Source organism: Streptomyces sp. NRRL S-1813 (assembly GCF_000719605.1).
Taxonomy (GTDB): Bacteria; Actinomycetota; Actinomycetes; order Streptomycetales; family Streptomycetaceae; genus Streptomyces; species Streptomyces decoyicus.
Map to the genome: position 1 here is coordinate 170,098 of NZ_JOHB01000010.1, position 55,844 is coordinate 225,941.

The window sequence follows — 55,844 nt, forward strand, 5'->3', positions numbered from 1 at the left end:
CGCTCTGGAGTCCATGGGCTTCGAGACCTTCGGTTTCGCCGGCGGCCGCGAGGACGTCTGGGAGCCGGAGGAGGACGTCTACTGGGGCCCCGAGACCACCTGGCTCGACGACCGGCGCTACACCGGCGACCGCGAGCTGGAGAACCCCCTCGGCGCGGTCCAGATGGGCCTGATCTACGTCAATCCGGAGGGCCCGAACGGCACCCCGGACCCCATCGCCGCGGCCCGCGACATCCGTGAGACGTTCCGCCGCATGGCGATGAACGACGAGGAGACCGTCGCCCTGATCGCCGGCGGCCACACCTTCGGCAAGACCCACGGCGCGGGCCCCGCCGACCACGTCGGCCCCGACCCCGAGGCCGCCACGTTCGAGGAGCAGGGCCTCGGCTGGAAGAGCACCTACGGAACCGGCAAGGGCGCCGACGCCATCACCTCCGGTCTGGAGGTGACCTGGACCACCACACCCACCCAGTGGAGCAACGGCTTCTTCGACAACCTCTTCGGCTACGAGTGGGAACTCACCGAGAGCCCGGCCGGCGCCCACCAGTGGAAGCCGAAGGACGGCGCGGGCGAGGGCACGGTGCCGCACGCCCACGATTCCTCGAAGAAGATCGCCCCGTCGATGCTCACCACCGACCTGGCGCTGCGCTTCGACCCGGTCTACGAGCCGATCTCCCGCCGCTTCCACGAGAACCCGCAGGAGTTCGCGGACGCCTTCGCCCGCGCCTGGTACAAGCTGACCCACCGCGACATGGGTCCGAAGTCGCTGTACCTGGGCGCGGAGGTCCCGGAGGAGACCCTGCTGTGGCAGGACCCGCTGCCCGAGGCCGAGGGCGAGACCATCGACGCCTCCGACATCGCGGCGCTGAAGGCCGAGCTGCTCGACTCCGGCCTGACCGTGTCCCAGCTCGTCAGCACCGCATGGGCGTCGGCCTCGACCTTCCGTGGCAGCGACAAGCGCGGCGGTGCCAACGGTGCCCGCATCCGCCTCGAGCCGCAGCGCGGCTGGGAGGCCAACGACCCCGACCAGCTGGCCCTCGTGCTGCGCTCGCTGGAGGGTGTGCGGCAGGAGTTCCACGCCGCCTCCGGTGCCAAGAAGGTCTCCCTGGCCGATCTCATCGTCCTCGGCGGCGTGGCGGCCGTGGAGAAGGCCGCGAAGGACGCGGGCGTCGAGGTCCAGGTGCCCTTCACCCCGGGCCGGGTCGACGCGACCGAGGAGCACACCGAGGCCGAGTCCTTCGAGGCGCTGGAGCCGGCCGCGGACGGGTTCCGTAACTACCTCGGCAAGGGCAACCGCCTGCCGGCCGAGTACCTGCTCCTCGACCGGGCGAACCTGCTCACCCTGAGCGCCCCCGAGATGACGGCCCTGGTCGGCGGCCTGCGTGTGCTGGGCGCCAACCACCAGCAGTCGTCGCTCGGCGTCTTCACCACCACCCCCGGAACTCTGACCAACGACTTCTTCGTCAACCTGCTCGACCTGGGCACGACGTGGAAGGCGACCTCCGAGGACGCCCACACCTTCGAGGGGCAGGACGCCGCCACGGGCGAGGTCAAGTGGACCGGCACCCGTGCCGACCTCGTCTTCGGCTCGAACTCCGAGCTGCGCGCGGTCGCGGAGGTCTACGCGAGCGACGACGCGAAGGAGAAGTTCGTGAACGACTTCGTCGCGGCGTGGCACAAGGTGATGAACCTGGACCGGTTCGACCTCGTCTGATCATGACGTCCGGGCCGGCCCGTACCGGCCGGCCTGGACGTTCTCCGTCCGAAGGGCCGGTGGCGCGGTAGCGCGGCACCGGTCCTTCGGACTGCCGGGCTCGCCTTCCGCCCTACCGGGCTCGGAGGAACTCCCGGGCTCCACGCAGCCGGGTGCGGACGCGCCCCTGTGTGACGCTGCTGTCGAGGCGGACGTCGAGGGCCCCGGGGATGAGGGTGTCGGCCCGGCGCCCGGCCGGCAGCCGGGTGCCGTCGATCCCGTCGCGCCGGGCGATGAGAACGCCGAGTTCGTGACGGCTGAGGGCGTCCGCTCCGGCGACGTGGAACATCCCGGCACGGTCGGACACCGCGAGCTCCCGCAGCGCGGAGGCCAGATCTTCGACATGCACCGGGCAGCGGATGTCGTCGGTGAACAGGACGCCGTCGTGTGGGTCGGCAGCCAGGGCGTGGACCATGCGCTCGTGCCCGGATCCGCCGTGCCCGATGATCAACGAGGTGCGGGCGACCGCAGCGGTCGGCGCAAGCAGCCGCACAGCGGTCTCGGCGGTGGCCTTTGCCGCGCCATACGGGGTGACCGGGTCGGGCAGGCACATCTCGTCGTAGTGCACCCGGGAGCCGGAGAACACCGCGTCGCTGGAGACGTGGACCAGGCGGCAACCGCGTTGCGCCGCGGCCATCGCCACGCGGATCGAGCCGTCGGCGGTGACCGCCCAGTCGCTCCCTCCGCTCGTGGCGTTGATGACGGCAGCGGGGGCGACCGCGGCCAGTACCTCGTCGACCTGCCCGGGGGCGCGAAGGTCGAGCCGGTGCCACGCGGCTCCGGGAAGGCTGCCGGGCCGGGAACAGTAGGTCGCGGCCGTCTCCCAGCCCGCGGCCTTCGCCTGGCGCACGAGTTCCGTCCCCAGGAACCCGCTGCCGCCGATGATCAGCACCTTCATGGCGCCCCACGGTAGGACACCCGCTCCCCCGGTCACCGGTTGTCCCGGCTTCCGCACGGCAAGGCCGGCGTACCGGCTCGCCGACCGGGCTCATGGCAGGAGGAAGTCCCGTACGAGGCGGCCGACTTCTTCCGGTGCCTGGAGGTGCAGCATGTGCCCGGCCTCCCGCACCCGGGCGATGCGCAGACCCGGCGGACCGTCTTCCCGTAGCGCTTCGAGCCCGTTCCGCACTCCGGCCACCAGTGCCTCGTTCAGCTCCCGGAAGGGCGCGGGCAGCCGGTCCAGCAGCGGTGTCCGCCCACCCAGCACGAGGAGCGTGGGACAGGCCGCCTCGCGCACGGCGGGTGAAGGTGTCCCAGCCCTCCAGCGGCTCCATCAGCGCCGCTTGTGCCGATGCGGCGGGCTTGCGCCGGTAGCGGCCGTCCTCCAGTGGCTGGAGGGAACAGGTCATAGGAGACCAGCCGCATACCGGTCAGATGCGGCCGCAGGCGCTCCCAGTCGAGCAGGGTGCGGTTCGCACCGTGACAGAGCACGACGTCCGGGCCGTCACCACCGTGGTCCGCCACGGCGAGGTCCCCGGCCGGCCCGGAAACGCGGAGGTGCGGTGCGTGGAGGTGCGGTGCGTGAAACACAGGATCTCCTCTTCTCGGCAGGTGCCGGCCACGCCGCGACCGGCGATTTCCCCGTAGCCCTGCGCGCCTCAAGCCGGGCCGGGAAACTTCCTGACTCAACTTCCTAACTATGCTAGTTTAATGCCTAGAGGTTCTAGGTTATAGATCGTAAGCCTGGGCTGACGTGTACGGAGGTGCCAGATGGTGCGCGCGGGCCTTACTGCGGCCAAAGTGACGGAGGCGGCCGCGGAGTTGGCGGACGAGGCCGGGCCCGACGGGCTCACGGTGTCCGCTCTGGCGAGGCGCTTGGGCGTCAGGGACGCGAGCCTCTACTCACATGTGAAGAACCTGCGGGACCTGCGCGTACGCATCGCCCTGCTGGCTTCCGTCGAGATGACCGACCGCATCGGCTCCGCCGTGGCGGGGCGGGCGGGCAAGGACGCGCTCATCGCCTTCGCCGACACCTACCGGCGGTACGCGCTGGACCACCCCGGCCGCTACGCGGTGAGCCAGATGGGGTTCTCCCCCGAGGAGGTCGCCGACTCCGCGGGACTCCGCCGCAGCGTCGAGCTGACCTACGGCATGCTGCGCGCCTACGGCCTCACCGAGCCGGACCTCACCGACGCGGCACGGATGCTGCGCAGCACCTTTCACGGCTACATCCACCTGGAACTCAGCGGCGGCTTCGGACACCCCCGAGACGTGCAGGAGTCCTGGACGCGCTCGCTCGAGGCGCTCCATGTGCTCCTGGAGAACTGGCCCGCCCGACCCGATCGGAGCAAGTGATGCCCCCACCCACGACCGGCACCCTCACGGTTCCCGGAGCCACCCTGCGCTACGAGAAGCGCGGCAGCGGCCCCGTACTGCTGCTGATACCGGGCGGCGCCGCCGACGCCGGTGTGTACGAGGGCATGGCGCCGGACCTGGCCTCCCGGTACACCGTGGTCTCCTACGATCCACGCGGACTCTCCCGCAGCTCCCTCGAAGAACCACTGGCCGACCAGCGGGTGGAGGTGTGGAGCAACGACGCCCACCGGCTGCTCTCCGCGCTGGCACCGGACGGGGATGCCTGCGTCCTGGGCAGCAGCTCGGGCGCCGTCGTCGCCCTCGACCTGCTGGCCCGGCATCCCGGGCAACTGCGCCGGGTGGTCGCGCACGAGCCGCCGCTGGTGGAGCTCCTGGACGATCCCGCCCCGCACCGTGCTCTCTTCGCCGAGGTGCGCGAGACGTTCCGTATGCACGGCGCGGGTCCCGCAATGGCCCGGTTCAGCGAGGGTCTCGGCGGCCGGCCCGCGGAGCCGGCGACGGAACTGCCGCCCGAAATCCAGGAGATGGCGGCCCGCATGCACGCCAACCTCCCGGTCTTCCTGGAGCACATACTGTGCCCGTTCACCGCGACCACCCCGGACCTCCCGGCGCTGCGCGCCGCCGCCCACCAACTGGTCCTCGCGGTGGGGCGCGATTCCCGTACCCAGGAGCCGCTGTACGGACCGGCCACCCGGCTGGCAGCACTACTGGGCCGTCCGGCCGTCGAATTCCCCGGTGGCCACGTCGGATGCACCGAATATCCCCGGGAGTTCGCCGAACAGCTGCTCAGGGTGCTCGACCGGGACCGGGAACTTTCGTCCGGGTCGTCGAGTGAACCGGAGGACGATGGCCGCGCGGTGTAACCCGGCCAGGCAGAGGGGGTGGCCGCCCTCGGCCCCACTCACTCTCCGTACGCAGCCCGCGCCCGAGCGTGGCTTCCTGGTGCGAACGTCCTCCCTCACCGAGTGCGACCATGGGAGGAAAGGCCTCTACTCACGGGCTCTGCGGGGCGTTCCGAGTCGTCACGGGCGTTCCGGGTCGTCACGGACGGTCACGGATGGTCCGGTCGACGCCCCGGGCCGGTTGACCCGTGGCTTGGCATGCGTGCCGGTGGAGGCTGACGCACGGGCGACCGACGGAGGTGGCCATGGCAGACGAGGCATTGGCCCGAAAGCTCATCGGTCGCTATCTGGAGGAGCGCCGGGACGAGGCCGTGTCGCGGCTCGGCGCCCCCGAGGCGAAGGGTTCGGCTGAGCGGGCATGGGAGAAGTGGTGGTCGACCGGGGAGCTCGACCACGAAACCGCCGCACGGGTACTGATGTGGGCGACCGATCGTGCCCGGCAGGCCTCCAGGGCCCGCCGCGACGTCACCTACCGGCTCATCCGGGCTCAGTTCGAGCGTCATGCACTGGTTCAGTGGCTGGCCGAGCACGGCGACGACCCCGCGCCGCCGGCTCCACGGCCGGGACATGCGGCCGGACCCTCACCGGCGCCCCATCCGCTTGGTGCACAGAGGAACCCGCTCCGGCTCTCGATGTGTTCATCCCCGCCCCCTACCGTCCGCTAGCACGGCGGGCACATCGCCACACGGCAGGTCAGGACCAGGTCCGGCGCCTCTGCCGCAGGGCTGGTCGCCGGGCAACTACGAACCGGAGACCGCCCGTTCGGCGGTGCCGCCGGGATGCTGACCGCGCATCCCCTCTTCGCCGCGGACAGCCACCACACCCGAACCACGCCGACGTTCCGCTCCGCCGCCGCGAACTGTCCGTCATCCGCGACCGTCCGCGCGCCCAAGTCGTCAGCGGGCCGGAGAGACTCACGGTGGCAGGAGACCAGAAGTGAGCATCGCCGCCTGAATCCTCAAACACCGGGGCGACCGGGTACATCATTGGCCTGGACGCCCGAGGGGACCTGACAGAAGAGCGGAGTGGCATGTGACACGGATACTGGTCATCGGCGGCGGGATCGCCGGTGCGGCGACCGCGCTGGCCCTGCACAAGGCAGGATTCGACGTCGCCGTGCACGAGGCGCATCCCGACACGGCCGGGGACATCGGGGCGTTCCTGACCTTGGCGAGCAACGGAATGCGCGCGCTGGCGCAGCTCGACGCCTCGGATGCGGTCACCGCGCTCGGTTTTCCGCTGCGCTCGATGCGTGTTCTCGACGACCAGGGTGGTGAGGTGGCCCATGTCCCCTTGGGGGAGGCCGATGACGCGCTCCTGCGGTACCGGTGCCTGCGCCGTGGCGAGTTGAGCGCTGCCTTGCAGGCCGAGGTCATCCGCCGGGGAATCGGGCTGTCGCACGGGGCGCGACTGGTGTCCGTGGAGAACGGCCCGGACGAGGTGACCGCGCGCTTTGCCGACGGCAGCGTCGCAACCGGTGATCTGCTCGTCGGCGCAGACGGCCTGAACTCGATCATCCGGCGGTCGATCGCCCCCGGCGCAGAGCCCGTCTACGCAGGGCAGAGCGTCTTCTACGGCTACACGCGCAGCGCCCCGGTGGCGGAGGAGATGGGGCACATCACCATGGTGCGGGGCAGCACCGCTGCCTTCGGCTGTGCGGTCTCGCCGGACGGGGAGGCGTACTGGTTCGCCCGCGTCGCCGGTCAAGCCATCCCCGCCGATGAACTCGCACACCCCGCGCCCTCCCGTTGGCGGGAGCAGCTCGTCGAGTTGCTGCGCCACGACGCCACCCCCGCTGCGGGCATCGTCGCGGCCTCCACCGACGGCATCATGGCCACCAACGCCACCGAGATCCCGCTCGGAACCCCCTGGCGCTCCGGGCGCACGCTGATCGTCGGTGACGCAGCGCACGCGGCTTCACCGGCGACGGGGCAAGGGGCCTCGATGGCCTTGGAGGACGCCGTCATCCTCGCCAAGTCCCTGCGGGACACGCCCGATGTGGACAGCGCCCTCTCACTCTACGAGGCATGCCGTCGCCCACGCGTGGAGCACAACATCACCGCCAGCGGAGAGATCTCCCGCGGCACCCGCACCCCTCCGCGCACCGGCCGGGCACCGTCGCCTCAGCGTCCCGGCGACGACACCCTGGCCCTCCAACTGGACTGGGGCCTCGATATGAACGCCGTCTCCGGCAACGCGGACTGAGCTGGACAGCCAGGTCACGTTGCCATGCCCCCGGCCCGGCTGTGTTCCCCCTCGCGCGGTGGTCTGCACTGAGCTGGTGTGTGTTGCGGTCGGGTTGTGGGGTTCCCAGGCCATCTTGGGGGCAAGGCGAGCAACCCTCTTGTCGCGCCTGGTCCGGACACTTCACCGGGCAGCGGAAGGTTTCCAGGTCAGTCACACCACCGCCGCGCGGAGGGTCAACCACGGGATGAGGAACCCTTGACGAAGGGCGACCGGCGCTCCGAAGTTCTGGGCCGAACGCCCCGCGGGCGGCGGTACCTTCCACCACAACTGCGTCCAGGTCGTCGGCGAGGGCGAGTGTGAGCCCCGCCCGCACACCGATTCCCGGAACCTCTGCCGGTACGCGGCTGTGCTCTACCCCAACCCCTGGTTCCCAAGGATTGCGGAACCAGCTTCTGCCGGCAGAGCCTGCCGGGCGGCACCCTCGGCGGCAACCAGGTGGCTCCTCCGCACAACAACCTGGTCGACGCCCTCGGCACCCGCTTCGTCACGCCGGACTCCTTCATCGAGGACGTCCGCATCCCGCACCGCGCCAACCGCCTGCTGCTCCACTCCGCCAACCTGATCCACACGGCGACCCGTTACTGGGGCACCACCCTGCTGGAGAAGCGGATGACGGCGGTCTTCTTCTGGATGGCCTGACGCCCGCCCCGACGCTCCATGCGTCTTTGCCGCGTGCACAGCCGACCCGGGGCCGGCGCATACCCGTGGCCGGATCACCGGAGGTACCGCCGCCGCGGACGCCCATGCCACCGCCGACGAGTGGTCAGCCACCATCAAATCCCCGGCCCGCTACGGGCCTTGGCGTGTTCGCCTCGTCGGCACGGCAGTAGAGTGAGAAGGTGACCGCTCTGCCGGAAGACCAGCCGCCAGTGATCAGCGAAGACGACCGCGACACGGCCGTGCAGCGCCTACAGCAGGCGTACACCGAAGGGCACATCTCGCACGAGGACTTGGACGAACGCCTCCATCAAGTGCTCACCGCCGAGACGCACAGCGAGCTCGTGTCGGCTCTGGCCTCGCTCCCGGAGGAGAAAGCGGGCACCACGTCCACGATCGCCGCCGCGGGCGGACGGATCAAGCGGCGCGGCGCATGGCGGGTGCCTCGGACCCTCAAGGTTGCGTCCGCATTCGGAAGGGTGCACCTGGACCTGTCCCGGGCGGTCATCGAGCATCCGGTTGTCGACATCGAGTTGCAACTCGGCAGCGGCAGGGCAAAGATCACGGTTCCTCGCGACGCGATCGTCGACCTCGACGCTCTGCGCACCGGGTGGAAGGACACGCTCTACAAGCCCCGGCGGCGCTCCAGCCCCGGAGGGCCGAGGATCCTGATCTCTGGATCCATGGGGTTCGGACGGTTGAAGATCCGCCACGCGCGGCGTTGAGGTTCCCTCCGGCAGCAGGACCACCTGTCCGGCATTTCTTCCTGCCCGCTCGACTGTTGGTGCTGTGACCGCACGGGTCCGTGGGACTGATTTCAGGCCGCGGCTCGGTGACGCCAGATCCATCCCCTGCGATGGTGCCACCATGGCGTCATCGCGGCACCATCACCGGCCGCCCGGTCGCCAGCACGGTGCCACGACACGCCATTGCGAGAAGAAATCCCAGATCAGAGCCCTGTGCGCCAAAAAGGAGCCATTCTGGCTCGCCATGGCACCACTCATGTGCCATGATGGCGTCATGGACCTCACGCCCTACGTCGACAACCTCCGGCAAGAACTCGCCGTCGCCGCGGACGCCGGCGGCGACGACGCCCGCGCCCTCGCGGAGCGGCTCACCGCCCCCCTGGAATCCGCCACCCGCCTCACCCTCCTCAACGCACTGTCCGCCGCCATGGGCGAGGTCACCCGGGAGCTGGCGCCCGGCTCGGTCGACGTGCGACTGCGCGGACTCGACCCCGAGTTCGTGGTGACGCCGCCGCCCGCATCCGAGCCGTTCCAGGACACGCAGGAGCCGGTCGCGGCCCCTGCCGCGCCCGCGCCGCCACCGCCGCCCGCGGACGCCGACGACGGCACCATGGCGCGGATCAACTTCCGCCTCCCCGCCCACCTCAAGGCCCGCGCCGAGAGCGCCGCGGCAGCGGAGGGCCTGTCGGTCAACGCCTGGCTGGTGCGGGCCGTGTCCACGGCCCTCGACGGCGGGCGGCACGCAAGCCCGCCGGGCCGCGGCAAGGACTCGGGCGGCCGGGGCTTCACCGGCTGGGTCCGCTAGGCCCTAGGGCCTGTCTTCAAAGTCCCGTCTGCCTCGCGGCGTCCGGCACGCCCGCTCGCGGCGTTGTCGGGATCATCCCGGTACACCCGGTACCGGGACGACCCTCCGCCTTGCGATCGCACGCACCAGACGCCGCGAGGCCCGCCCTACGGGCGAACGACGGGACTTTGAAGACAGGCCCTGGGCCCAACCCCACTTTCACCGGCGGATCGCCGATCCCGCCGACGTCCCGCATCACCCGCCTCACCCGCGGGATCAACCACCCAAGCCAAGAGGACGGAACAACCATGCCTACTTTCGAGACCCCGGAACCGATCGTCGCCACCCTTGAGTTGGAAGCCGGCACCGCCCGCATCTCCGCCGGCAAGCGCACCGACACGGTCGTCGAGGTGCTGCCGCGCAACGGTTCCGACGACAACGACGTACGCGCCGTACAGCAGACCCAGGTCAGCTGCTCGGGCGGCCGCCTCACGGTCAAGACACCCAAGAAGCGGTCCCTGTGGGGCAAGCCGGGCGCCATCGAGGTGAGCATCGAACTGCCCGCCGGATCCGAGGTCCAGGGCACCACGGGCATGGGCAGCTTCCACTGCGAAGGCCGCCTCGGGAAAGTCACGCTCAAGACCGGGCTCGGCGACCTCCAGGTCGACGAGGTCGCGGGCGCCCACCTCAAGACCGGCACCGGCGACATCCGCCTGGCCCGCTCGACCGGTGACACCGAAGTCATCGGCTCGGGCCGGGTCGAGGTCGGCACGGTCGACGGCACGGCGACCGTCAAGAACAGCAACGGCGCGACCGAGATCGGCGAGGTCACCGGCGGTCTGAAGACCAACGCGGCCAACGGCGACATCTCCATCGGCATCGCGCACAGCAGCGTCGACGCCAAGTCCGCCAACGGCCGGATCGAGATCGGCGTCGCCCACGCCGGGGTCGATGCCGCCTCCTCCGCAAGCGGCATCCGCGTCGGCGACGTCAGCCGCGGCCGTATCGACCTGCGCACCTCCCTCGGCGACCTCGAAGTGGGCATCCACGAGGGCACCGCCGCCTGGCTCGACCTGAACCCCAAGTTCGGCACGGTACGCAACTCGCTCGGCTCCGCCACCGGGCCCCAGGAATCCGACGAGACCGTCGAGGTGCACGCGCGGACCGCGGTCGGCGACATCATCATCCGCCGCGCCTGACCCGGCCTGCCACCAACTCTCCACCCGCGAAAGGAAAGCGGCATGACTGTCACCCGGACATCCGCGCCGACCGCCGCGAACACCTCGGCATCGGCGATCACCGCCACCGGACTGCGCAAGTCCTACGGCGACAAGCTCGTGCTCGACGGCATCGACCTGAGCATCGCCGAAGGCACCGTCTTCGCCCTGCTCGGGCCGAACGGCGCCGGCAAGACCACCACGGTGGAGATCCTTTCCACGCTCATCGGCGCCGACGCGGGCGAGGCCTGGGTCGCGGGCCGCCATCTGACCCGGGACGCCGACGCGGTGCGCTCCGCGATCGGCGTCACCGGCCAGTTCTCGGCCGTCGACAATCTGCTGACCGCCGAGGAGAACCTGCTCCTCATGGCGGATCTGCACCACCTCGACCGCCGCGAGGGCAAGCGGCGGGCCAAGGAGCTGCTGCGCCGCTTCGACCTGTCCGAGGTGGCGGGCAAGACCGCCGTCACCTTCTCCGGCGGTATGCGGCGCAAGCTGGACCTGGCGATGACCCTGGTCGGCGATCCGCGGATCATCTTCCTCGACGAGCCCACCACGGGACTCGACCCGCGCAGCCGGCGGACCATGTGGGAGATCATCCGGGACCTCGTCGCCGACGACGGTGTGACCATCTTCCTGACCACCCAGTACCTCGACGAGGCCGACAAACTCGCCGACCGCATCGCCGTGTTGGACCACGGCAGGCTGATCGCCGAGGGCACCGCCGACGAGCTGAAGCAGCGCATCCCCGGCGGCCACATCCGGGTGCGGTTCGCCGACGCCCAGGGTCTGGACACCGCCGCGGGCATCTTCCCGAGCGCCACGCGCGACGAGGACGCCCTCACCTTGCAGATCCCCGGCGACGGCTCCCTCCCCAGCCTGCGGGCCGTCCTCGACACCCTGGAGTCCACCGGCGTCCGGGCCGAGTCGCTCACCGTGCACACCCCCGACCTCGACGACGTCTTCCTGACCCTCACCGGCCGGCCCCGCCCCGCCGACACCGTCGCACCGACCGAGGAGAACGCCTGATGGCCACCATGTCCTACGCCGCCAAAGACTCCAGGACGATGCTGCGGCGCAACCTCAAGAAGGCGCTGCGCTACCCGTCCCTGACGGTCACCGTCGTCGCGATGCCCGTGGTGATGCTGCTGCTGTTCAACTACGTGTTCGGCAGCGCCCTGGGCAGCGGCATCAGCGGCCTGCCCACCGGCAGCGGCGAGTACATCGACTACCTGGCGCCCGGCATCATCCTGATGGCCGCCACCTCCGGCGCCCTGACCACCGCCATCAGCGTGTGCGTCGACAAGACCGAGGGCATCGTCAACCGCTTCCGTACGATGCCGATCTCCCGGGCCTCGTTCCTGACCGGCCATGTCGTCGGCAGCGTGATCCAGACGATGACCAGCATCACGCTCGTCATCGGCATCGCCCTCCTGATGGGCTTCCGCCCCAGCGCAACGCCCTTGGAGTGGGTCGCCGCCATCGGCCTGCTCACCCTGCTCACGCTCGCGCTCACCTGGCTCTCCGCGGGCATCGGCCTGGTCGCCAAGAACGTGGAGACCGCCAGCAACATCCCGATGCCGCTGACGTTCCTGCCGTTCGTCGGCAGCGCCATCGTGCCGACCGAGTCCATGCCCACCGGCCTGCGCTGGTTCGCCGAGTACCAGCCCTTCACCCCGATCATCGAGACCCTGCGCGGTCTGTGGCTCGGCACCGAGATCGGATCCAGCGCGGCCATCGGCCTCGCCTGGTGCGTGGCACTCGCCCTGGCCGGCTATGTGTGGGCGCGCCGCACCTTCAAGGCCGGCGCCAAGCGGTAACCGCCGCTCTTCTCACACCACTTCACCGATGTGCACCAGCTACACCTCACCCCACGACCGCAGGAGGACTCCATGTCGTACGACCCGACGGCCGCCGGCACCACCACTGCCGATGAGCCGGCCACTCTGCCCACCGACCGGCGCACCGGCTGCCCCTTCGACCCGCCCGCCGAACTCACCGCCCTGAGCGACAAGCCGCTGCGCCGCATGCGCTACGCCGACGGACACCTGGGCCGGCTGGTCACCGGACACGCCGCCGCCCGCGCGATCCTGGCCGACCCGCGCTTCAGCTCACGCTACGAACTCCTGCATCTGCCGGAGCCGATAGCGGGCGTGCCGGGGGAGATCCCGCCGGCGCCGGTCGGCGACATCATCGGCCTCGACGCCCCCGAGCACACCCGCTACCGGCGCCTGCTCACCGGTAAGTTCACCGTCCGCCGCATGCGCCAACTCACCGAGCGCGTCGAGCACTTCACCACCGAGTGCCTGGACGCCATGGAGCAGGCCGGGCCCAAGGTCGACTTAGTGACGGCTTTTGCGCAGCCCGTGCCCGCGCTCATGATATGTGAGCTGCTCGGCGTGCCCTACGCCGACCGGGAGCGCTTCCAGAGTCAGGTGGCGACCCTCTTCGACCAGACGGCGGATGCGGAGAGTAAGGGCGAGGCCTATACGGCACTGTTCCAGTTCCTGGGCGAACTCGTCCTCGCCAAGCGCGCCGAGCCCACCGACGACCTGCTCAGCGATCTGACCACCTCCGACCTCACCGACGAGGAGCTGGCCGGAATCGGCGGGATGCTGCTCGCCGCCGGACTCGACACCACCGCGAACATGATCGGCCTCGGCACCTTCGCCCTGCTCAGCAATCCCGACCAGCTGGACGCCCTGCGCGCCGACCCGGGCCTCGCCGGACAGACCGTGGAGGAGCTGCTGCGCTACCTCAGCGTGGCCGACCCGCTGCTGCGCTCGGCGCTCGAGGACGTCGAGGTGGAGGGCCGGCTCATCAGGGCGGGCGAGACGGTGACCGTTTCCGTGCAGGCCACCAACCGCGACCCGCACAAGTTCCCCGGCCCCGACCGGCTCGACATCCACCGCAAGGCCACCGGACACCTGGCCTTCGGCCACGGCGCCCACCAGTGCCTGGGCCAGCAGCTCGCCCGCGTCGAGATGACCGTCGCGTTCCCGGCGCTCTTCGCCCGCTTCCCCACCCTGCGCCTCGCGGTGCCGCCACAGGAGGTGCCGCTCCGCGACCGTTCCAACATCTACGGCGTGGTCAGCCTGCCCGTCACCTGGGACAAGGAGTAGCCCCCATGAACGGCCCCATGGACAGCCCCGAGGAACCGCTGCGTCTCAGCGTCGACCGTGACCGCTGCGCCGGCGCCGGAATGTGCGCCCTGACGGCCCCCGAGGTCTTCGACCAGGACGACGAAGAAGGCCTGGTGGTGCTCCGCCACCCCGCACCGGCCCCCGAGCACCGGGCCGCCGCCCGGATGGCCGTCGGCCTCTGCCCCGCCGGAGCCCTCGCCCTCAACTCCCCGGATTCCACGGACGCGTAGCGACCGTGGCACTCCCGGACCGAGAACCCCGCACCGCGCACCGGTGGGGGGCTCTCGCGTGTGCGGACTCATCTCTACGGCCCTCGTGTTGATCCTCCCGGGTATGGACGAACTCCAGCTCGCGGATGCCGCCCGGTTCTCCTCCCTCACCACGAGCCCCCCGAAGGCCGCTCCGTCGTCGTCCTCGCCAAGGCTCGCCCTGCGCGGCTCCGCCACACCCCCGCCTCCGCCCACGACCTGCTTCGCCGCAACATCACCCGCTACAGCCTCGGCGGCTCGCACCCACCGACGACGGCGCAGCGCGATATCGGCGCGGGCAGGACGATGATCCACCGAGGGGTTTTACCCGACACCGGATGTGGGAAGCAGCGAAGGCACGTCAGGGTGGTCCGCGAGCAGCCGAGCCGGTGGACCTTGCGCTACGGAGCGGAGCGGCCGGAGAGCAGCAGGTGCACATCCAGGGGGCATGGCCGTCGGCACGGTCCACCCGTCGCGACTCCAAGGAGAACACCACACGGAGCAGGGCAACAACAGTGCGTAACGATGCCGCCGGTGCACTCACGGTCCGATACTGGAACCACCGGGTCCAGGCACGTCCGAGGCGCCGTCGAACGTACCTGACAACCCATCAGCAAAGTCGGTATGAGGTCAGCATCAGCCCCGCCGGCCCCCGACCGCCAGAGACCGCCAAGATCAAAAAAGGGCCACACCCACTCCGGCCTGGGAATACACAGGTCGGAGGCCCGACTGCCGAGCTCCCCAGGAGGTACCCATGAAGATGCTGATCAACGTCGCCGAGAGTGTGGTCACCGACGCGCTGCGCGGGATGGCCGCGGCGCACCCCGAATTGGTGGTGGATGCCGAGAACCGGGTGATCGTGCGACGGGATGCGCCGGTGGAGGGGAAGGTGGCGCTGTTGTCCGGGGGCGGCAGCGGGCACGAGCCGCTGCACGGGGGGTTCGTCGGGCCCGGGATGCTGGATGCCGCATGTCCGGGCGAGGTCTTCACCTCGCCGGTGCCCGATCAGATGGTGCGTGCCGCCGCGGCCGTCGACAGTGGCCACGGCGTGTTGTTCATCGTGAAGAACTACACGGGGGACGTGCTCAACTTCCAGATGGCGGCGGAGCTGGCGGAGGACGAAGGCGTGCAGGTGGCCAGCGTGCTCGTCAATGACGATGTCGCGGTGACCGACTCGACGTTCACGGCGGGGCGGCGCGGCACCGGGGCGACGCTCTTCGTGGAGAAGATCGCCGGTGCCGCGGCCGAGGAGGGCATGCCGCTGGAGCGGGTGGAGGCGCTGGCCCGGCAGGTCGTGGAGTCGTCGCGCAGCTTCGGTGTGGCGCTGAGTGCCTGCACGACCCCGGCGAAGGGCAGCCCGACATTCGATCTCCCGGCCGGGGAGCTGGAGTTGGGGGTCGGGATTCACGGCGAGCCGGGGCGGGAGCGTCGCGCGATGATGACCTCGCGCGAGATCGCGGACTTCACGGTGAACGCGATTCTGGAGGACCTGGATCCGAGGCTGCCGGTACTGGTACTGGTCAACGGCATGGGGGCGACCCCGCTGCTGGAGCTGTACGGATTCAATGCGGAGGTCCGCCGGGTGCTCGACGAGCGGGGCGTGGCGGTGGCCCGCACGCTCGTCGGGAACTATGTGACGTCGCTGGACATGGCGGGCTGCTCGGTGACGCTGTGCCAGGTCGACGGGGAACTGCTGCGACTGTGGGACGCGCCGGTGCAGACAGCCGGGCTCCGCTGGGGGCGGTGACAACAGCTTCCGTCTCCCTGGCCGGACCCGTAGCGGCTCCCCGTAGCCGCCCCCGTCCCGCTTTCCTGCTCAGTGCCCGAACAACCAAGGAGAGTATTCCGTGTCCGAAACGGTGCTGGATGCCGCGTTCTTCGTACGCTGGATGACGGCGGCCGCCGCCGTCATCGACCGGGAGGCCGACCGGCTCACCGAGCTGGACTCGCCCATCGGTGACGCCGACCACGGAAGGAACATGCAGCGCGGCTTCACGGCCGTGGTCAAGATGGTGGAGGCGGAACCGCCGGCCACGCCCGGTGCGGTGCTGACCGCCGCCGGACGGCAGTTGATCTCCACTGTGGGCGGGGCGTCCGGACCGCTGTACGGGACGATGCTGCGGCGCGCCGGCAAGGCGCTGGGCGAGGCGCCGCAGGTGTCGGCGCAGGAGCTGCGGTCGGGGCTGGCTGCCGGGGTGGAGGCGGTGGGACAGCTCGGCGGCTCGGCGCCGGGTGACAAGACGATGCTCGATGCGCTGGTGCCGGGGGTCGAGGCGCTGGCGACCTCCTTCGACGCGGCGGCCGAGGCGGCCGAGCAGGGCGCGGTGGCGACCGTACCGATGCAGGCCAGGAAGGGCCGGGCGAGTTATCTCGGGGAGCGCAGCATCGGGCATCAGGACCCGGGGGCGACATCGTCGGCGCTGCTGTTCGCGGCGCTCGCGGAGGTGGCGAAGTGAGCGCGCGGACGACGGACGGCGCGGCCGACGGCGAGGGTTCGCCGGTCGGAGTGGTCCTGGTGTCGCACAGCGGGCCGGTCGCGGAATCCGTGGCGGCGCTGGCGATCGGGCTGGCCGGAAGCGGCGACACGGTGCCGGTGGCCGCCGCGGGCGGTACGCCGGACGGCGGGCTGGGGACGAGTGCGGAGCTGATCACCAAGGCGGCACGGACGGTGGACCGTGGGGCGGGCGTGGCGGTCCTGGTCGACCTGGGCAGCGCCGTACTGACCGTCAAGGCCCTGATCGCCGAGGGCGATGAACTCCCCGAGGGCGCACGGCTGGTGGACGCCCCCTTGGTGGAGGGCGCGGTGGCCGCCGTGCTCACCGCGGCGACCGGGGCGGATCTGGACGCGGTCGCGGCCGCGGCCGGGGAGGCGCACGGCTACCGCAAGGAGTGAGGACGGCGTGCGAGAGGCCGCCGGCTTCCCGCCCCGCTCAGGGCTTGCGGGCGACGCCCGCGTAGCAGGCGGCCTCCGCGTCGGTGACATGGGTGGCGTCCTCGGGACGGTCGGGACGCCACTGGTGGGAGAGGGTGACGCCCGGTTCCAGCAGCTCCCAGCCGTCGAAGAAGCGCAGGAATTCGGGGTGGGAGCGGAACTGGAGCCGGGTGCCCGCGTCGCCGTAGATCTTGATGATCTTGTTCATCGCCTCGGGGCTGAAATCCGGTGTCGCATGGCTCATCGCGAGGGTGCTGCCACTGGGGAGCGCGGCCTTGAGGGTCTCGACGATGGTGTGGGCGCGGTCCTCGCCGTCGTCGGGGACGAAGTGCATCAGGGCGTTCAGGCTGAGCGCGACCGGGCGGTTCAGGTCGAGGGTGTCGAGGAGCTGGGGGGCCTTGAGGATGCCGGCCGGGTCGGTGACATCGGCCTGGACGTAGGCGGTGCGCCCCTCGGGGGTGCTGAGCAGGAGGGCCGCGGCGTGCGCGAGGACGATCGGGTCGTTGTCGGTGTAGACGACCCGGGCGTCGCCGGCGATGCCCTGGGCGATGTCGTGGAGGTTGGGCGGGGTGGGGATGCCCGTGCCGATGTCGAGGAACTGCCGGATGCCGGATGCGGCGAGGACGCGGGTGGCGCGGTGCATGAACTCGCGGTTGATGCGGGCGGCGACCAGGGCGGCGGGGAAGGCGCCCAGCACGGCTCCGGCGGCCATCCGGTCGGCCAGGAAGTTGGTCTTGCCGCCCAGGAAGTAGTCATAGATACGGGACGAGTGGGCCCGGTCCAGCTGGAGGTCCACCACGGACTCGTGCTCGCTCATCGTCTGCTGCCTCCCCAGTACGGCGCTCCGCCCCGGCGTGCGGTGCCGGCCCCTCACAAGCCGCGCACTCCAGGAGGCGCGTCAACCGCCGCCGTGCGCCCGGCTGTTGGAGCCCTGCCCCGTTCACCCCGGATCATGCCGGAGCACGCCCCGCGGGGTTTCTGACGGTCGGCCCTGCCGCGGCCAGGGGCGGTCACATGCCACAGTCACGCGTAGTCATATGAATACGCAGCGGCAGATTTTGCCCTCCCGATGCCACAAACGGGCTCACTTTCCGGTTCATTGGAGGGTGAGGGCAAAGCGCCCTCCCGCTGCCATCGGCGCTTCGGCGCCCGGCTCGGTGCACGGAAAACGGAACGAGGGCGGCTCGTGAGCGCAGACCGGGACCGATTGCTACCGGCGTGCGCCCCCGCGCATGTCCGTACCACGGAGTTAGCGCCACTCCCCCGCAGTTCGCTCCCGGCCGTCGCGCCGGACCCGCTCGACCGCCAGCTGTCGATCACCTTCGAGGCGTTCCTGGCGACGCATGCACGGAAGTGGCTGACGTACGCCTATCTGCATACCGGCAGCGAGAGCGCGGCCCGTGAGGTGACCCGGGCGGCATACGAACAGCTCGGCCGGCTGTGGCCGCATGCGCTGCGGCAGGCGTCGGTGGAGGCGTACGCCTGGTCGGTCCTCAAGGAACGCGTGGTGGAGTGGCTGTACGACCACCAGCAGCCCACCGCGCTCACCGAGACCGCCGCCTTCGCCGTGGTCACCCATGCTCTGCTGCGCGAGTGCCAGCAGCAGTTCGCCATGCTGGAGAGCCAGCTGGGGCTGTATGCGGCGATCGCCCGGCTGCCCGAGCGGCAGTGCGACGTGATCGTGCTGCGCCATGTCATCGGGTACAGCGACGCGCAGATCGGCTCGTTGCTCGGCGTCGACGAAGTCACCGTCCGCTCCTATGCGAGCCGCGGCAAGCGCAAGCTCGCCGCGGCGCTCGGTATCGATCAGGGTAATCACAGGGGGAACTGACCATGTCGCACATCTGTCCCGCGGGCCGCCGGGAGACCGTCGAGACACTGCTCAGCGCCGCCGCGGCGGTGTCCGGTATCGACGATCTGGCCGGCTTCCGTGACCTCGACGACGCGGGGGTGCTCGGCAGTCTCGGCGCCGCCGTCCGGGCCGGGGCAGCGGCGGCGGACGGTCCGCCGACGGCGCTGCGGGCGGACCGCCCCGGCCATGGCGCGCCCACCACCTACCCCAGCGCCCGGGACGAGGCCACCCACGAGCTCCAGCTGGCCTGTGCGCTGGTCGTCAACGCGGCGGCGGCCGCGGCGAGCCTGGAGCGGCTGGTCGACGACCATCACATCGACCCCGAGGGCGCGCTGGTCTTCGCCTGTCTGCTGCACATCACCGGACGCGACGACGCGGCGCACTTCTGGTGGCACTTCGGGGCCGGCGCCGGCAGCCGGACCGCTGCTTATTGCCTGTACCTCTCCCACCGCCGCAACGGCGAGTACCGTGACGCCGCCTACTGGCGCGAGCAGGCCGCGCATGCGCCCGACGAGGAGCGCCGGTCCACGGCCGCGTTCGACGAGAAGCAGCTGCTGCCGGACGCCGCCCGCCACAACCTTCTCGTCCAGTGGCACAGCGGGCTCGCCCCGACCCTGCCGAGCACTCTGGAGAACGTGATCAACCGGCTCGCCGTGGACAGCGACGACGAGGATTTCGGCGAGATCCCGCGTCCCTCGCCCACGCTCGTACGGGACCTCGGCAGGGCGGAGTGACGACGGGAGCCGATACCTCGCACGGTCGCCCGTCCGCCGGCCTCAGGAGTCGTCCGTTCCCATGGACGGGTCCTCTGCCACCGGCGGCCACTCCGGGCGGGTGGCGTCGGGAACCGTGGCCAGCGCATGGCCGACGGTGGGGTAGCACGAGAAGACGCTGAGGGACTGCGTGCCGACCAGCAGCCGCAGCATCCGTACGCCGAGCGAGGCCAGCATCAGCCTGCCCTCCAGGCGCCGGCACAGCCATTCCAGGGCGAGCAGGCAGCTCAGCCCCCGCGAGTCGCAGAAGCGCAGCGCGGTCAGATCGAGCACCAGGAAGCGGTGGCCGGCCGACACCACCGACCGTGCCTCGGCGAGAAATGCCTGCTCCGTACGGAGGTCCAGGTCTCCGCTGACGCGCAGCACCGCGCACTCCTCCGCCTCCACGATCGCAGTGACCGCCAACGACCGCATCTCCGAGCTCATGCCGTCCAGACTAAGCGCCGCCGTTCGCCGCACCACCGCTGCGGCCCGCCGGCGCACAACGGGCCGCCCCGGAAGCCCCGCCCCGTTACCCCGTACGGGCCCGCCGCCAGGGCGTTACGGGCACCCGTTCGTGCATCCGGCCAAGGTGACAGGGCTCCGGCGCGGGCAGAAACGGTCAGGTTTTCCTCCGTCGCGGGCAGCCTTCCGCGCCGCCACGCTTGCTATAAACCTGATGCGGGCGGAAACGGGCAGTCCCGTGACCGAACGGAAACCGGAATCAGCCAGAATTCGAGCAGGAGTGATCCCATGAGGGCCGAGGAACGCCAGCACCGCATCCTCGCGCTCGCCCGGCAGTCCGGCCGGGTCGAGGTCGCCGATGCCGCGGCGGAGTTCGGGGTCGCCCGCGAGACCGTACGGCGCGATCTGAGCGAGCTGGAGCGCCGGGGGCTGATCCGGCGTACCCACGGCGCGGCGTATCCGGTCGAGAGCGCCGGGTTCGAGACCACGCTGGCCCGGCGGGAGACCCAGCAGGTGGACGAGAAGCGCCGGATCGCGGCGGCCGCCGCGGCGCTGGTCGGCGAGGCCGAGACGGTGTTCGTCGACGAGGGCTACACCCCTGAGCTGGTCGCCACGCTGCTGCCGGCCGACCGCCCGCTGACCGTGATCACCGCATCGCTGCGGACCGCCTCGCTGGTCGCGGCCTGCGAGTCGACCACGGTGCTGCTGGCCGGCGGGCGGGTCCGCTCCGGGACCCAGGCGACGGTGGGGTCCTGGGCCCGGGACATGCTCGCCCGGTTCGTGATCGACCTGGCGTTCCTGGGGGCGAACGGCATCTCCCGGGAGCACGGTCTGACCACCCCGGACCCGGCGGTCGCCGAGGTGAAGGAGCAGGCCGTGCGCTCCTCCCGGCGGCGGGTGCTGGTCGGGGTGCACAGCAAGTTCGGCGCCAGCAGCTTCTGCCGGTTCGCCGAGGTGGGTGACTTCGACACGATCGTCACCGATGCGGGGCTGTCCGCGCCGGAGGCACATCGCTATTCGCTCCTGGGGCCGCAGGTGCTCAGGGTCTGACCGGGACGGGGCCGCCCGGACGACCGGCCCGCACCGTGGCGCCACATCCCCCACAGCACACCGCCGAAGGCCGCACCGCCGACCGTCGGACGGCTCCCCGGCGTACCCGCAGGACGGCGTCGTACACCCCGGAACCACCCCTTGCGCGGCATTTGCCCGACATCCTCCATCCTCCATCTCCCATCCCCCGTCCCCCCGAAAGGTACGAGCCGTGAGAGCACGATCCCCCGGACCAGGCCGCGGCGGCCGCCCCATAGGGCTGACCGCCCTCGCCGTGGCCCTGGCACTGTCCACCGCAGGCTGCTACCGCGGGGCCGGCGACGCGGGCAATGACAGCAGTCACACCATCAATGTGCTGATGGTCAACAATCCGCAGATGGTGGATCTGCAAAGGCTCACCGCCGAGCACTTCACCAAGGAGACCGGCATCAAGGTCAACTTCACCGTGCTGCCGGAGGACGATCTGCGCGACAAGATGAGCCAGGACTTCTCCAGCCAGGCCGGGCAGTACGACGTGGCCAGCGTCAGCAACTACGAGACGCCCATCTACGCCCGCAACGGCTGGCTCTCCCCGCTCGGTGAACGGGCCGCCAAGGACCCCGCGTTCGACCAGGACGACATCCTGCGGCCGGTCCGCTCCTCCCTCACCGCCGCCGACGGCAAGATCTACGCGGAGCCCTTCTACGGCGAATCGTCCTTCCTGATGTACCGCAAGGACCTCCTCAAGGCCGCCGGGCTGACCATGCCCGCACGGCCCACCTGGCACCAGGTCGCCGCCCTCGCCGCCAAGCTGGACGGCTCCCGCAAGGGCCTGAAGGGCATCTGTCTGCGCGGCCAGCCCGGCTGGGGTCAGCTGGCGGCCCCGCTGACCACCGTCGTCAACACCTTCGGCGGCACCTGGTTCGCCAAGGACTGGCAGCAGAAGGTCGACAGCCCCGAGTTCACCAAGGCAACCCGGTTCTATGTCGATCTGGTGCGGGCGCACGGCCAGGCGGGCGCCCCGCAGGCCGGCTACACCGAGTGCCTCAACGACATGCAGCAGGGCAAGGTCGCCATGTGGTACGACGCGACGGCCGGCGCCGGTTCGCTGGAGAGCGGCGAATCCAAGGTCGCGGGCAAGGTCGGCTACGCGCCGGCGCCGGTGGAGCGGACCCGTGACGCGGGCTGGCTGTTCACCTGGGCCTGGGGCGTGCAGAAGGCCAGTACGCACCAGGACGCGGCCTGGCGGTTCATCCGCTGGGCCTCGGGCAAGGGCTACGAGCGGCTGGTGGGCCGTGAACTGGGCTGGTCGAGGGTGCCCGGCGGCAAGCGGGCCTCCCTCTACCGCGACCCGGACTACATCAAGGAGGCCGGGGCGTTCGCCGGCCCGACCGAGCGGGCGATCCGCTCCGCCCGGCCCGGCAGCCCCGGAGTACAGCAACGACCGGCCCCCGGCATCCAGTTCGTCGGCATCCCGGAGTTCGCCGACCTGGGCACCAAGGTCTCGAACGAGATCAGCGCGGCCATCGCCGGAAAGCAGAGCGTGCCCGAGGCCCTGAAGAAGAGCCGGCGACTGGCGCAGGAGGTGTCCGATGCCTACACGGACCACTGAACCGGCCCCCGGCGCCGCCACGGCCGCCGTGCACCGCACCGGCAGCCCGGCCGCCCGCGCCCGCCGCACCGGGCGGGCCAAGGACTGGGCCCGCCGCGCGCCGCTGCTCCCCGCGCTGGTCTTCCTCGTCGTCGTCACCCAACTCCCGTTCCTGGCCACGGTGGTGATCTCCTTCACCCGCTGGAACGCGCTGGCCCCCGACAACCGCGGCTTCGCCGCCCTCGACAACTACCGCGCCGTGTTCACCGACCCGGCGATGCGTGCCTCGGTGGGCACGACGGTGCTGCTGACCGTGACCGTGGTGCTGGTCAGCCTGCTGCTCGGGCTCGGTCTGGCGCTGCTGCTCGACCGCGGCTTCCGCGGGCGCGGCATCGTCCGCACTCTGCTCATCACGCCGTTCCTGATCGTGCCGGTCGCCTCCGCGCTGCTGTGGAAGCATGCGCTGTACAACGCCTCGTACGGGCTGATCAACGGCTCGCTGACCTGGATATGGCGGCTGTTCGGCAGCGACAGCCCGCCGCAGCCGGACTGGATGACCGACTCGCCGCTGGCCGCGGTGGAGATGTCGCTGATCTGGCAGTGGACGCCGTTCATGATGCTGATCCTGCTGGCCGGGCTCCAGAGCCGGGCCTCGGACGCCGTCGAGGCGGCCCGGATGGACGGCGCCTCCGCCTTCGACATCTTCCGCTATCTCACCCTGCCGCATCTGCGCCGCTACCTCGAACTGGCCGCACTGCTGGGCACGGTGTACGTCGTGCAGAACTTCGACGCGGTGTTCACCATCACGTCCGGCGGTCTCGGCACGGCCAACCTTCCGTACACGATCTACCAGACCGTCTATCAGTCCCATGACTACGGACGGGCATCCGCGCAAGGCGTGGTCGTGGTGCTGTGCTCGCTGCTGGTGGCGACCTTTGCGCTGCGCACCGTCTCGTCCCTGCTGCGCGAGGAGATAACGGCATGACCACTACGTCCTTGCCCCCGCGCCGCGCCGGGTCCCCCGCCACCGGTCGCCGGCGGCGCACCGGCAGCCTGCTGGGCCTGATGGCCTGGCTGTGCGGCATCGCCTTCTTCCTGCCCGTCGCCTGGATGGTGCTGACGTCCTTCCACAGCGAGACGGACGCGGCGACCAACCCGCCGAGTGTCGGTGCCGGGATCAGCCTGCACGGCTACCGGGAGTTCTTCGGGGCGGCGGGCGGCGGTGTCAGCCCCTGGCCCCCGCTGGTCAACTCGCTGACCGCCTCCGTCGTCTCCACGCTGCTGGTGCTGCTGCTGGCGGTGCCCGCCGCCTACGCCCTGTCCATCAAGCCGGTACGCAAATGGAGCGACGTCCTCTTCTTCTTCCTCTCCACGAAGATGCTGCCGCTGGTGGCCGGGCTGCTGCCGGTCTATCTCGTCGCGCAGAACACCGGGATGCTCGACAGCATCTGGCTGCTGGTCATCCTCTACACCTCGATGAATCTGCCGATCGCGGTGTGGATGATGCGTTCGTTCCTCGCCGAGGTACCCGTCGAGATGCTGGAGGCCGCCTCGATCGACGGCGCGGGGCTGGCCACCACCCTGACCCGGATCGTCGCCCCGGTCGCGATGCCGGGGATCGCGGCAACGGCCCTGATCTCCTTCATCTTCAGCTGGAACGAGCTGTTGTTCGCCCGGGTCCTGACCGGCGTCGTGGCCGGTACCTCGCCGGTGTTCCTGACCGGACTCGTGACCAGCCAGGGCCTGTTCCTGGCGAAGGTGTGCGCCGCCGCCACCGTCATCTCCCTCCCGGTGCTCATCGCCGGGTTCGCCGCCCAGGACAAACTGGTCCAGGGCCTGTCGCTTGGAGCCGTGAAATGAAAGCCGCAGTGATCAGCGCGCCCGGCAAGGTCGAGGTCACCACCGTCGCGGACCCGACGCCCGGTCCCCGTGAGGTCGTGGTCTCCGTCGCCGCCTGCGGGCTGTGCGGTACCGATCTGCACATCCTCCAGGGCGAGTTCGCGCCCACGCTGCCCGTCGTGCCGGGCCATGAGTTCGCCGGTACGGTCGTGGCGACCGGCAGTGCGGTCACCGAACTCGGCGAGGGCGACCGGGTGGCCGTCGACCCGTCCCTCTACTGCCACGAGTGCCACTACTGCCGCATCGGACGCAACAACCTCTGTGAGCGGTGGGCCGCCATCGGGGTGACCACGGCGGGCGGCGCCGCGGAGTTCGCCGTCGCCCCGGTCGCGAACTGCGTCAAGCTGCCCGATCACATCCGTACCGAGGACGCGGCCCTCATCGAGCCGCTCTCCTGCGCCGTACGCGGCTACGACATCCTGCGCTCGGCGCAGCTGGGCACCAGCGTCCTCATCTACGGCTCGGGCACGATGGGCCTGATGATGCTCGAACTCGCCAAGCGCACCGGCGCAGCCGGGGTCGATGTCGTCGACATCAACCCCGCACGGCTGGCCACCGCCCGCACCCTGGGATGCAGCAACGCGGCCGGTTCCGCCGACGAGCTGGACCGCCCGCGCGGCTGGGACGTGGTCATCGACGCCACCGGCAACGAACACGCCATCCAGGACGCCCTGGGGCGGGTCGGCAAGGGCGGCACCTTCCTCCAGTTCGGCGTCGCCGACTACGCCGCCCGCGCCGTCATCGAGCCCTACCGCATCTACAACCAGGAGATCACCATCACCGGCTCGATGGCCGTGCTGCACAGCTATGAACGCGCCGCGGAGCTCTTCGCTGCCGGTGTCCTGGACCCGGAGGTCTTCATCAGCGACCGGCTCCCGCTGGACCACTACGCCGAGGCGCTGTCCCGCTTCCGGGCGGGCGAAGGGCGGAAGATCCAGGTGCAACCGTGACTGCCGGGCGGCCCGGCCGCTGCCGGACCGCCGCCGGACCGCTCACTGCGGCTGGCGTACGGGGGCGAGTTCGCCGTGCAGCAGCGCCGTGCCGAGCGGGGTCAGGGCATGGATGACCGAACCGCCGTCGCGCCGGCTGCGGGCCAGGTTGGCCTCCCGCAGCGCGCTCACATGCTCGCTGGCCGAGGGCGCGGAGACCCGTAAGCGGCGGGCCAGTTCACCGGTGGTGGTCGGGGCGTCGAGAGCGGCGAGGATACGGGCTCTGGTGCGGCCGAGCAGGGCGGACAGCGCCTGCGGGTGGCAGCTGCGGGTGGTGGCCGGCACCCAGTCCGTGGCGTGCTCGACGGGGTAGACCAGGACCGGCGGCAGGCCGGGGTCGGCGAGGGCGATGGGTCTGCGCCAGCAGAAGTGGGAGGGGATCAGGCGCAGTCCGCGTCCGCCCAGGCGCAGATCGCGGTCCCGGGGGTAGTCGACGTGCAGGACCGGCGGCTCCCAACGGAGCCCGGGGCGGAAGGTGTTGAGCATGCCGTCGACGCCGCCGCGGCAGAGCATACGGGTACGGCCGCCCCGGTCGCAGTCGACCGTGGCGGCCGCGCCCGTCCATTCGGGGGCTATCACCGCACGGTGCACCTCCTGGATCGCGGCGGCCAGCTCGTCGAGCGGCTGCCGGCTTCCCGTGGCCAGCGCGCCGGTCCAGCGCGGGAGCCGGGCCGCCAGCCCTGCCCGGGCGGATTCCGCGGTGAGCCGCACCCGGGGGGTGTCCCGCAGCGCCTCCAGCCCGGCGGCCAGCCCGTCGCGGGCCGCATCAGGGGTGAGGAAGTCCGGGAAGTAGCGGGCATCGGCCGGTGCCAGCGTCCCGATCAGCCCCGCTGCGCGGTTCAGTCCCCGCTCGTCCAGTTCGCGGCGCGCCCGGGCGCGCCAGGCGCCGTACACCGGCACGCCGCGCCCCGGCGGCACCACATGGTGCATGGCCAGCACCGTTTCCCAGAGGGGATCGGGCTCGGCGGCGATCTGTACGCGCGCGAGATCCCGGTCGTCGAAGTGAATACGCAACATGCGGCCCCCGCGGCATGCTCATGACCCTGTCGCCAGGGCCCCCCGTTCGAGGCTGTTGTCCGGCCCCGCCGCAAGACTGCCCGCCCTCAACGGGGGTGTCCAGGGCGGCTTGTGGCGTTTGGTGTGTGCGGGTGGTGAAGGCGGGGAGTGCGGGGCGCCCGTGTTCAGGCCCCGCTCGCGAGCCGGTCCGCCAGCCGCTCCAGGAACACCCGCTGGCCCGCCACCAGCCGCTCGTGCGCCTCGTGCGGGGTGCACCAGGCCACCCGGTCGATCTCGGGGAAGGTGCCGGTCACCCCGGATCCGCGCGGCCATTCCATCTCGAAGGTGCCGGGCACGATCCGCTCCGGATCGAGATCGCTCTCGACCGCCCACACCGTCACCACCTTGCCGCTCGCCTGGCGCGCCTCCCCCAGGGGGACATAGGGCCCGTCGGGAGGCGGGATCCCCAGCTCCTCCTCGAACTCCCGCCGGGCCGCGTCCCACGCTTCCTCCGGCGGTACGTACTCACCCTTGGGCACGGACCACCCGCCCGCGTCCCGCCGCTCCCACAACGGCCCGCCCATGTGCCCCAGCAGCACCTCGATGCCGGCCGCCGCGCCCCGGTACAGCAGCAGCCCGGCACTGCGCTTTCCCGCCATGGCCGCTACCCTTCCCCGCCGTCGTGCGCGCCGAGCACCGTCTCCACCGTGTCCGCCTCGGCGGCCGTCTTGTCCTCCCGGTAGCGCACCACCCGCGCGAAACGCAGGGTGACGCCCGCCGGGTAGCGCGAGGACGTCTGGAGCCCGTCGTAGGCGACCTCGACGACGAGTTCCGGACGCACCGTCACGACATGGCCGTTGTCCTCCACCGCGAGTTCCCGCAGCCGTTCGGTCTGCCAGCCGAGGGTGGCGTCGGTGAGGCCCTTGAACGTCTTGCCCAGCATGACGAAACCGCCGTCCGCTCCGCGCGCCCCGAGGTGGAGGTTGGACAGCTTTCCGGTGCGCCGGCCGTGGCCCCACTCCGCCGCGAGCACCACCAGGTCCAGGGTGTGCACGGGCTTCACCTTCAGCCAGGCGGCGCCCCGGCGGCCCGCGCTGTAGGGGGCATCCAACGCCTTGACCACGACGCCCTCATGGCCCCGGCACAGGGTCGCGGACCAGAAGTCCTCGGCGGCCGCGCGGGCCGCGGCGTCGGACGGGTCCCCGACCACCTGGCGGCGCACCCGCAGATGCTCGGGGACCAGCCGCGCCAGCTCCGTATGCCGCTGCTCGCCCGGCAGTTCCAGCAGATCACGGCCGTCGACCGACAGGAGGTCGAAGAAGACCGGTGACAACGGCAGCGCGGCCTGCGCCGCGGAGACGTCCACCCGCGAGCCGAACCGTCCCGCGACCCGCTGGAAGGGCACCGGCCGGCCCTCGCCGTCCAGGGCGATCACCTCGCCGTCCAGGATGAAGCGGGCGGCCGGCAGCTCCCGGGCGACGGCGGACACCTCGGGGAGCCGGTCGGTGACCTCGTCCAGGGTGCGGGTGTGGATCCGTACGTCCGGCCCGTCCCGGTGGACCTGTACGCGGATGCCGTCGAGCTTCTCCTCCACCGCGCAGGCACCGAGCTTGTCGACCGCCTCGGCCACCGACTTGGCGCTGTGCGCCAGCATCGGCCCGACGGGCCGGCCGACGGTGAGCCGGAACGCCGCGAGCGCCGACGGCCCCTCGGCGAGCAGCGCCCGTGCGACCTCCTGGAGTGCGCCCGCCAGCATCACGGCCCGGCGTACGTCGGCCGCGGGCACCTCGGTCGCGGCGGCGAGCCCTTCGACCGCGATGGCGTCCAGGGCGCCCTGCCGCACCTCGCCGGTGAGCAGGCCGGTCAGGAAGCGCTGTTCCTCCTGCGTCGCCGCGGCCAGCAGCTCCCTGACCCGCCGGCGCCGCTCCCCCTGCGCCCCGGCCCCCGAGACCTGCGCCAGGCCGGTCAGCGCCGTATCCACGTCACGCACGGTCAGTGCGGCGCGGTCCGCCGCGGCCACCGGCTCGCGCAGCACGCTCCAGCCCACCCCGATCCGCCCCTGGGGAAGCCGGCCGGCCAGATACGGGATGACGACCGGGACGTCCTCCGGAGCGGCGGCGCGGAACAGCCCGGCCAGCAGCGCGATCTTCCGCGAGCGCGCCGACGTCGCGGCGACCTCCCCCGACACCCGTGCGAGATCCGCCAGCAGCATAGGGCCATGGTGCCCCCGAGGCGCCGTCCCCGCTCCCCGGCCGCGAAATGGGCGGGCCGGTGCGGCACCGCGGCCGTCCGCACGCGGACCGCCGGGCCTGCGTCAGGGGGCGAGATACGAGTGGAAGACGTTCTCCGGGTCCCACTGCGCCTTGATTTCCTGGAGACGGTCCCAGGTGGCGGGGGTGTATGAGCGCCGGGCCCGTGCGGCGTCGGCTTCCAGGTCCGTTTCGGCGATGAAGTGGAAGCCGTCGCCCTGCGGGTCCGCGGCCGCCATGACCTCGCGCAGCCAGCGCGCATGCGTCTCGTCGTCGGCCGGGTCGTCCCAGACCGCGTAGCAGACGAAGTAGGACTCGCCGAGCGGGGAGAAGGCCATGTTCCGCAGCAGGGCGGGGTGCCCGGAGACCGGCTGCACGGGCGCGAGCACCAGGGACTTCCCCGAGGGGGCGCGGGCCAGCAGGTCGGCGATACGGGTCAGCTGGGTGGCATAGCTCTCCTGTGACCACAGGGTGTCCGCCGCATACCGGTGCGCCGGTGGCCAGGCCGCTGCCGCGCCCTCGTGCAGAGCGGCGAAGGTCTGCGGCGCGGGCGGATGCCGGGCGACGGCGAGTTCGCCGAAGGGGCAGTCGGCGAACGGCTCCAGCGCTCGCAGGGCTTCGCTCCGTGTCGCGGCGAACGCGGTGGCGGAGACCGTGATCCGGGGCCCGGCCGGAGCGCTGTCCGCCGGCGGACCGGAGGGCACGAGGACGAACGCGGTTTCGACGTACGGCGGGAGCCCGCGCGCGACCCGCTCGGCCCACTCCGCCACCCGGGCGACCTCGGCCAGCGGGAAGGTGAGGGAGGTCGCCATGATCGATGCGGGGTGGGGGTGCAGGGCGAGGCGGAAGCGGGTGACGACGGCGCAGAATCCCGGCCCGGCGCCCCGCACGGCCCAGAAGAGGTCGGGGTTCCGGGTTTCGCTACAGATGACCGTGCGCCCGTCGGCGGTGACGGCCCGGATCTCCTCGACGGATGCGCAGGACGCTCCCCATGCGCGGGAGTTCCAGCCGAGACCGCCGCCGAGCAGAAATCCGCCGACCGCCACGGTGGGGCAGTGACCGACGGGAAAGGCCAGATCCTGCGGGGTGAGGGCCGCGACCAGCTCCTGTCCGGTGGCGGCGGGCTCCACCGTGGCCGTCGCCGGTGCGGTGTCGGTCGCGGGCGCGACGCGGCACTCCCGGAGCGCGGAGAGATCGAGCAGCAGGCCCCGGTCGCGGAGTGACGAGCCGGACCAGTTGTGCCCGCCGGAACACATCGAGACCTGTAGTCCCCGGGCGCGGGCATAGGTGACGGCCTGTGCCACCTCCGCTTCCGAGGCGGCGCGCACGATGGCCTCGGGGAAGCGCCGGGGCCGCCGCTCGTTCCACACCGCGGCGGAGCGGGCCTTCTCGTAGCCGGGGTCGCCCCGCCGGATCAGCCTGTCCTCGATATCTGCCGCTGGTGTCGGTCCCGGTGGGCGCATCGCGGCCTCCTCACCAGATCTGGTGGGTGATCAGGCCGAAGACGCCGATGGCCACCAGGTAGCAGAGCACCACCGAAGCGAGGCCCAGCACCTGCGCCCGGCGGTTTCCGGCAACCCGGGAAGGGACCAGCCAGAAGGCGAACACCCTGTTCACGATCGGCATCAGCAGCCAGGTCAGCGCGCTGACGCTCAGTACGTTGGAGAGAAACAGTCCGATGTACTCACGGATGGTGAGTTTCTCCAGCCCGACTCCCACGGTGAGGTTGAGCACCATCACCGTCGGATAGAGCGCCAGGACAACGGACATCGCCTGCTTCCAGTTGGGCGGGGCGTTGCCCCGCTTGTCGTGGTCGAACTGGAACCAGCCGCTGAACGCCGAACCGACCTTGCGCACGTCGTACGAGATGAAGTACTTGCTTCCCTCGTTCAGCAGTTTGGCGCGCACATCGGAGTCGAGCCAGTCGTCGAGGTGCTCGCGGGAGTCGAACCGGAAGACGACGACCCAGTGCTCCTGGACGCCCTCCACCGGCTTGAACAATTCGGACCCCATGAAGCCCGGCGCCTTCTCCTGCGCCCTGAGCGTCTTTTCCTGCCAGGCGAGAAACTGCTGCTCGGATCCCGGCTTCACCTCGTGGGAGATGACCGCCGTCACCACATCGGGTGCCGGCTGTGCCGGGCTGCCGCCATGGAGCACTTCCTGCGTCGGAAGGCCCTCGAAGAGTTCGCGTGCTTCATCGAGCAATGTCTGCCGCCGGTTCGAATCCAGCCAGGCGGTCAGCTGGTCCATACCGGAAAACCGGAATACGGCCACCCATTCGTTTTCCTCGCCGGCGCCGGGGTACACCTCGGCGCCCACGAAACCCTCGAATTCACGGGCAGCCTGATTCGTCTTGTCCTGCCAGCGCTGATACTCGTCGGTCCGGCCTTCACGCACCTTCTGCGAGGTCACAACGGTGGCGTTGTCTGCCGCGGAACCACGGCTTGCACGGGCACTCACCTTGAGTAGCCTAGTACATAGGAGATTTACGCGGCAAATGGGGCATTTGCCTAACCGTTCCGCAGAGGAATCGATGCCGATCGGAGACTCGGTAATGGATCAGAAAGAACTTCTCGCAGAGGCTGTACGGCTGGCCACGGAATCCGTGGAGAACGGCTGGGGCGGCCCGTTCGGTGCGGTACTCGCACGCGATGGGAACATCCTCGCCCGCGGGCAGAACCGTGTGCTGCTGACCGGCGACCCCACCGCGCACGCCGAGATGGAGACGATCCGGAAAGCCGTGCAGGTCCTCAACCCCGAGGCTCCGAGCATCGCCGTGGAGCGCCAGAACGAGAGCACGCTGGAGTATGTCCCGCGGCCCCCCGGGTCACCGGACCCGGTCCCGGAGCGGGCCCGCATGCTCCAGGGCACTTCGATCTACATCAGCGGCGCGCCCTGCCCCATGTGCATGAGCGCCATCTACTGGTCGCGGATCGACGCCGTCTACTACAGCTGCGACCTCGAGGACACCGCGAAGATCGGCTTCGACGACACGTTCCAGTACGAGGACTTCAAGCGGCCGCTCGACGAGCGACGGATCAAGATCGAACAGATCTACCCCGAGATGGGCGCCCAGTCGTACGCGGCCTGGACGAACCGGCCGGACAAGCACCCGTACTGACGAAGGGTCACCGGCCGACACCGCGGAGACGGAACAACGGCACGGCCCATGACGGCCGCTCGGCGCCCGGCGCGCCGAGCGGTCGCCCTTGCGGCAGGGGACCCCGGCGGGCGGGCGTGACAGGCGTTCGGCGCGGGTCGGGGCCGTCTCTCGTGCGCGGCGCCGTCTCTCGTGCGCGGCCTCGCCGTCAGGGCGCGAAGCGGCCCGGCCGGCTCACTCGTACATCACATACTCCGGCTGCGGCCGCAGGGCCAGCACTTCCTTCGGCGTCATCAGGCGGCTGCCCTCGGCGTCCTCCTCGTAGAAGAGCTTGAAGCCGGTGTGGACGCCGTCGGGCAGATCGCTGACCAGCCGTCGCCAGGTCCCGCGCTTCAGGCCCGGTGAGCCGATGCCGTCGGCGCTCTTGATCAGTGCCACACCGGGCTGGGGCCGCACGGCGGACTCGTCGCCCACGACGGACGGCGCCACCTGGTGGAAGACCAGCGGCTTCTGCGGCAGATCGTGCTCCTCCACCAGCCCGGACAGATAGCGGGCCACCTTCGTCAGTTCACGGCCGTCGGTGTGCCCGTAGGTGTCGCCCGGCACCTGGCCGGAACTCATCTCCCACTCCGGGTCGAGCGCGATCCCCACATCGGGGTGGGCGAGCCACTCGCGCAGCGCCTTCACCTCGTCGAGCACCGAAGCGCGGCCCGGCTGGATGTTGAGCAGCAGCAGCCCCCGCTGGGTGCGCGCCAGATGGTGGAAGCGTCGGATGGTGGCCGAGGGCGTCCGTGAACGGTACGCACCGTCCGGGCCCGCCGTGGCGTTGGCGACCGCCGCCAGGAGTTCGAGCACGGGCAGCGGCTCGCGCCCCGCGGCGTACGAGTGCGCCACCTTCTCCGCCTCGGCGGCCCGCTTGCCCGGGTCGCCGGTTCCGAGCCGGCCGAGCGCCGCCGCCCCGGGCAGACCGCAGAACCCCACCAGCCGGTACCGGGGGAACAACTCCCGTCCACCACGCGGAAGTTCGGGACGCCGTCGCTTCGTCGGGCGGGCCGAGGGAGGTGCTGCCGTGGAGCCGGACGGGCCCGGAGTGCCGGACCCGGCGGAGGGGGACGACGACGAGCCGCCGGGCGGTGGCGCCTCGGGTGCGGAGTCCGCACGGGAGGGTGTCCCGCCGCACGCGGTGAGCAGTCCGAGCCCCGCCGCCGCCGTGGCCGCGAGCAGATGACGCCGGCTCGCACTCGGCGATGGAGAGGGCACTACGGGGCGGCGGCCGGCCGCCTCTGCCCTGCGTATCCCGGCCTCGTTTCGCCCTGACACCTCGTCCGCCACACTGCCTCCGTCCCCCGGCGTCCGGTCGATGACCGGGCGCCGGCTGTTGTTCGGACCGGTCCTGTCCGTGCAGTGCGCATCTCCAGACCGCTCGCGGCAAAACCCACGACAGAAACGATCAAGCCACGAGGGAGCCGCCCCGCCCGCCCCCTTGGACCGCCCTTCGCCTGCCTTTCTCCTGCCCTTCGTTTGCCCTCCACCGCGCCGCCGCCCGACGTCGCGGCTGCCCGGTCCGAGCCCCGCGGGACCCGCCGGGAAGCGCTGCGGGACCGGCCGAACAGCGCCGTGGCAGGCCCTTTCGCGTAGCGTGAGGACGTGACCAGGCCCCCACGCCTCGAAGCCCTCGACGGCTCCCCCGAAGCCGCCCGCCGCCTCGCCCCCGTCGGCCGCCTCTGGTACGCCGCGTACGGCTCCAACATGCATCTCGACCGGCTGACCTGCTATCTGGCCGGCGGCCGCCCGCACGGCGGGCTGCGCACCTACCCCGGCTGCCGGGACCCCCGCCGCCCCGTGCGGACGACACCGGTCATACTGCCCGGTCTGCTGTACTTCGCCACCGAATCGCAGGTGTGGACCGGCGGCAGAGCCTTCTACGACCCGAGCCCCGGCCCCGCACCGGCCGACGGCGGTCCCGGCCGGCCGGGCGCGCAGGAACTGCCCGCTCGCGCCTACCTTCTGACGCTCTCCCAGTTCTCCGACATCGCCGCTCAGGAGATGTACCGGGAGCCCGGCGGGGATCTCGATCTGACGGAGGTCCTCACCCGTGGCAGGGCCCGGACCGGCCCCGGCCGGTACGAAACCCTGGTGTGTGCCGGGCTGCTGGACGGTTACCCGGTACTGACCTTCACGGCCCCGTGGAGCAGCCAGGACGCCACCGTGAACCCGCCCTCCGCGGCCTGTCTGCGGCACATCGCGGCCGGCATCGTCGCCTCCCACGGATGGAGCGCGCTCCGGGCCGCCGCCTATCTCGCCGGCTGCCCGGGGGCCGAGGAGCACTGGACCGCGGCGGAGATCGCGGCGCTGCTCACCGACCCGCCCGACCCGCCGTGACCGGCGCGCGCTCCCGGATCGCGGTACCCGGCGCGCACCGGCCCGGCCCCCCGCCGGGCCCCGCGCGAGGGGCGGCGTGCGTTCATTGGTCTACCTCCGTGTGACGTCGGGATCGCCAAGTTGCCGACCGGAGAGGGCAGTTTGATCAATGCTGGGAGATCCCGGCCCCTGGCTTCGTGAGCGCGGCAGGGTACTCCGCAGAGTGCGGGAGGGCACCGGGTCGCCCTGGTGCCCTCCCGCACTGCGAAACAAGCGAAAACACGTGGCTTGGCGTTCACCACCAGCACCGGCGGGAGCGGGCCCTTGTTCTGGGCCGGCTGCGGCTTGGGAGCGGCCGGCCATCCCTGGCAGCCGACGATCATGTCTAGTGCCTGGGCGTTGTAGCGGGCCTGCGGGTGGGCGGATGTGGCTTGTTGCAGCAGGGCGCGGTAGTCGGCGTAGTCACGCAGGCGGAAGTCGAAGTCGCGGCAGACCACCGAGCGCCAGGCGAGCTCCGGGGTGTCGTCGATCCAGGACACCTTTCCCTTGCCGCTCTGGAGCGCGGCCAGTTGCTCGGCGGTGGTCTGCGGGTTCCACTTGTTCAGGTAGCTGCTGAGGAAGCCGGCCAGCTGGTCGGCGGTCACCTTCTTGCGCGTGGGGCCGTGCGGACCGGGATCCACCAGCGTGCCGTTGTCGGCACGAGTGAAGAGCTGGCGGACAACGGCCTTCACTTCCTTGCCCTTGAGAGCGCAGGAGGCGTCCTTGGAGCACCAGTTCGCCAGTTGCTGCACCGCGTCATCGGCGGCGGCAGTGCCTTCCATGAGGAAGCGCTGGGCATCAGGGCGTGCGGGATCCATGGCGCTGTCGAGCGCCAGCGCCCGCAGGTGATGCGGGTAGAGGCCGGCGTAGCGCCGGCCGATGAGCGTGCCGTACGAGTGGCATTCCGGCAAGGTGGAGGGGGCCTGTTGCCGCAGGCAGGCTCGACACCGAACCCTCCATCGCCTCGGCCACCTCAGCGCGTCGGTGCCCCCATCCGCCTCGCGCCCCGATCCCCCACGTCACCCGTCAGGGCGGTCTCGGTCGAACTCGGCTCCTGTCAAAGGAAAGGCAGTTCGATTTCAAGGTCGCTTCATCGCGCCCCTTGGCGTCGTCTTGTTCCGAATGCTCGGTTACGGCAGCGGCTTCCGTCAGGATGTCGCGCGAAACCGCGTACGCCGAGGCAAGGGGTCCCGGAATGAGAAAGATCGTCTTGTCCATGTCGGTGTCCCTTGACGGCTTCATCGAGGGACCGGACCGCCAGATCGACTGGCACCTGGTCGACGACGAGCTGCACCGCTACGTCAACGAGCAGCTCAGGACGATGGGCGCCTTCATGAGCGGCCGGGTCACCCATGAACTCATGGCGGAGTTCTGGCCTACCGCCGAAGCCGACCCGTCATGTACCGGCCCGATGGCCGAGTTTGCCGGGATCTGGCGGGACAAGCCCAAGATCGTGTTCTCCCGGACCCTGGAGCGGGCCGACTGGAACACCATCATCATGCGGGACGTCGTTCCCGAGGAGATCCGGGCGCTCAAGGCGCAGCCGGGCGGCGACCTCGCACTCGGTGGCGCCGATCTCGCCGCGGCCTTCATGCAGCACGACCTGGTCGACGAGTACCGCATCTACGTCCATCCGGTCCTCATCGGCCGGGGCAAACCCCTCTTCGGGCCCTCGGACACCAGGACCGATCTCCGGCTCGCCGGTACCCGGACCTTCGGCAACGGCGTCGTTCTCCTCCACTACCGGCGCGCCGGGGACTCCGCCACGGGGTGATCTGCGCGGAGCGGGGTGTGGCCCTGTCGCCGAAAGGGGTGCGGCCCGCCGGGCCCGGAAGGCATCGACGCGGTCCCGGGTCCGCACCGGGCTTCCGCTCCCCCTCCCCGCACCGTCACGGCAGATCGAGCAGGCCGGGCAGACCGGCGAAGGAATCGAGCACCTGGTCCGGTGTGCCCTCGGCCGCCCGGTGTGTCTCCGGCAGATATTTGCCGGTCCTGACGAGCACCCCGGTGATCCCGAAGCGCTGGGCCGCCAGGACGTCGGACTCGATGTCGTCGCCCACCATCAGCGCTTCCGCGGCCGGCACGCCGAGGTGCGCCAGGGCGGTGGCGAAGAACGCCTGTGCCGGTTTGCCGGTGACCGTCGCCTCGACACCGGCGGCCCGCTCCAGCCCCGGCAGAAAGGCGCCGGTGTCCAGATCGAGCCCGTCCGCCGTACGCCAGTACAGATTGCGGTGCATGGCGACCAGCCGGGCACCGCGCTGGAGACACCGGAAGGCGGAATTGAGCGCCGGATAGCTGAAGGCTTCGCCCGCACCACCGAAAACGATCACGTCCGGCGCGCCCCGGTCCTCGTCGTCCGCCCCCTCCCCCACGATCTCCACCCCCGCCAGATCCTCGCGGACATCACCGGTGTTGATCAGTCGGCAGCGGGCGTTCGGATGGTGTTCCCGCAGGTAGGCGGCGGTGACGGCGGGCGCGGTCAGAATGTCGTCGACACCGACGGGAAACTCCTCTCCGGCCAGCCGCTCGGCGACCGCGGCGCGGGTCCGCGAGGTGGTGTTGGTGACCAGCACCAGCGGGATTCCCGCGGCGCGCAGCCGCTCCATGGCCTCCACGGCGCCCGGCAGCGCCTTCCAGGACACGGTGAGCACGCCGTCGATATCGATCAGGACCGCTCCGATTCCCTTCATACGCCGACGGTAACGACGGTCGGCCGGGGACGGGCCGAGGGCCGGGCCACCCGGAGCCCGAGTTGCGAAGCGTCCGCGGATGGGGTTACTTCGAAGTGAGGTGTGGACGCAGCTCCCGTCTCCCCTGGCTAGGGGGTGCACACTGTGCTGTTCACTGACCGCGCGGACGCGGGGCAGCGCCTCGCCGAGGCGCTACAGCACCTGCGGGGAGAAGAGCCGATCGTGCTGGGACTGCCTCGTGGCGGGGTCCCGGTGGCCTTTCATGTGGCCCGGGCGCTCCAGGCGCCGCTCGATGTGATCGTGGTCCGCAAGCTGGGCGTTCCCTACCAGCGCGAACTCGGATTCGGCGCCATCGGCGAAGGCGGCGTACGGGTGATCAGCGACGACATCGTCCGGCGCGGCCGGCTCGAACAGGCGGACCTGGCATCCGTGGAGCACGCCGAGGCGGCGGAACTCGCACGGCAGGCGGAGCGCTTCCGCGCCGGGCGCCCACGGCTCGACCTGGCCGGACGGACGGCGATCGTCGTGGACGACGGGATCGCCACCGGCGCGACCGCGGCGGCGGCCTGCGAGGTGGTGCGCGCCCACGGCGCTGCCCGTGTGGTGCTCGCCGTACCCGTGGCGCCACCGGACGCGGCCGAGCGGCTGCGCGCCTCCACAGATGAATTCGTCTGCCTCTCCACCCCGTTCGCCTTTTCCGCCGTCGGCGAGTGGTACCGGGACTTCTCCCAGACCCCGGACGACGAGGTCGTCTCGCTGCTGGCGCAGGCCGCGGCCGGCCCCGGGCCGGCTGCCCCCGCGTCGTCCGCCGCACCCTCGGACGGGGCGGACAGGGCGGACGATGCGGACGGGAGAGACGTGGAGGAAGAGGTGGCGATCGACGCCGCCGGGGTCCGGCTCACCGGGGACCTCACCGTGCCGGCGGGCGCCGGGGCGGTGGTGATGTTCGCTCACGGCTCGGGCAGCAGCAGGCGCAGTCCGCGCAACCGCCGGGTCGCCACGGCCCTGAACCAGGCGGGCCTGGGCACCCTGCTCTTCGACCTGCTCACCCCGGCGGAGGAAGCCAACCGGGCGAATGTCTTCGACATCGAGACCCTCGCCGACCGGCTGACGGACGCCACCGGCTGGCTGCGCGGCCGTGTCGCCGGCCCGATCGGCTACTTCGGCGCCAGCACCGGAGCCGCGGCGGCGCTACGGGCCGCCGCCTCTCCCGACGCGGACATCGGTGCGGTGGTCTCCCGCGGCGGCCGCCCCGACCTCGCCGGACCAATGCTCCCCGGGGTACAGGCGCCGACGCTGCTCATCGTGGGCGGCAACGATCCCCAGGTCCTCGACCTCAACCGCGAGGCCGAGGCGGCCCTGCGCTGTGAGACCCGTCTGGAAATCGTCCCCGGCGCCACCCATCTCTTCGAGGAGCGCGGCGCCCTCCAGCAGGTGGCCGACCTCGCCCGGGAATGGTTCATCAGCCACTTGGTGACGCCGGCGTAGCGGATGTTTTCCGGCCCGGCCCCTGATCGGGCCCTGCTCTTGACACGTCCTAAGGGCTTGCAGGGAAGCAACACCTTGATTCCCTGCAAGCCCTTAGTCGATGGTGATCTCGCCCATCGCACTCCATCCGTCCGCACCCTCGATGGTGGTGCTGACAATGTCCGGGGTACGGCGCAGCAGCGGGCGCATCGTCTCGATTCCGGCGCGGAAGTGGTCGGAATTGACGTGCGCTTCGGCGGCGTCGTCCTTGAATGCCTCGACCAGGACATAAGTGTCCGGCTCTTCGATGCTCCGGGACCATTCGAACCACAGGTTGCCGGGCTCGGCGCGGGTGGCGCTGGTGAAGGCCGCTACGTGCTGCGGCCACTCTTCGACGTACTCGGGTTTCACGGGGAACTTGACGACAATAAAGATCATCCATCGAGTCTAAGGGCTGTCCCATGTCGTCGGTCGTCACCCCGGGGCAGGCGTGCGACGGTCACGCGGTGGGCGCGGAGCGCGGAGCGTCACGGGCCCTTCCTCACGCGCCGTCCCCCGTATCGGGCTCGGCCGCCGAAGGACGGTTCAACGACTTGACCAGCAGCACTCCCGCCACGATCAGCGCGATGCCCAGCCACGTCGGCCCCGCGTTGAAGGCGAGCACCACAATGCCGACCGGGGTCAGATAGCCCGCCGGCGGAAGGAGCAGGCTGCTGAGCGGTGGTTCCGGCGGGCCGGGCAGACCGCGATCCCGCAAGGAATGCGCACGCACGACCTCCGGATACCACCGGGTGAACTGGAGCGCGACGATGAAGGCCGCGATTTGGATGATCCAACCCGTCCACAGGTTGTTGGCATCGTGCAGTACGAGGTCGCCATAGGCACCCGCAATTGCTGCCACCCCGAATGCGGCGCCCCACACACCCGTGATGCGATAATTGGTCCGCTGAAAACTGGGGTTGTTCCAGCCGGCCCGACCAGCACCGGCATCGCGATCCATGGCGTCATGCCGATGACGGGGCTGTCGAGCAGCCGCGACGGCCGTCCCTCGGCGGCGGTCTCCGACCGGCCGGACGCCATGGCAACAGCCCCTCTCCTGGGGAACTCCTCTCCACGCCAGACGTCGGCAACAGCTCCCTCTACTCGGGCGCCGGACGGTGCGGAGGCGGGCAGAACCGGTACGCAGACCATCGCCTCGGGGGCCGTGCCACCGTGGTCAGGGCCGGCAGCCCGGCACGCTGTGGCGCGGGCCTACGGGCCGTCACTGGGAACGGCCTCACCCTGTGGGGCAAGGCCGGCAAGACCGGTGACCAGTACGGCTGTTCCTCGGCCGTGTTCGCCACCGGCGATCAACAGCGGCGTGCGGTCTTCTCGTTCAGCCCGACCCGGCCGGACACGCCGACGTGGACGCCGCTGTGGGCTCCTCGCCTCCGCTGACAGCGGTACGCGAGAAGCCCACAAGAACCCCATCGGTGAGGTCAGGTCACCGTCCTGCGCTCAGGACTGCGGCCGCTTGCCGTGGTTGGCACCGTTCTTGCGACGGGCCTTCTTCTTACGACGGCGCTTCGATGACATGGCGTCTCCCTTCCTCGGAGTTTCAGCGATGCTTTTCGCCGAATTTCTACCACTTCACAACGGTATCTCGCCCGGCGATCACGAAGCCGCGTACCCAGCCCGCAGGGCGCCCACCCCCTCCCGGGTTGTGAGTCACCCCACGGACGTGTGGTCCGGGCCCGTTCGTCACGACACTACAGATCGGCTTCCTCACCGAGGTACAGCCCGGCGAACGCCTTCGCCGCGGACTCGGAGCCCAGCAGGCGCCGCAGCCGTGCCGAGGCCGTGCCCGCCTGGAACCGGTCACCGGAAGAGGCGCCGTGCAGCACATAGGAGAGCCACTGCGAGAACTCCAGGTACTGCCATACCCGCCGCAGACACGCCTGCGAATAGCCATCGAGGCCGCTGTCATCGCCCTGGTAGTGCGCGATCAGCGCCTCGCCGAGCAGCAGTGCGTCATGGATCGCGAGGTTCATGCCCTTCGCGGCGATGGGCGCGACCAGATGTGCCGAGTCGCCCGCCAGGTAGACCCGGCCGTACGCCATCGGCTCCACCACGTAGTCGTGCATGTCCAGGACCACCCGCTCGATCAGCGGACCTTCGGTCAGCGGTGGGGCGCCGGCGGCGCCGAGCCGGGTGTGCAACTCGTCCCAGACCTGCCGGTGCGACCAGTTCCCGGCGTCCTCGCCGGGCCCGACCTGGAGGTAGTAGCGGGTGACCTGGGGGCTACGAGCCATTTGCGCGCCAAATCCGCGCTCATGGATACCGAAGACCACACCGTCGGCGGACGGCGGCGCCTCCGCGAGGAGGGCGAGCCAGGCGACGCCGTGGTCATGGCGGGTGAGGAGCGCCCGGTCGGCGGGTATGGCCTCCCGGCTCACCCCGCGCGCGCCGTCACAGCCCGCGATGAAGTCGCACTCGATCCGGTGCCGGTCGCCGGTGTCGGGGTCGGTGTAGGACACCGCCGGCCGGTCGCCGTCGATGTCGTGCAGCCGCACCTCGTGTACGCCGAAGCGCGCCTCGCCGCCCGCGTGGTCCACGTAGGACGCCACAAGGTCGGTGACCAACAGCGGCTGTGGATAGACGAAGTGACGTCGGCCCACCAGCTCCGCCGTCCGCACGATGTGCCGCTCGCCGTCGAACCGGAACTCGAACTCCCCCTGTGTGGCGGCCCGTTCGCGCAGCCGGTCGGCCAGCCCGTGCCGGGCCAGCGCATCCACCGCCCACTCCTCCATGAACCCGGCGCGCGGCCGCTGCTCGATGAACTCCCTGCTCTCCGCTTCCAGCAGCACGCAGTCGACTCCTGCGGCATGCAGCAGATTTGCCACGGTGAGCCCGGCGGTCCCGGCCCCGACGATGGCAACGCGGGTGCGCGTCGGGGGGAGGGAGGGGGTGGAGGACACGTCGCGGGGTTCCCTTCGGAGTGCTCGGAAAGATCGCACGCAGTATGGCGGTCCACGGAGACGGGCGGCCCGGCGCCCCGGCGGTCCCACCGGCGCGGGCGGACCGGCGACTCCCTGGAAGGCGGCCCGGTCCACTATGCGAGCCGAGGCCGCTTCCGCGGTTCACCCGGCATTTTCCGTCGCCCCTCCCGGTCGGCCGCCCGATGCGGGACGGGCACGAGGGTGTCCCGTGCCCACCCCAGCCGGTCGTCTTCTCGGCGGAGCGATGGGTGCCGAGCGGCCACGGCACGTCGTGTCCGCCGGTCGGGTCCGCCGTGCCCGTCGGGTCCGCCGGGCGAGGAGGGCGTCGCAGGTGTAAGGAGGAAGTATGAGCGTCCGGCGCGGTCTCCCCCCTCTCGACAGGGCCTGGAGCGTGAACCACGGGTTGATCGCCATCCCGCTCGCGATCATCGCGGTGATCACCGTGATCGACATCCACACCCCGACGAGCATCCACCTGGGCCCGTTCCTGGTCGCGGCGCCCGCGCTCACCGCTTCGTTCGCCGGTGCCGGAATCACCGGCTCCGTCGGAGCACTGGCCGTGGTGGCCCAGATCGTCATCGGCCATCTGCACGGCGGCTTGCTGATGCCGAACCACCAGGCACAGATCGCCGCCCTCGTCGTGATCTCCGTGTTCGTCACGGCCTTCCGCTACGTCCGTGACCGGCATGAACGGAAGTTGAGCCAGGTACGGTCGGTGGCCGTCGCGGCCCAGCAGGTTCTGCTGCGGCCACTGCCCGAACGGGTCGGAGTGCTGCGGATCGCGTCCGCGTACATCTCGGCGGAGGCCGAGGCGCAGATCGGGGGTGATCTGTTCGCGACGGTGCCCGCCCCGGACGCGACCCGGCTGGTCATCGGTGACGTCCGCGGCAAGGGCCTGTCCGCCATCGGGGAGGCGGCGGTGCTGATCGGGGCCTTCCGGGGGTCGGCCTACCGGAACCTCTCACTGCCCGGCATCGTGGCGCACCTGGGCAACTCCGTGTACTGGAAGAACACGGCCGACCCCACCGACGGCGGTCCGGAACCGGAGGAGTCGTTCGTGACCGCTGTGGTGGTCGATGTCCACCACGACGACCCTTTCCTCAACATGGTGAACTGCGGGCATCCTCCGCCACTGCTGTTGCGCCACGACAAGGTCCAGGTGCTCGAAGTGAGCGAACCCGCCCTCCCGCTGGGCCTCACCGCCCCGTTGGAGAGCGACTACCGGGAGGAGACGTTCCGGTTCGAGCCCGGCGCTCTCCTGCTGCTCCACACCGACGGCGTCATCGAGGCCCGGGACCGCGCCGGCCGGTTCTACCCCCTGATCGACCGGCTGACCGCCTGGCACGAGACCGATCCGGCGGCCCTGGTACGGCGGCTGCGCGACGATCTGCTCCGCTACACCGGCGGGAACCTGGGCGACGACGCGGCCGTGATCGCGATCACCCGTTCGTCGTGAGGCAGGGGCCGGGCGGCGGCCCCGTCGTCAGCGCACTCAACGGCCACGCCTTCGCGCTCTTCCCTCACCGCCGCGGCACCGGCCGGCCCCGGCGAGCGGCCCGGTCGCCCGTGCGAGGGCGCCGGACCGCCGGCCGGTTCATCGCGGGTCCGGCCTACGCACTGCCCGTGAGGCTGGCGAACACCACCACGTTGTCGGGGTAGTAGTGCTGTCCCGCGTTGTACTGGCCGCCGCAGGTGATCAGGCGCAGTCCGGCGTGATCGAGGTTCTTGTAGACCTCGACCGTGGGGAACTTGTTCTTCGGGTACTGGGCGACGCGGTCGACGGTGAACTTCGCCGTCTTCCCGTCCTGCCGGGCGACCTCGATGGTGTCACCGGCCTTCATCGTCGAGATCTTCTCGAACACCGACGGCTTGCCGTTCCAGGAGACATGGCCGGCGATCACGGCCGGTCCCTGGGAGCCGGGCGTCGGCCCCGGCTGGTACCAGCCCGCCTTGTCGGGATCACGGGGGGTCTCCATGGCTCCGCCCTTCTTCTGCCCCAGCGTCTCCAGCGTGGAGGAGACCTGGAGCGACGGGATGGAGAGCCGCGCCGGAGCCGACTTCGGCATACTGGCGGCAGCCCGGCCCCCCGAGCCTGCGTCCGGCGCCTCGTCATGGGACGATTCCCCGCCCTGCTGCCCCGCGGGGAGCTGCTGGGGCGGTGCCGCTTCCTGCCCTCCGCACCCGGCGACGAGCACGGTCGCCAATGCCGCGGCGATCGCACAGCCGGCGACGCGAAGGCCCCGGCGGCGTACGGTGATCACGGTGTCCTCGCTCCGGCGGCTCACGCGGCACTCCCGTTGCTCCCGGCCCGTCCGGCGGCGAGCACGCTCTTCCGCCGCCGCGCAACGGCCAGCGCACCGGTCACCGCCACGAAGGCGACGCCTCCGGCGCCCATCACCGCCACCGGAACCCCCTTCTCCTCGGAAGGCCCGGTCCCCGTCTCGACCCCGCCGACCGGAATGGACCCCACCGCGGCACCCAGGACCTCTCCGCAGTTGGTCGGAGCGGTGGCCTCCTGGGGAAGCTTGGGATCGAGTTCGCTCTTGCCCGCCCCCTCGAAGTCGTACTTCTTGTTGTTGTTGCGGTCGATGCCGTGCTGCACGATGTGCAGGTCCTTGATGTGGTCGACCACCGCCTGGGAGACCGGAATCGTGCGCTCGTAGGAGACCTTGCCCTGCGCGTTCGCCACGGGCATGCGGTCGACGGCGAGGCCGCTCATCATGTCCGTGGGCCCCTTGGTGGTGAGCGAGATGTTGATGTTGCCGTAGTCGACCGTGGCTTCGGTGTTGTTGAGGACGCCGTCGCCGTTGGTGTCGTCGCTCGCGTCCGGGCAGTGGAAGTCATGGCCGTCGGTGGAGCCGTGGAGGTGCTGGGCGGAGGGCTGTCCGGGCACGAGGCCCTCGGACTCGATCTTCACGGTCAGCTGGTTGCCCTTGAGGCTGAGCATCGCCGTGCCCTTGGAACCGGAGTCGTTCAACTGCGCCAGATTGATCTGGAACGCGCCGGTGCCCTCGGCGACGGCCTGGGACGAGGCGCCCACGGTGAGGGCCAGGGCTGCGGGCAGAGCGACGAGTACGGCGAGGCGGCTGGTGCGCTTGGCTATCACGTTCGTTCCTTTTCCGGCGGCCTCCGCGGGGAGGAAGGGGGGACCGCACGTCGTCCGGGTTCGAAAGCGACACCTCGGCGAGGCATCGACCGTTATTCGGAGCCGCAACGCCCGCGGATTGGTGGCGGAGGAAAAAATTTCCGGCGGACTTCTCCGAGGCCCTCCGGGAGGGCGTCCGCACTGGTCCGCGGCCTCCCCGCCCGCGCCGAACCGCCGCCTCCTGCCTGCGTCGCGAACCTCGAGCGCGGCCCCGACGCGCCTCGACCGCCCTGCGGTTGCCCACACGGAGCCAGCACACAACCTTCACTCGGTCTCGGCTGTCACACCGGTGCCAGTAGTCACCCACCCCGGAGTCCGAACGTGAAGCGCACCGCCGCCACCGCCCTCACCGCGCTCGTCCTGGCCGCCGCCCTCACCGCGTGCAGCAGCGACGACAACACCGACGCGGCACCCAAGAAGAAGCCAAGGCCCACCACGGCGCCAAGTGCCTCCTCCCCCAAGGCCGTTGCGGACGCCCAAGCCGCCGCAGGCATCCCGCCCGAGCCGAATGCCGCCATGAAGCTCGGATACCTCCGCGCCCTGACCGGCATCGACCCGGACATCGTCCACGGCAAGGAAGACAAGGCTGTCGACCGCGGGCGCAACCAGTGCCAGACGATCCACAACTTCCCCAAGGACAAGCCCCAGCAGGCCAAAATGGCGGAGATGCGGTTCACCTCGCCCAGCCACCCCGAGCGGTTCGGCAAGGCCAAGGCCGCACAGATCGTAGAGGCCGTCCACACGAACCTCTGCCCCAAGTTCTGACCCCAGGTCACCCGGGCAGCCGCGCACGCGTACGGCGATGACGGCAGGCTCTCCGCCCGCAGATGAACCGCCGGGCGGAGAGGCCGCAGCCCTCCGGGCGAGCCCTGTTGCCCCGGCCCGGAAAGCACTTCCGCCCTCTCGCTCAAGAACGGGACACCGCCACCGATGAAACGTGGGGGTCAGCTCCCCTTGGGGTGTGGGTTGCCGAGGTAGGGAAACTCGTCCAGAAGATCGGTGTGCGGCTCGAGTCCGGTGGGAGGGATGTCGCCCTTCGAGAGGAAGGAGAGCCGGTGGTTGATGACGTCGTCGGTGAAGACGCGGCCATTGGGGTATTGCGCAGGCTTCGCGGGGTCAAACACCAGCATGTCGGGCAGGATGCGGTCGGCGTCGATCGCCGCGATCGCCTCTTCCCGGGTGTAGTTGCCGGTGTGCCCCATGAGGTGGACGAACTGATCGGTCCAGCGATCACGATCGTTCACCGGCTCACTGGCGTTGTACTCCTCCTTCGTCTCGTCGGTGTTGAAGAAGCTGCTGACCGAAGGATGGCCTGCCCGGTCGGCATGGACGAGCCGGCCGTTTTCCCGCACACTGCAACGGCCCCAGATGCGGATCTCGGGGCCGGCGCGGAGTTCACTCGTCGGCAGTTCCACCACCGTGGAGAACACGTTGGCTTCCGTGTTCGAGTCCACACCGGTCCACGGCGACTTGCCACCGAGATGAGGTGCGGTGAAATTTCTGCCGCCGGTGGTATCGAAGAGACCCTTGATCCCGTCGAAGTCGAAGAAGAAGGCGTCGCTACGACTGCCGGCGAAGAACGTGTACGGACCGGAGGTGACGCGGTTCGCCACGGTGCCGAACGACACCTCGGCGTCCGTGACGACCTGCTGTCCGACGGCTTCGACCGAGCGGGCCTCCTCGCCTTTCGCCATGAAGACACTGAATGTCTGACGGCCGTCTCGCGGCGGAGAAAAGACGTAGCTGATCGCCAAATCGGCGAGACAGTCCCCGTCATTGTCGATGTTGAGGCGGTAGATGGCGTCAGGGTGCAGAGCGTCGGCATTCGGGTTCGCGTTGAGGATCAGCACCGTCCTCGTCGAGTCGGTGGGTGACTGGAACGCGTAGAGGTCACAGAGGTCGAGCCGTTGGTCCCCGAGCGGTGCGCCGAGATTGAGACCGGTGAAGTGATTCGACATCCTGCATGTCCTTTCGCTGGTGAGAGGCATACCGCCAGGCGGGGTCAGGATCTGGCGCCGGGGAACACGGGTGACCTGCCCCCTGCCGAGAAAGGACTATCAGGGATGATCCAGATATTGGAGCACAAAAGCCGCATGATCGATCCGATTCGCGGCTTGGCACGCTTCGTTCACCTGCGGCCGGGCTCGGCTCAAGGACCACCGTTTGTGACGCCGACGCGACAGCGGCTGTCTAGAGCGAGGGCTTCCGTTCGTCGGCTTTGAGACCGCGGAGTGTCCACAGGCCGTACAGAGCCAGCAGCGGTTTGACGACCATCCACTCACCAGGGCGGTAGTCATCCGCGCGCACGAGCCTCTCGGCAAGATCAGGGCGCTGGCGCCGCAAGTACGCGCGGGCCTTGAGCGCGTGAGCCGGCTGGGAGACGATCTTGATGCGGTCGACGTCCTCAAGCAGTGGGATCACGTTCGTGATGTTCTCCCATGTCGTGCCGCTCTGGTCTTCGAGGAGCACTGTGCCGTCGAACGCGAGCACCGACGTCGCGTAGTCAGACATCAGCTGGGCCTCCGCGGCGCCACCGGTGGTCGCACCGCCGCTGAAGATCACGCGAGTGCCACTCGCACTGTCAGCGGCGAGGGAGCGAATTCCCGCACGGACTCGCCAGCGGTTGATGAAGTTCGCCGTCGCTTGAGGGTTCCGGTAGCCCAACACGACCACGGCCTCGGCGGTGCCCCCGCTGTTCCCCACGAGAGCTCGAGACCAGCGCCAGTTCCACCACTCGCCCCAGGCCAGGGCAGCAGCCCCCGCCATCGCCAGCCCTGTCCTTCGTCGCATGCGGCGACTCTAAGGGCTGTCCGCAAATGATTCCGGTGTTGGGCGAGTTCCGAGTCCCCCGACAGGGCGCCGGACGTGCGCGTACCCGACCGGGCCACCCTGGGGCGGGACAAGGCGTACTCGTCACGCCCCAACCGCCGTCTCCTGCGGCGGTGGAGCCACCCCGCCGAAGGTGGCTCCACCGCCGCAGCCGGGCGGGTCTTTACTTGTGGGCGCTGATCACACCGCCGTTGCTGAGCACGATGTACACGCCGTTGGCGTCGACACCGACGTCGTGCTGGTTCGTCTCCAGCGTGGCAGCCACGCCGTCGTGGCCGATGATCTGCGCGCGGTACCGCAGCTCGCCGGTCTTCGTGACCTTGGCCGTCCAGCCGCCCGCGAGCTTGAACGTGCCCGGTCCCTGGTGTCCGCCGCCCATCCAGGAATGCACCTGGCCGCCCATCGTGAGCACGACGAACATGTCGTTGGCGTCGAGCCCGGCGTCGGCGTCCTGCCCCGTCGTCTCCATCGTGGCCAGGACCGAACCGCGGGCGACGATCTTGGCACGGTAGCGCTGGTCGCCGATCTTGTAGATCTCGGCCTTGCTGATGCCGTCCGCCAGGGGCTGGGTGCGGACCGGGGATGCCGCCTTGCCACCGCCGGTAGCCTGCGCGCTGCCCGACTGCTTGCCCGCAGCGCCCGCCTTGGTCTCGACCTTGGCGTCGGCCTTGGCACCGGAGCCCGCCTGGCCATCGGAGCCCTGCGCTCCGGCGGAGGAGCCGGCGCCACCGGACTCGGCAGCCGCCATGCCCTTGTCCGTGCGGCCCGCGGACTTCGCATCGGCGGCGTCCGAGCCGGAGCAGGCGGTCAGGGTGAGACCGGCGGCCGCGGCCAGGGCCACAGCGGCAACGCGCAGGGTGCGGCGACGAGCGGTGCGGGCAGTGGTGGTGGAGCTCATGTGGGGTTCCCCTGGGGCAGTCGGTGTCGTTGGCTCTTCGGTACGTCACCCACTCTGGTCTGGGCCACTATCGAGAAGCTGCCGCTCCGCTAACGTCCGGCTAACAGGGTGTGAGCAGGGGAAAGACGCCAAGAAGAACCCGAAGAACCTGGCGCGGCCGCCCAGTTGGGAAACACGCGGCCGCTTGCCGGAACCAGGGGCATCCGACAGGCCCGAAAAGGGTGAGTTCAGCGGCCGGGACCGTCCGGGGCGAGGTGGTGGAGAGCCTCGGCAGCATGGCCTGCACCTGGTGGCAGGCCGCCAAGAAGACACCGACGCCCAGGCCCAGCAGGCCCATCACCGCGAACGCATGCCACAAATGGCTGCGGGTCAGCGCGAACAGCGCCAGCGCCACCAGCACGGCCGTGCCCCCGGCTGCCAGCACCGCCGCCGGCGCGAGCCGCACGCGCAGCGGCCGCACCAGCTTGCCACCGACGAACCCCAGCACGGAGAACGGCACCAGCACCAGGCCCGCGACGAAGACGTCGGCGCCGAACCCGTAACCGGCCGACGCCGGCGTCTGCACGTACCGGGTCACCAGGGTCAGCAGCAGGTACATGCCGATGCCGCCGAGCAGCATGACAGCGTTGGCCCCCGCCACCGCGGGATTGCGCAGCAGTGCGAGATCCACCAGCGGCGCGGCGCACCGGCGTTCACGGCGCGCCCAGGTGCCGATCAGCGCAGCGGCGATCACCAGGAGCGCACGCCAGCAACCGCCCGGAGGACGTACGGATGCCGCCGCTGGTGGTCATTGGTTCGCCTCGGTGTCCCGGTGCGAGAAGAGGGGCGCACCCGCATGCAGCGCGTCACACGCTTCAGCCGTGGCCTCCCCCTCGACATGGTGCTCTTCGCCGGGCGCCACCATCCGGCGCAGCAGTTCTGCGTTCCCGGGCGGGTGAGGCGCATGAGGTGCCGGCAGCGGCGCTTTCGGTTCGGGCATGAACTCCCCCTAGTGCTTCGATTTTCAAATCACTGGAGAGAGCGTAGTGTTTCTGAAATCGAATCACCAGCCCGCGTGGAGAGGGTAACCGGCTCGCTCCCCCCGGGTGGACGAAAGCTCCACTGCTCGGCTGCCCGGGTTCCTTCGCACGCGGCGCCCCCTGGCAATCCGGTCTGGCAACCGATCAGAAGTGCGGAAAGAGGAAAGCAGTGGACTTCCCCGTAACAGCCGCTCGCCGTGCCGTCACCCTGGCGCTTGCGGAGGACGGCTCCCACGACGACATCACCACCCGCTGGAGCGTGCCCGCGGGGCTGCGCGCAGAGGGCGAGATCATCGCCAGACAGCCCGGCGTCGCCAGCGGCCTGCCCCTCGTGTCCGAGGTCTTCCGCCAGCGCGATCCCGAGGTTGTCGTGGACGAACTGATCCCGGAAGGGACTTTCGTCCAGCCGGGCCAGGCGGTGATCCGCCTCAACGGTGAGGCACGCACCCTGATCACGGGAGAGCGCACCGCGCTGAACTTCCTCCAACGCTGCTGCGGCATAGCCACTTTGACGAAGCGGTATGTCGACCTGGTCGCCGACTTGGGTGTGCAGGTGCTCGACACCCGTAAGACGGCCCCTGGCCTGCGCGCCCTCGACAAATACGCCGTTACCTCCGGAGGCGGCAGCAGTCACCGGCTCGATCTCGCGGCCATGGTGCTGCTGAAGGAGAACCACATCGCAGCCGCCGGCGGCATCACCGCGGCGATCAACGCGGTGCGCGCCGGAATGGCCGCCGAGGACCGCAGCGCACTCATCGATGTCGAGGTGGAGACCGTCGCGCAAGCCGTGGAAGCGCTGCACGCAGGCGCGCCCTGGATCATGCTCGACAACATGACGGTCGCCGAGATCGGGCAGGTCGTCCAGGCCCGGGAGGACATTGCCCCGGGCCGCGGAGTCGTCCTGGAAGCCTCTGGCGGCGTCACCCCCGAACTGCTGCGGCCGATCGCCGAGGCCGGCGTGGACAAGGTCTCCGTCGGGGCCCTCACCCACAGCGCCCCAGGACTGGACCTGAGCATGCTGCTGACCAGGACGGCAGGCGCCTGACCGCCTCGTCACCGATGCCCTCGAAGGGGGAAAAGCGCGAAGCGGCGGCGCACCGCTGTAGCGACTGCGGTGCGCGCGCGGGGAGCCGACAGCGTCAGGAGGTCCGCGTCCGCCTCGTGAGGGCCGCGGCATCCGCGGCGATGTCCGCCACGATGCGGCCCGCCGGGGCGACCTCGTGGACGAGCCCGGCGCTCTGGCCCGCGTAGAGGGCGAGCGCCTCCACGTCGCCCGACATGCCGGGTACGGGGGCCATGTCGTCGTAGCGCGACCAGTCCCGTCCGTCGGCGCTCCGGGCCACCACGGCCCCTTCGCCGGGACGGTTCGGCACGTCCGGCCGGCCCGCGGCCTCCCAGGCGCGGAGCGTGGAGTTGCGCAGTGCCCGATGCGGGGCGTTGGGCCAGCCGCCGTCGAAGCACCGTGTGTGCACCGCGTCCTGAGGCGCCGCCTGGATGACGGCTCGGCGCCCCGCACGTGGCCGCCCGCTTCATACCCCTGGGCCACGATCACGTCGACGCCCGCGGCAACGGCGCGTTCGGCCTCGGCGACGGAACCGACCGTGTGGAGGTGAAGGGCACCGGCCCACGTCAGCGCAAGAGTGCCAAGTCCGCCCGCCTCCGCGACCGCAACCACCAGCTCCGTGGTGACCGCGGACCCGATGGGCGCCTGCACCACGGGTACCTCGATACCCAGTTGCCGGCACAGAGGTGTGGTCAACGTCGTCATGCCGCCCTCCTCATGCAGGGTGCTTCGATTTTCGAAACGCCCTGCGATGTTAATGTTTCGCAAACCGAAACGCCAGGGGCTGTGGATCTGTACGAGCGCAGGAGGACCGCGATGGCCACACCGACACCAGGACGGCCGGTGCGTGGCTCGACCACCGGAAGCCCTCTCATGGCCGCGCTCGACCTGTTCGGCCGGCGATGGAGCCTGCGTGTGGTGTGGGAACTGCGCGAAGGCGCCCTGGGTTTCCGTGCCCTGCGCGAACGTTGCAGCAACATGTCCTCCAGCGTGCTGCGTCAACGCCTCGTCGAGCTGATCGAGGCACGCCTGGTGCACCAGACCCCGGACGGCCACTACGCCCTCACCGCGTTGGGACGAAAGGCTCACACAGCCCTCAGCCCCCTCGTCGACTGGTCCGTCGCCTGGGCCGCCGACCTTGCCGGGCATTCCGCCGACCACGACACCCCTACCACCGACGCCCCGGACACCCCCGGTGCCGCTCATCACCCGCCCGGTGAGGCAACCGGGACCTGAGCCGACCTTGAGTCGCGACGCGGCCCTGTTCGCTGGACCCGCCGGGCGACACGCCCCCCCAGGCCGAGCCTGCACGGTGACTGGTTCGGGCTCACAGCAGTAACACCGGCGACGGCAGGACCGTTCAGCACCGCGCCCCGGCACCCAAGGTGCCGGGGCGTTCTCCCGAGAAGCGATTCGGTACGCGGCCGTGGGCAGTGGTCGTGGCAGTGGTCGTGCCGGCTGTCCACGGCCGCGCTGCCGGCTCAGCGGACGTGCACCGTCACCACGTCAGAGGCGTGCAGGCGCACGGGTTTCTGGTCGTGCGGGCTGGTCAGGCCGTACAGCACCGCACGGAACTGCAAGTCGCCGCGGCGCGCGGACGTGCCGTGTGCAGTGACCCACGCGTCGCCCTCGGCCGCGGCGCTGCAATTCTCCTGGTGCCACCCTTCGCCGAAGCCCTTCTCCTCCAGACACAGCTGATGCAGGTATCCGGCGCTGTCATCGCCGCCGTGCGCCTTGACCGTGATGGTCTTGCCGACCTGCGCCGTGTGCGGCGCCGTGATGTCCACGCCGCCCTTGGCGAACGCCGGCCCGGCGGCCAGAGCCACCGAGGCCAGACCCAGCGTACCGATCACCGCCACACGGCCGCCCCGCGCCTTGACCCCGGTCTTCTTCGTCCTGGTCATGGACTTCCCTCCCATGGATCCCCCACCTGGTGAGACCCACCCCTTCGCGAAGGCGCCCGGTGCGCCTCGTCGACCATCCAGATGAGCCGGCCGCCCCGCGCGTTGCCCCTTGCCGGGCGCTTTTACGAATTCATGACATAACCCGCTACCTAGCGCTTGATCTCCGCAACGACTGTCAAATCACTTCTTGGTAGCAGTGGTTCGCCGACTTGAACGCTCCGATATCGCAAACAGCAAGTAGGAGGCTTCGTCCGGCGTTGGTGTGCGTCTTCCGTGTCATGGTGCCCGCGCGCACGGTCCGGGCCTGAAGTGTGGCGTCCCGCCACATGTGCGCCTGACCTGCACGTTCCTACGGTGTGGGGACGCGAAACGTCCCCGCCCCTCGTCAGGAAGTGGTGCCGATGTCCTCCCCCGCGACCGCTGCCCCACCACCCACCGACCTCAAGCGCATCGTCGCCGCGAGTCTGATCGGCACGACCATCGAGTGGTACGACTTCTTCCTCTATGGATCTGCCGCCGCGCTGGTGTTCAACAAGCTGTTCTTCCCCGGCTCCGATCCGCTGGTCGGGACCCTGTTGTCGCTTCTGACGTACGCGGTGGGCTTTGCGGCGCGGCCCATCGGGGCGTTGGTCTTCGGGCATTACGGGGACCGGCTGGGGCGTAAGAAGCTGCTGGTCCTGAGCCTGCTGATGATGGGCGGCGCGACGTTCGCGATCGGTCTGCTGCCGACGCATGCGACCGTCGGTACGGCGGCGCCGGTGCTGCTGACCGTGCTGCGGCTGGTCCAGGGGTTCGCGCTGGGCGGTGAGTGGGGCGGCGCGGTGCTGCTGGTGTCGGAGCACGGTGACGCACGGCGGCGCGGATTCTGGGCGTCCTGGCCGCAAACCGGTGCTCCCGCGGGCCAGTTGCTGGCCACCGGGGTGCTGTCGGCGCTGACGGCGCTGCTGTCGGATGCGGCGTTCACGTCCTGGGGGTGGCGGGTGCCGTTCCTGCTCTCGGGCGTGCTGGTGCTCGTGGGACTGTGGGTCCGGCTCTCGGTGGATGAATCACCGGTGTTCAAGGCCGCCTTGGCGCGTGCCGAGACCCGGCGGGCGGAGGGTTCCGCGGTGGAGAAGCTGCCGTTGGTGGCGGTGCTGAAGTACCACTGGCGGGATGTGCTGATCGCGATGGGGGCGCGGATGGCCGAGAACATCTCGTACTACGTGATCACGGCATTCGTGCTCGTCTATGCCACCTCGCACACCGGACTGTCCCAGCAGATCGCGCTGAACGCCGTGCTGATCGCTTCGGCGCTGCACTTCGCGGTCATCCCCGCCTGGGGCGCGCTCTCCGACCGGATCGGGCGCCGGCCGGTCTATCTGCTGGGCGCGGTCGGCGTCGCCGTCTGGGCGTTCCCGTTCTTCGCGCTGGTGGACTCCAGCCGGTTCGGGCCGCTGCTGCTCGCAGTGAGCGTCGGGCTGGTCTTCCACGGTGCGATGTACGCGCCGCAGGCGGCCTTCTTCGCGGAGATGTTCGCGACCCGGATGCGGTACTCGGGTGCGTCGATCGGCGCCCAGTTCGCCTCGGTCGCGGCCGGCGCGCCCGCCCCGCTGATCGCGACCGCGCTGCTCGCCGACTACGACAGCCCGACGCCGATCGCCCTGTACGTCATCGCCGCCGCGCTGCTGACGCTGCTTGCGGTCGGGGTGGCCCGGGAGACGCGCAACCGGGATCTCGACGCGGTGGACGGGACGGCGGTGGACGGGACGGCGGTGGACGGGACGGCGACGGCCGGTGCGGTCCGCAAGACGGGAGCGGCGGAGGGCGGGGCGTCGCCGGCCCTCCCGTCCTGAGAGACCTGCGGAACCTGATGTACGGCGGGGGCGTGGCGGGCCCGGGGACGCTCCGGGAGACGGGGCAGCAGGTCCGCCACGCCCCCGCCGGGCGTCAGGCGCGGTCCTTGTTCTTGAGGGAGTCCTTCATCCCCTGGACGTTCTCCTTGGCGTTGCCCATCGCGTTCTTGGCCTTGCCCTTGGCCTCGTCCGTACGGCCTTCGCTCTTCAGGCGCTCGTCGCCCATGGCCTTGCCGGCCTTCTGCTTGGCCTTGCCCTTCATCTTGTCCATAGCGCCTTTGTCACCCATGAGGAACTCCTTTTGTCCGGTGGGAGGGAGAAAGCTTCGGCTCCACGCTGCCGCAGGTCGCGGTGGCGCGCACCCGGAGGCGGCTACCGGTACCCGCCGGTCCGTGGGCACGGAGCGGAGCACGGATCCCGGCTACGCGCCGGTATCGCGCGCCACGGCCGAGGAGAGTTGATGCAGCCGCAGCGCCAGCTGGATCTCCAGGGCGCGTGCCGGGGTCTGCCAGTCGGGGCCCAGCAGCCGGCTCACCCGTTCCAGGCGCTGGGCGACGGTGTTCACATGGACGTGCAGCGCGTCCTTGGTGCGGGCCGGACTCATGCCGCAGGCGAAGTAGGCCCCCAGGGTGCGCAGCAGCTCCGTACCGCGGCGGGCGTCGTAGTCGGTGACCACCCCGAGGGTGCGGTGGACGAAGCCGTCCACATCGCGGGTGTCGGCCAGCAGCAGTCCGAGGAAGCCGAAGTCGGCGGCGGCCGCACCGTGGCCTGCGCGGCCCAGCACCCGCAGGGCCTCCCGGCAGCGCCGGGCCTCCGCGTAGGCGTCCGCGACCGCCGCGGGACGGGCGGCCGGGGCCGGGACCGGGGCCGAGGCGCCGACCGTGACGGGGAGGTGCAGCGCGGCACCCAGCCGGGCGGCGATCTCGCGGGCGGTGTGCGCCGGGTCGCCGCCGGGGCCGAGCGGCAGCAGCAGGACGGCGCCGCCGTCCCGTACGGCCGCCAGTCCATGGCGGGTCGCGGCGAGATGGGAGGCCGCCGACCACAGGCGGCGGCGGTCGGTGCCGTGAGGGTGGGCGTCGGGGCCGGGCGCCGCTCCGTCGTCGGATATCGGGGCTCCGTGGGCCGGCGCCGAACCGTCGATCCGGGCCGCCAGGACGATGTGCGGCGCACCGAGGTCCGCGCCGACCCGGGCCGCGCGTTCACCGAGCAGGCGGGGGTCACGGTCGGCGGCGTTCAGAAGGTCGTCCAACAGCTCGCCGCGTACGCGCTGTTCGGCCTCCCCCGCGGTCCGCCGGGCGAGCAGGAGCAGGGAGGTGACCATGGCGGCCCGCTCCAGGGTGCGCTGGTCGACCGGGTCGAGGGCCGGGTGACCGCGCAGTACGAGGGCGCCCAGGACCTCACCGCCCGCCCCGACCGCCGCGACCCACTCGGCGCCGTCCCGTACGGCGTGGCCGTCGGCGCGGGAGCGGTCCAGTGCCGCGGCCGGTGCCCGGCCTGGCTCGGTGAACTCGACCTCGCCGTGCAGGACTTCCGCCACTGCGTCCGCCACGTCCTGGACCCCGCCGCCGCGCAGTACCAGTTCGGTCAGCCGGTCGTGGATGTCCGAGGCGCGCTCGATGACCGAGCTGCGGTCACCGATGATCTCGTTGGCCGCCTCCAGTTCGGTGAGCGTCTTACGGGTCTCGGCGAGGAGGTTGGCGGTGTCGATGGCGACGGCGGCATGCGCCGCGTGGGCGGCGAGCAGGGCGATCT

Annotated in this window: 59 protein-coding genes and 1 pseudogene (2 of these 60 only partly in view); 32 read left to right on the forward strand and 28 right to left on the reverse strand. The window is 70.7% G+C overall.

The annotated features are described in order from the left end of the window. Positions 1-1,714: the 3' portion of a catalase/peroxidase HPI gene (gene katG, locus IF67_RS0117450; RefSeq protein ID WP_030986647.1), read on the forward strand. 515 nt of this gene lie to the left of the window's left edge; the window shows 1,714 of its 2,229 coding nt (coding positions 516-2,229); the start codon falls outside the window, past its left edge; it ends in the stop codon at positions 1,712-1,714. 112 nt (positions 1,715-1,826) lie between these two features. On the opposite strand, the gene IF67_RS0117455 is transcribed toward katG, so the two are convergent. Then, on the reverse strand, positions 1,827-2,651 hold the full coding sequence (locus tag IF67_RS0117455; protein ID WP_030986649.1) for an SDR family oxidoreductase: 825 nt from the start codon (positions 2,649-2,651) through the stop codon (positions 1,827-1,829). A gap of 90 nt (positions 2,652-2,741) precedes the next feature. Continuing rightward, positions 2,742-2,990 (reverse strand): alpha/beta fold hydrolase, encoded by a 249-nt coding sequence (locus tag IF67_RS0117460; RefSeq protein ID WP_030986651.1) that lies wholly within the window; start codon positions 2,988-2,990, stop codon positions 2,742-2,744. Positions 2,991-3,463: 473 nt separating this feature from the next. On the opposite strand from IF67_RS0117460, the gene IF67_RS0117465 reads away from it, so the two are divergent. From IF67_RS0117465 to IF67_RS0117535, 15 genes and pseudogenes are all read left to right on the forward strand, one after another. Beyond that, positions 3,464-4,048: a TetR/AcrR family transcriptional regulator gene (locus IF67_RS0117465; RefSeq protein WP_030986652.1), complete on the forward strand. Its 585-nt coding sequence runs from the start codon at positions 3,464-3,466 to the stop codon at positions 4,046-4,048. Next, positions 4,048-4,932 (forward strand): alpha/beta fold hydrolase, encoded by an 885-nt coding sequence (locus IF67_RS0117470; RefSeq protein WP_037839488.1) that lies wholly within the window; start codon positions 4,048-4,050, stop codon positions 4,930-4,932. Before IF67_RS0117465 ends, IF67_RS0117470 begins: the two co-directional genes overlap by 1 nt. 284 nt (positions 4,933-5,216) lie before the next feature. Beyond that, a complete protein-coding gene (locus tag IF67_RS0117475) occupies positions 5,217-5,636 on the forward strand; it encodes a hypothetical protein (RefSeq protein WP_030986657.1) in 420 nt (139 codons plus the stop codon). 367 nt (positions 5,637-6,003) lie between these two features. Beyond that, on the forward strand, positions 6,004-7,176 hold the full coding sequence (locus IF67_RS0117480) for an FAD-dependent oxidoreductase (protein ID WP_030986659.1): 1,173 nt from the start codon (positions 6,004-6,006) through the stop codon (positions 7,174-7,176). Between the two features lie 241 nt (positions 7,177-7,417). Beyond that, positions 7,418-7,857: pseudogene (locus tag IF67_RS39275) on the forward strand (hypothetical protein); the annotation flags it as partial. Between the two features lie 200 nt (positions 7,858-8,057). After that, positions 8,058-8,600: a DUF1707 SHOCT-like domain-containing protein gene (locus tag IF67_RS0117490; RefSeq protein WP_030986660.1), complete on the forward strand. Its 543-nt coding sequence runs from the start codon at positions 8,058-8,060 to the stop codon at positions 8,598-8,600. Positions 8,601-8,895: 295 nt separating this feature from the next. Next, entirely contained in the window at positions 8,896-9,426 is a 531-nt protein-coding gene (locus IF67_RS0117495) for a toxin-antitoxin system HicB family antitoxin (RefSeq protein ID WP_030986661.1), read from the forward strand. Positions 9,427-9,713: 287 nt separating this feature from the next. Then, positions 9,714-10,604 carry a DUF4097 family beta strand repeat-containing protein gene (locus IF67_RS0117500; protein ID WP_030986662.1) on the forward strand — a complete coding sequence of 297 codons (891 nt, stop codon included), beginning with the start codon at positions 9,714-9,716 and terminating at the stop codon, positions 10,602-10,604. 42 nt (positions 10,605-10,646) lie between these two features. Further along, positions 10,647-11,651 (forward strand): ATP-binding cassette domain-containing protein, encoded by a 1,005-nt coding sequence (locus tag IF67_RS0117505; RefSeq protein WP_030986663.1) that lies wholly within the window; start codon positions 10,647-10,649, stop codon positions 11,649-11,651. Then, a complete protein-coding gene (locus IF67_RS0117510) occupies positions 11,651-12,442 on the forward strand; it encodes an ABC transporter permease (RefSeq protein ID WP_030986664.1) in 792 nt (263 codons plus the stop codon). Before IF67_RS0117505 ends, IF67_RS0117510 begins: the two co-directional genes overlap by 1 nt. 72 nt (positions 12,443-12,514) lie before the next feature. Further along, positions 12,515-13,744, forward strand: a complete 1,230-nt coding sequence (locus IF67_RS0117515) for a cytochrome P450 (RefSeq protein WP_030986665.1) — start codon at positions 12,515-12,517, stop codon at positions 13,742-13,744. 5 nt (positions 13,745-13,749) lie between these two features. Further along, complete coding sequence (locus IF67_RS0117520; protein WP_234341151.1) at positions 13,750-13,995, forward strand: ferredoxin; 246 nt, start codon at positions 13,750-13,752, stop codon at positions 13,993-13,995. A 772-nt stretch (positions 13,996-14,767) separates the two neighbouring features. Continuing rightward, positions 14,768-15,760, forward strand: coding sequence for a dihydroxyacetone kinase subunit DhaK (gene dhaK / locus IF67_RS0117525; protein ID WP_030986667.1), 993 nt, complete (start codon positions 14,768-14,770; stop codon positions 15,758-15,760). 112 nt (positions 15,761-15,872) lie between these two features. Further along, positions 15,873-16,469: a dihydroxyacetone kinase subunit DhaL gene (gene dhaL / locus IF67_RS0117530; protein WP_030986668.1), complete on the forward strand. Its 597-nt coding sequence runs from the start codon at positions 15,873-15,875 to the stop codon at positions 16,467-16,469. Further along, positions 16,466-16,906, forward strand: coding sequence for a PTS-dependent dihydroxyacetone kinase phosphotransferase subunit DhaM (locus IF67_RS0117535; protein WP_051818182.1), 441 nt, complete (start codon positions 16,466-16,468; stop codon positions 16,904-16,906). Before dhaL ends, IF67_RS0117535 begins: the two co-directional genes overlap by 4 nt. 37 nt (positions 16,907-16,943) lie before the next feature. Here IF67_RS0117535 and IF67_RS0117540 read toward each other — a convergent pair whose 3' ends face one another. Next, positions 16,944-17,762 carry an SAM-dependent methyltransferase gene (locus IF67_RS0117540; RefSeq protein ID WP_030986670.1) on the reverse strand — a complete coding sequence of 273 codons (819 nt, stop codon included), beginning with the start codon at positions 17,760-17,762 and terminating at the stop codon, positions 16,944-16,946. 369 nt (positions 17,763-18,131) lie between these two features. Between IF67_RS0117540 and IF67_RS0117545 the strand changes: the two genes are divergently transcribed. Together IF67_RS0117545 and IF67_RS0117550 are read left to right on the forward strand one after the other, a co-directional pair. Next, complete coding sequence (locus IF67_RS0117545) at positions 18,132-18,776, forward strand: RNA polymerase sigma factor (RefSeq protein ID WP_030986672.1); 645 nt, start codon at positions 18,132-18,134, stop codon at positions 18,774-18,776. Positions 18,777-18,778: 2 nt separating this feature from the next. Then, on the forward strand, positions 18,779-19,531 hold the full coding sequence (locus IF67_RS0117550; RefSeq protein WP_030986674.1) for a hypothetical protein: 753 nt from the start codon (positions 18,779-18,781) through the stop codon (positions 19,529-19,531). Positions 19,532-19,573: 42 nt separating this feature from the next. On the opposite strand, the gene IF67_RS0117555 is transcribed toward IF67_RS0117550, so the two are convergent. Continuing rightward, the gene (locus tag IF67_RS0117555; RefSeq protein WP_234341152.1) at positions 19,574-19,996 is read right to left on the reverse strand and encodes an STAS domain-containing protein; all 423 of its coding nucleotides are present in this window, start codon (positions 19,994-19,996) and stop codon (positions 19,574-19,576) included. Between the two features lie 306 nt (positions 19,997-20,302). On the opposite strand from IF67_RS0117555, the gene IF67_RS0117560 reads away from it, so the two are divergent. The 5 genes from IF67_RS0117560 to IF67_RS0117580 all read left to right on the forward strand — a co-directional run bounded on the left by IF67_RS0117560 (position 20,303) and on the right by IF67_RS0117580 (position 25,483). After that, on the forward strand, positions 20,303-21,064 hold the full coding sequence (locus IF67_RS0117560) for a DeoR/GlpR family DNA-binding transcription regulator (protein WP_030986677.1): 762 nt from the start codon (positions 20,303-20,305) through the stop codon (positions 21,062-21,064). A gap of 211 nt (positions 21,065-21,275) precedes the next feature. Continuing rightward, positions 21,276-22,655, forward strand: coding sequence for an ABC transporter substrate-binding protein (locus tag IF67_RS0117565; RefSeq protein WP_030986679.1), 1,380 nt, complete (start codon positions 21,276-21,278; stop codon positions 22,653-22,655). Beyond that, positions 22,636-23,619, forward strand: a complete 984-nt coding sequence (locus tag IF67_RS0117570; RefSeq protein ID WP_030986681.1) for a carbohydrate ABC transporter permease — start codon at positions 22,636-22,638, stop codon at positions 23,617-23,619. Before IF67_RS0117565 ends, IF67_RS0117570 begins: the two co-directional genes overlap by 20 nt. Continuing rightward, a complete protein-coding gene (locus tag IF67_RS0117575; RefSeq protein ID WP_030986683.1) occupies positions 23,616-24,494 on the forward strand; it encodes a carbohydrate ABC transporter permease in 879 nt (292 codons plus the stop codon). Before IF67_RS0117570 ends, IF67_RS0117575 begins: the two co-directional genes overlap by 4 nt. Then, on the forward strand, positions 24,491-25,483 hold the full coding sequence (locus IF67_RS0117580) for a zinc-dependent alcohol dehydrogenase family protein (protein ID WP_030986685.1): 993 nt from the start codon (positions 24,491-24,493) through the stop codon (positions 25,481-25,483). The genes IF67_RS0117575 and IF67_RS0117580 overlap by 4 nt, the downstream gene beginning before the upstream one ends. 42 nt (positions 25,484-25,525) lie before the next feature. Here the strand turns inward: IF67_RS0117580 and IF67_RS0117585 are convergent, their stop codons facing one another. The 5 genes from IF67_RS0117585 to IF67_RS0117605 all read right to left on the reverse strand — a co-directional run bounded on the left by IF67_RS0117585 (position 25,526) and on the right by IF67_RS0117605 (position 31,227). Beyond that, complete coding sequence (locus tag IF67_RS0117585; RefSeq protein ID WP_030986687.1) at positions 25,526-26,539, reverse strand: winged helix-turn-helix domain-containing protein; 1,014 nt, start codon at positions 26,537-26,539, stop codon at positions 25,526-25,528. A gap of 164 nt (positions 26,540-26,703) precedes the next feature. Next, positions 26,704-27,177, reverse strand: a complete 474-nt coding sequence (locus IF67_RS0117590) for an NUDIX domain-containing protein (RefSeq protein WP_030986689.1) — start codon at positions 27,175-27,177, stop codon at positions 26,704-26,706. 5 nt (positions 27,178-27,182) lie between these two features. Beyond that, positions 27,183-28,730, reverse strand: coding sequence for an ATP-dependent DNA ligase (locus tag IF67_RS0117595; RefSeq protein WP_030986690.1), 1,548 nt, complete (start codon positions 28,728-28,730; stop codon positions 27,183-27,185). A 102-nt stretch (positions 28,731-28,832) separates the two neighbouring features. Beyond that, positions 28,833-30,230 carry an FAD-binding oxidoreductase gene (locus IF67_RS0117600; RefSeq protein ID WP_030986692.1) on the reverse strand — a complete coding sequence of 466 codons (1,398 nt, stop codon included), beginning with the start codon at positions 30,228-30,230 and terminating at the stop codon, positions 28,833-28,835. Between the two features lie 10 nt (positions 30,231-30,240). Further along, a complete protein-coding gene (locus tag IF67_RS0117605; RefSeq protein ID WP_234341159.1) occupies positions 30,241-31,227 on the reverse strand; it encodes an antibiotic biosynthesis monooxygenase in 987 nt (328 codons plus the stop codon). A 94-nt stretch (positions 31,228-31,321) separates the two neighbouring features. Between IF67_RS0117605 and IF67_RS0117610 the strand changes: the two genes are divergently transcribed. Further along, positions 31,322-31,888 (forward strand): nucleoside deaminase, encoded by a 567-nt coding sequence (locus IF67_RS0117610; protein WP_030986696.1) that lies wholly within the window; start codon positions 31,322-31,324, stop codon positions 31,886-31,888. Between the two features lie 213 nt (positions 31,889-32,101). Here the strand turns inward: IF67_RS0117610 and IF67_RS0117615 are convergent, their stop codons facing one another. Continuing rightward, positions 32,102-32,869 (reverse strand): hypothetical protein, encoded by a 768-nt coding sequence (locus IF67_RS0117615; RefSeq protein ID WP_030986697.1) that lies wholly within the window; start codon positions 32,867-32,869, stop codon positions 32,102-32,104. A gap of 645 nt (positions 32,870-33,514) precedes the next feature. On the opposite strand from IF67_RS0117615, the gene IF67_RS0117620 reads away from it, so the two are divergent. Further along, the gene (locus IF67_RS0117620; protein WP_030986699.1) at positions 33,515-34,249 is read left to right on the forward strand and encodes a hypothetical protein; all 735 of its coding nucleotides are present in this window, start codon (positions 33,515-33,517) and stop codon (positions 34,247-34,249) included. Here the strand turns inward: IF67_RS0117620 and IF67_RS40345 are convergent. After that, on the reverse strand, positions 34,162-35,178 hold the full coding sequence (locus IF67_RS40345) for an alpha/beta fold hydrolase (protein ID WP_051818184.1): 1,017 nt from the start codon (positions 35,176-35,178) through the stop codon (positions 34,162-34,164). The two genes, IF67_RS0117620 and IF67_RS40345, sit on opposite strands and share 88 nt — an antisense overlap. 115 nt (positions 35,179-35,293) lie before the next feature. Beyond that, on the reverse strand, positions 35,294-35,485 hold the full coding sequence (locus IF67_RS44270) for a hypothetical protein (RefSeq protein ID WP_199812743.1): 192 nt from the start codon (positions 35,483-35,485) through the stop codon (positions 35,294-35,296). Here IF67_RS44270 and IF67_RS0117630 point away from each other — a divergent pair. Beyond that, positions 35,463-36,041, forward strand: coding sequence for a dihydrofolate reductase family protein (locus IF67_RS0117630; RefSeq protein ID WP_030986703.1), 579 nt, complete (start codon positions 35,463-35,465; stop codon positions 36,039-36,041). The genes IF67_RS44270 and IF67_RS0117630 overlap by 23 nt on opposite strands. A gap of 115 nt (positions 36,042-36,156) precedes the next feature. Here IF67_RS0117630 and IF67_RS0117635 read toward each other — a convergent pair whose 3' ends face one another. After that, entirely contained in the window at positions 36,157-36,957 is an 801-nt protein-coding gene (locus tag IF67_RS0117635) for a TIGR01458 family HAD-type hydrolase (protein WP_030986704.1), read from the reverse strand. Positions 36,958-37,101: 144 nt separating this feature from the next. Here IF67_RS0117635 and IF67_RS0117640 point away from each other — a divergent pair, with 144 nt between their 5' ends. Continuing rightward, on the forward strand, positions 37,102-38,445 hold the full coding sequence (locus tag IF67_RS0117640) for a phosphoribosyltransferase (protein ID WP_030986706.1): 1,344 nt from the start codon (positions 37,102-37,104) through the stop codon (positions 38,443-38,445). Between the two features lie 93 nt (positions 38,446-38,538). On the opposite strand, the gene IF67_RS0117645 is transcribed toward IF67_RS0117640, so the two are convergent. The 4 genes from IF67_RS0117645 to IF67_RS0117655 form a co-directional block, all read right to left on the reverse strand. Further along, a complete protein-coding gene (locus IF67_RS0117645) occupies positions 38,539-38,862 on the reverse strand; it encodes a putative quinol monooxygenase (RefSeq protein WP_030986708.1) in 324 nt (107 codons plus the stop codon). Positions 38,863-38,965: 103 nt separating this feature from the next. Continuing rightward, a complete protein-coding gene (locus IF67_RS0117650; RefSeq protein WP_234341163.1) occupies positions 38,966-39,424 on the reverse strand; it encodes a hypothetical protein in 459 nt (152 codons plus the stop codon). Positions 39,425-39,921: 497 nt separating this feature from the next. Continuing rightward, positions 39,922-39,999 (reverse strand): 50S ribosomal protein bL37, encoded by a 78-nt coding sequence (locus IF67_RS46290; RefSeq protein WP_370454205.1) that lies wholly within the window; start codon positions 39,997-39,999, stop codon positions 39,922-39,924. A 173-nt stretch (positions 40,000-40,172) separates the two neighbouring features. Then, positions 40,173-41,381, reverse strand: a complete 1,209-nt coding sequence (locus IF67_RS0117655; RefSeq protein WP_030986711.1) for a 4-hydroxybenzoate 3-monooxygenase — start codon at positions 41,379-41,381, stop codon at positions 40,173-40,175. 367 nt (positions 41,382-41,748) lie between these two features. Between IF67_RS0117655 and IF67_RS0117660 the strand changes: the two genes are divergently transcribed. Beyond that, positions 41,749-42,858, forward strand: a complete 1,110-nt coding sequence (locus tag IF67_RS0117660) for a PP2C family protein-serine/threonine phosphatase (RefSeq protein WP_030986713.1) — start codon at positions 41,749-41,751, stop codon at positions 42,856-42,858. Positions 42,859-43,012: 154 nt separating this feature from the next. Here the strand turns inward: IF67_RS0117660 and IF67_RS0117665 are convergent, their stop codons facing one another. Next, positions 43,013-43,687, reverse strand: a complete 675-nt coding sequence (locus IF67_RS0117665; RefSeq protein WP_030986714.1) for a class F sortase — start codon at positions 43,685-43,687, stop codon at positions 43,013-43,015. Continuing rightward, on the reverse strand, positions 43,684-44,508 hold the full coding sequence (locus IF67_RS0117670) for a hypothetical protein (RefSeq protein ID WP_030986716.1): 825 nt from the start codon (positions 44,506-44,508) through the stop codon (positions 43,684-43,686). The genes IF67_RS0117665 and IF67_RS0117670 overlap by 4 nt, the downstream gene beginning before the upstream one ends. Positions 44,509-44,868: 360 nt before the next feature. Between IF67_RS0117670 and IF67_RS0117675 the strand changes: the two genes are divergently transcribed. Continuing rightward, positions 44,869-45,312 carry a hypothetical protein gene (locus IF67_RS0117675; protein WP_030986717.1) on the forward strand — a complete coding sequence of 148 codons (444 nt, stop codon included), beginning with the start codon at positions 44,869-44,871 and terminating at the stop codon, positions 45,310-45,312. A gap of 179 nt (positions 45,313-45,491) precedes the next feature. Here IF67_RS0117675 and IF67_RS0117680 read toward each other — a convergent pair whose 3' ends face one another. From IF67_RS0117680 to IF67_RS43775, 5 genes are all read right to left on the reverse strand, one after another. Beyond that, positions 45,492-46,505, reverse strand: a complete 1,014-nt coding sequence (locus IF67_RS0117680; RefSeq protein WP_030986719.1) for a DUF4331 family protein — start codon at positions 46,503-46,505, stop codon at positions 45,492-45,494. 232 nt (positions 46,506-46,737) lie between these two features. After that, positions 46,738-47,337, reverse strand: a complete 600-nt coding sequence (locus tag IF67_RS0117685; protein WP_030986721.1) for a YdcF family protein — start codon at positions 47,335-47,337, stop codon at positions 46,738-46,740. Positions 47,338-47,539: 202 nt separating this feature from the next. Next, positions 47,540-48,274: a hypothetical protein gene (locus IF67_RS0117690; RefSeq protein WP_030986723.1), complete on the reverse strand. Its 735-nt coding sequence runs from the start codon at positions 48,272-48,274 to the stop codon at positions 47,540-47,542. Between the two features lie 100 nt (positions 48,275-48,374). After that, a complete protein-coding gene (locus tag IF67_RS39280) occupies positions 48,375-49,007 on the reverse strand; it encodes a hypothetical protein (protein WP_030986724.1) in 633 nt (210 codons plus the stop codon). 54 nt (positions 49,008-49,061) lie between these two features. After that, positions 49,062-49,253: a hypothetical protein gene (locus IF67_RS43775; protein ID WP_158713110.1), complete on the reverse strand. Its 192-nt coding sequence runs from the start codon at positions 49,251-49,253 to the stop codon at positions 49,062-49,064. A 209-nt stretch (positions 49,254-49,462) separates the two neighbouring features. Between IF67_RS43775 and nadC the strand changes: the two genes are divergently transcribed. Continuing rightward, positions 49,463-50,338, forward strand: coding sequence for a carboxylating nicotinate-nucleotide diphosphorylase (gene nadC / locus IF67_RS0117700; protein ID WP_051818189.1), 876 nt, complete (start codon positions 49,463-49,465; stop codon positions 50,336-50,338). Positions 50,339-50,432: 94 nt separating this feature from the next. On the opposite strand, the gene IF67_RS44975 is transcribed toward nadC, so the two are convergent. Next, positions 50,433-50,765, reverse strand: a complete 333-nt coding sequence (locus tag IF67_RS44975; protein WP_051818191.1) for a hypothetical protein — start codon at positions 50,763-50,765, stop codon at positions 50,433-50,435. Between the two features lie 407 nt (positions 50,766-51,172). Here IF67_RS44975 and IF67_RS39290 point away from each other — a divergent pair, with 407 nt between their 5' ends. Beyond that, entirely contained in the window at positions 51,173-51,592 is a 420-nt protein-coding gene (locus IF67_RS39290; RefSeq protein ID WP_078889482.1) for a winged helix-turn-helix transcriptional regulator, read from the forward strand. Positions 51,593-51,837: 245 nt separating this feature from the next. Here the strand turns inward: IF67_RS39290 and IF67_RS0117715 are convergent, their stop codons facing one another. Continuing rightward, positions 51,838-52,260, reverse strand: coding sequence for a hypothetical protein (locus IF67_RS0117715; RefSeq protein WP_030986730.1), 423 nt, complete (start codon positions 52,258-52,260; stop codon positions 51,838-51,840). A 401-nt stretch (positions 52,261-52,661) separates the two neighbouring features. On the opposite strand from IF67_RS0117715, the gene IF67_RS0117720 reads away from it, so the two are divergent. Further along, positions 52,662-54,092 (forward strand): MFS transporter, encoded by a 1,431-nt coding sequence (locus IF67_RS0117720; RefSeq protein ID WP_051818194.1) that lies wholly within the window; start codon positions 52,662-52,664, stop codon positions 54,090-54,092. 94 nt (positions 54,093-54,186) lie between these two features. Here IF67_RS0117720 and IF67_RS0117725 read toward each other — a convergent pair whose 3' ends face one another. Continuing rightward, positions 54,187-54,381, reverse strand: coding sequence for a CsbD family protein (locus IF67_RS0117725; protein ID WP_030986733.1), 195 nt, complete (start codon positions 54,379-54,381; stop codon positions 54,187-54,189). 132 nt (positions 54,382-54,513) lie between these two features. Continuing rightward, positions 54,514-55,844, reverse strand: the 3' portion of a protein-coding gene (locus IF67_RS0117730; RefSeq protein ID WP_234341164.1) for a helix-turn-helix domain-containing protein. Its footprint extends 784 nt past the window's final position; only the last 1,331 of its 2,115 coding nucleotides appear in the window; its start codon lies off the right edge, out of view — the gene reads right to left on this strand; its stop codon occupies positions 54,514-54,516.

Coding starts and splice junctions, on each gene's coding strand:
- IF67_RS0117455 (WP_030986649.1), bottom strand. CDS start 2,651: ATGAAGGTGCTGATCATCGGCGGCAGCGGGTTCCTGGGGACGGAACTC.
- IF67_RS0117465 (WP_030986652.1), top strand. CDS start 3,464: ATGGTGCGCGCGGGCCTTACTGCGGCCAAAGTGACGGAGGCGGCCGCG.
- IF67_RS0117470 (WP_037839488.1), top strand. CDS start 4,048: ATGCCCCCACCCACGACCGGCACCCTCACGGTTCCCGGAGCCACCCTG.
- IF67_RS0117475 (WP_030986657.1), top strand. CDS start 5,217: ATGGCAGACGAGGCATTGGCCCGAAAGCTCATCGGTCGCTATCTGGAG.
- IF67_RS0117495 (WP_030986661.1), top strand. CDS start 8,896: ATGGACCTCACGCCCTACGTCGACAACCTCCGGCAAGAACTCGCCGTC.
- IF67_RS0117500 (WP_030986662.1), top strand. CDS start 9,714: ATGCCTACTTTCGAGACCCCGGAACCGATCGTCGCCACCCTTGAGTTG.
- IF67_RS0117505 (WP_030986663.1), top strand. CDS start 10,647: ATGACTGTCACCCGGACATCCGCGCCGACCGCCGCGAACACCTCGGCA.
- IF67_RS0117510 (WP_030986664.1), top strand. CDS start 11,651: ATGGCCACCATGTCCTACGCCGCCAAAGACTCCAGGACGATGCTGCGG.
- IF67_RS0117515 (WP_030986665.1), top strand. CDS start 12,515: ATGTCGTACGACCCGACGGCCGCCGGCACCACCACTGCCGATGAGCCG.
- IF67_RS0117520 (WP_234341151.1), top strand. CDS start 13,750: ATGAACGGCCCCATGGACAGCCCCGAGGAACCGCTGCGTCTCAGCGTC.
- dhaK (WP_030986667.1), top strand. CDS start 14,768: ATGAAGATGCTGATCAACGTCGCCGAGAGTGTGGTCACCGACGCGCTG.
- IF67_RS0117540 (WP_030986670.1), bottom strand. CDS start 17,762: ATGAGCGAGCACGAGTCCGTGGTGGACCTCCAGCTGGACCGGGCCCAC.
- IF67_RS0117550 (WP_030986674.1), top strand. CDS start 18,779: ATGTCGCACATCTGTCCCGCGGGCCGCCGGGAGACCGTCGAGACACTG.
- IF67_RS0117555 (WP_234341152.1), bottom strand. CDS start 19,996: ATGAGCTCGGAGATGCGGTCGTTGGCGGTCACTGCGATCGTGGAGGCG.
- IF67_RS0117560 (WP_030986677.1), top strand. CDS start 20,303: ATGAGGGCCGAGGAACGCCAGCACCGCATCCTCGCGCTCGCCCGGCAG.
- IF67_RS0117570 (WP_030986681.1), top strand. CDS start 22,636: ATGCCTACACGGACCACTGAACCGGCCCCCGGCGCCGCCACGGCCGCC.
- IF67_RS0117575 (WP_030986683.1), top strand. CDS start 23,616: ATGACCACTACGTCCTTGCCCCCGCGCCGCGCCGGGTCCCCCGCCACC.
- IF67_RS0117580 (WP_030986685.1), top strand. CDS start 24,491: ATGAAAGCCGCAGTGATCAGCGCGCCCGGCAAGGTCGAGGTCACCACC.
- IF67_RS0117585 (WP_030986687.1), bottom strand. CDS start 26,539: ATGTTGCGTATTCACTTCGACGACCGGGATCTCGCGCGCGTACAGATC.
- IF67_RS0117590 (WP_030986689.1), bottom strand. CDS start 27,177: ATGGCGGGAAAGCGCAGTGCCGGGCTGCTGCTGTACCGGGGCGCGGCG.
- IF67_RS0117595 (WP_030986690.1), bottom strand. CDS start 28,730: ATGCTGCTGGCGGATCTCGCACGGGTGTCGGGGGAGGTCGCCGCGACG.
- IF67_RS0117600 (WP_030986692.1), bottom strand. CDS start 30,230: ATGCGCCCACCGGGACCGACACCAGCGGCAGATATCGAGGACAGGCTG.
- IF67_RS0117610 (WP_030986696.1), top strand. CDS start 31,322: ATGGATCAGAAAGAACTTCTCGCAGAGGCTGTACGGCTGGCCACGGAA.
- IF67_RS0117630 (WP_030986703.1), top strand. CDS start 35,463: ATGAGAAAGATCGTCTTGTCCATGTCGGTGTCCCTTGACGGCTTCATC.
- IF67_RS44270 (WP_199812743.1), bottom strand. CDS start 35,485: ATGGACAAGACGATCTTTCTCATTCCGGGACCCCTTGCCTCGGCGTAC.
- IF67_RS0117635 (WP_030986704.1), bottom strand. CDS start 36,957: ATGAAGGGAATCGGAGCGGTCCTGATCGATATCGACGGCGTGCTCACC.
- IF67_RS0117645 (WP_030986708.1), bottom strand. CDS start 38,862: ATGATCTTTATTGTCGTCAAGTTCCCCGTGAAACCCGAGTACGTCGAA.
- IF67_RS0117650 (WP_234341163.1), bottom strand. CDS start 39,424: ATGGATCGCGATGCCGGTGCTGGTCGGGCCGGCTGGAACAACCCCAGT.
- IF67_RS46290 (WP_370454205.1), bottom strand. CDS start 39,999: ATGTCATCGAAGCGCCGTCGTAAGAAGAAGGCCCGTCGCAAGAACGGT.
- IF67_RS0117660 (WP_030986713.1), top strand. CDS start 41,749: ATGAGCGTCCGGCGCGGTCTCCCCCCTCTCGACAGGGCCTGGAGCGTG.
- IF67_RS0117680 (WP_030986719.1), bottom strand. CDS start 46,505: ATGTCGAATCACTTCACCGGTCTCAATCTCGGCGCACCGCTCGGGGAC.
- IF67_RS0117685 (WP_030986721.1), bottom strand. CDS start 47,337: ATGCGACGAAGGACAGGGCTGGCGATGGCGGGGGCTGCTGCCCTGGCC.
- IF67_RS0117690 (WP_030986723.1), bottom strand. CDS start 48,274: ATGAGCTCCACCACCACTGCCCGCACCGCTCGTCGCCGCACCCTGCGC.
- IF67_RS43775 (WP_158713110.1), bottom strand. CDS start 49,253: ATGCCCGAACCGAAAGCGCCGCTGCCGGCACCTCATGCGCCTCACCCG.
- IF67_RS39290 (WP_078889482.1), top strand. CDS start 51,173: ATGGCCACACCGACACCAGGACGGCCGGTGCGTGGCTCGACCACCGGA.
- IF67_RS0117715 (WP_030986730.1), bottom strand. CDS start 52,260: ATGACCAGGACGAAGAAGACCGGGGTCAAGGCGCGGGGCGGCCGTGTG.
- IF67_RS0117720 (WP_051818194.1), top strand. CDS start 52,662: ATGTCCTCCCCCGCGACCGCTGCCCCACCACCCACCGACCTCAAGCGC.
- IF67_RS0117725 (WP_030986733.1), bottom strand. CDS start 54,381: ATGGGTGACAAAGGCGCTATGGACAAGATGAAGGGCAAGGCCAAGCAG.